34 protein-coding genes and 3 tRNA genes are annotated in these 43,833 nt (G+C 41.7%); 10 read left to right on the plus strand and 27 right to left on the minus strand.

Features of this window, described 5'->3' with window-relative positions:
* The 9 genes from WCV88_05180 to WCV88_05220 all read right to left on the minus strand — a co-directional run.
* On the minus strand, positions 1–201 hold a 201-nt coding region (locus WCV88_05180; GenBank protein MFA6475560.1), incomplete at its 3' end, for a hypothetical protein.
* A gap of 13 nt (positions 202–214) precedes the next feature.
* Positions 215–919: a thioredoxin domain-containing protein gene (locus WCV88_05185; protein ID MFA6475561.1), complete on the minus strand. Its 705-nt coding sequence runs from the start codon at positions 917–919 to the stop codon at positions 215–217.
* Positions 920–921: 2 nt separating this feature from the next.
* Complete coding sequence (locus WCV88_05190) at positions 922–2,205, minus strand: hypothetical protein (protein MFA6475562.1); 1,284 nt, start codon at positions 2,203–2,205, stop codon at positions 922–924.
* Positions 2,206–2,208: 3 nt separating this feature from the next.
* Positions 2,209–2,781 carry a hypothetical protein gene (locus WCV88_05195; protein ID MFA6475563.1) on the minus strand — a complete coding sequence of 191 codons (573 nt, stop codon included), beginning with the start codon at positions 2,779–2,781 and terminating at the stop codon, positions 2,209–2,211.
* 12 nt (positions 2,782–2,793) lie between these two features.
* Complete coding sequence (locus WCV88_05200) at positions 2,794–4,704, minus strand: DUF87 domain-containing protein (GenBank protein ID MFA6475564.1); 1,911 nt, start codon at positions 4,702–4,704, stop codon at positions 2,794–2,796.
* A gap of 2 nt (positions 4,705–4,706) precedes the next feature.
* Positions 4,707–5,378, minus strand: coding sequence for a TraC family protein (locus tag WCV88_05205; protein ID MFA6475565.1), 672 nt, complete (start codon positions 5,376–5,378; stop codon positions 4,707–4,709).
* Entirely contained in the window at positions 5,375–5,821 is a 447-nt protein-coding gene (locus tag WCV88_05210; protein MFA6475566.1) for a PrgI family protein, read from the minus strand. Before WCV88_05210 ends, WCV88_05205 begins: the two co-directional genes overlap by 4 nt.
* A gap of 13 nt (positions 5,822–5,834) precedes the next feature.
* Positions 5,835–7,571 carry a hypothetical protein gene (locus tag WCV88_05215; protein MFA6475567.1) on the minus strand — a complete coding sequence of 579 codons (1,737 nt, stop codon included), beginning with the start codon at positions 7,569–7,571 and terminating at the stop codon, positions 5,835–5,837.
* An 11-nt stretch (positions 7,572–7,582) separates the two neighbouring features.
* Positions 7,583–10,351 (minus strand): hypothetical protein, encoded by a 2,769-nt coding sequence (locus WCV88_05220; GenBank protein ID MFA6475568.1) that lies wholly within the window; start codon positions 10,349–10,351, stop codon positions 7,583–7,585.
* A 25-nt stretch (positions 10,352–10,376) separates the two neighbouring features.
* On the opposite strand from WCV88_05220, the gene WCV88_05225 reads away from it, so the two are divergent.
* On the plus strand, positions 10,377–10,577 hold the full coding sequence (locus tag WCV88_05225; protein MFA6475569.1) for a hypothetical protein: 201 nt from the start codon (positions 10,377–10,379) through the stop codon (positions 10,575–10,577).
* On the opposite strand, the gene WCV88_05230 is transcribed toward WCV88_05225, so the two are convergent.
* The 5 genes from WCV88_05230 to WCV88_05250 all read right to left on the minus strand — a co-directional run bounded on the left by WCV88_05230 (position 10,548) and on the right by WCV88_05250 (position 26,679).
* Complete coding sequence (locus WCV88_05230; protein MFA6475570.1) at positions 10,548–22,295, minus strand: vWA domain-containing protein; 11,748 nt, start codon at positions 22,293–22,295, stop codon at positions 10,548–10,550. The genes WCV88_05225 and WCV88_05230 overlap by 30 nt on opposite strands.
* Before the next feature lie 61 nt (positions 22,296–22,356).
* Entirely contained in the window at positions 22,357–23,166 is an 810-nt protein-coding gene (locus tag WCV88_05235) for a thrombospondin type 3 repeat-containing protein (GenBank protein MFA6475571.1), read from the minus strand.
* A gap of 8 nt (positions 23,167–23,174) precedes the next feature.
* A complete protein-coding gene (gene rsmA, locus WCV88_05240; GenBank protein ID MFA6475572.1) occupies positions 23,175–23,954 on the minus strand; it encodes a 16S rRNA (adenine(1518)-N(6)/adenine(1519)-N(6))-dimethyltransferase RsmA in 780 nt (259 codons plus the stop codon).
* Positions 23,951–24,457, minus strand: coding sequence for a Sua5/YciO/YrdC/YwlC family protein (locus WCV88_05245; GenBank protein MFA6475573.1), 507 nt, complete (start codon positions 24,455–24,457; stop codon positions 23,951–23,953). Before WCV88_05245 ends, rsmA begins: the two co-directional genes overlap by 4 nt.
* Entirely contained in the window at positions 24,454–26,679 is a 2,226-nt protein-coding gene (locus WCV88_05250; protein MFA6475574.1) for a class I tRNA ligase family protein, read from the minus strand. Before WCV88_05250 ends, WCV88_05245 begins: the two co-directional genes overlap by 4 nt.
* Before the next feature lie 160 nt (positions 26,680–26,839).
* On the opposite strand from WCV88_05250, the gene WCV88_05255 reads away from it, so the two are divergent.
* Positions 26,840–28,108: a M23 family metallopeptidase gene (locus tag WCV88_05255; protein MFA6475575.1), complete on the plus strand. Its 1,269-nt coding sequence runs from the start codon at positions 26,840–26,842 to the stop codon at positions 28,106–28,108.
* A gap of 88 nt (positions 28,109–28,196) precedes the next feature.
* Here WCV88_05255 and WCV88_05260 read toward each other — a convergent pair whose 3' ends face one another.
* Positions 28,197–28,577 (minus strand): response regulator, encoded by a 381-nt coding sequence (locus WCV88_05260; GenBank protein ID MFA6475576.1) that lies wholly within the window; start codon positions 28,575–28,577, stop codon positions 28,197–28,199.
* Positions 28,578–28,648: 71 nt separating this feature from the next.
* Here WCV88_05260 and rsmI point away from each other — a divergent pair, with 71 nt between their 5' ends.
* Positions 28,649–29,326 (plus strand): 16S rRNA (cytidine(1402)-2'-O)-methyltransferase, encoded by a 678-nt coding sequence (gene rsmI / locus WCV88_05265; GenBank protein MFA6475577.1) that lies wholly within the window; start codon positions 28,649–28,651, stop codon positions 29,324–29,326.
* Here the strand turns inward: rsmI and WCV88_05270 are convergent.
* From WCV88_05270 to WCV88_05310, 9 genes are all read right to left on the minus strand, one after another.
* The gene (locus tag WCV88_05270) at positions 29,268–30,800 is read right to left on the minus strand and encodes a YifB family Mg chelatase-like AAA ATPase (GenBank protein MFA6475578.1); all 1,533 of its coding nucleotides are present in this window, start codon (positions 30,798–30,800) and stop codon (positions 29,268–29,270) included. The two genes, rsmI and WCV88_05270, sit on opposite strands and share 59 nt — an antisense overlap.
* 30 nt (positions 30,801–30,830) lie before the next feature.
* Entirely contained in the window at positions 30,831–31,166 is a 336-nt protein-coding gene (locus WCV88_05275) for an RNHCP domain-containing protein (protein MFA6475579.1), read from the minus strand.
* Positions 31,123–31,587 carry a signal peptidase II gene (locus WCV88_05280; protein MFA6475580.1) on the minus strand — a complete coding sequence of 155 codons (465 nt, stop codon included), beginning with the start codon at positions 31,585–31,587 and terminating at the stop codon, positions 31,123–31,125. Before WCV88_05280 ends, WCV88_05275 begins: the two co-directional genes overlap by 44 nt.
* Positions 31,577–31,957, minus strand: coding sequence for a hypothetical protein (locus WCV88_05285; GenBank protein MFA6475581.1), 381 nt, complete (start codon positions 31,955–31,957; stop codon positions 31,577–31,579). Before WCV88_05285 ends, WCV88_05280 begins: the two co-directional genes overlap by 11 nt.
* A 7-nt stretch (positions 31,958–31,964) precedes the next feature.
* The gene (locus WCV88_05290; protein MFA6475582.1) at positions 31,965–32,207 is read right to left on the minus strand and encodes a hypothetical protein; all 243 of its coding nucleotides are present in this window, start codon (positions 32,205–32,207) and stop codon (positions 31,965–31,967) included.
* Between the two features lie 511 nt (positions 32,208–32,718).
* Positions 32,719–33,270: a guanylate kinase gene (gene gmk, locus WCV88_05295; protein MFA6475583.1), complete on the minus strand. Its 552-nt coding sequence runs from the start codon at positions 33,268–33,270 to the stop codon at positions 32,719–32,721.
* 2 nt (positions 33,271–33,272) lie between these two features.
* Positions 33,273–35,402, minus strand: a complete 2,130-nt coding sequence (locus WCV88_05300) for a polyribonucleotide nucleotidyltransferase (GenBank protein ID MFA6475584.1) — start codon at positions 35,400–35,402, stop codon at positions 33,273–33,275.
* Between the two features lie 11 nt (positions 35,403–35,413).
* Complete coding sequence (gene rpsO, locus WCV88_05305; protein MFA6475585.1) at positions 35,414–35,686, minus strand: 30S ribosomal protein S15; 273 nt, start codon at positions 35,684–35,686, stop codon at positions 35,414–35,416.
* A gap of 99 nt (positions 35,687–35,785) precedes the next feature.
* Entirely contained in the window at positions 35,786–36,304 is a 519-nt protein-coding gene (locus tag WCV88_05310) for an NYN domain-containing protein (protein MFA6475586.1), read from the minus strand.
* Between the two features lie 16 nt (positions 36,305–36,320).
* On the opposite strand from WCV88_05310, the gene xerA reads away from it, so the two are divergent.
* The gene (gene xerA / locus WCV88_05315; GenBank protein MFA6475587.1) at positions 36,321–37,286 is read left to right on the plus strand and encodes a site-specific tyrosine recombinase/integron integrase; all 966 of its coding nucleotides are present in this window, start codon (positions 36,321–36,323) and stop codon (positions 37,284–37,286) included.
* A 5-nt stretch (positions 37,287–37,291) separates the two neighbouring features.
* Here xerA and WCV88_05320 read toward each other — a convergent pair whose 3' ends face one another.
* Together WCV88_05320 and WCV88_05325 are read right to left on the minus strand one after the other, a co-directional pair.
* Complete coding sequence (locus WCV88_05320; protein ID MFA6475588.1) at positions 37,292–39,025, minus strand: cellulase family glycosylhydrolase; 1,734 nt, start codon at positions 39,023–39,025, stop codon at positions 37,292–37,294.
* 4 nt (positions 39,026–39,029) lie between these two features.
* Positions 39,030–40,448, minus strand: coding sequence for an HD domain-containing protein (locus WCV88_05325; protein MFA6475589.1), 1,419 nt, complete (start codon positions 40,446–40,448; stop codon positions 39,030–39,032).
* A gap of 23 nt (positions 40,449–40,471) precedes the next feature.
* On the opposite strand from WCV88_05325, the gene WCV88_05330 reads away from it, so the two are divergent.
* The 6 genes from WCV88_05330 to WCV88_05355 all read left to right on the plus strand — a co-directional run bounded on the left by WCV88_05330 (position 40,472) and on the right by WCV88_05355 (position 42,611).
* A tRNA-Arg gene (locus WCV88_05330) sits at positions 40,472–40,543 on the plus strand.
* A gap of 18 nt (positions 40,544–40,561) precedes the next feature.
* On the plus strand, positions 40,562–41,146 hold the full coding sequence (locus WCV88_05335; GenBank protein MFA6475590.1) for an MFS transporter: 585 nt from the start codon (positions 40,562–40,564) through the stop codon (positions 41,144–41,146).
* Between the two features lie 9 nt (positions 41,147–41,155).
* Entirely contained in the window at positions 41,156–41,923 is a 768-nt protein-coding gene (locus WCV88_05340) for a hypothetical protein (protein MFA6475591.1), read from the plus strand.
* 30 nt (positions 41,924–41,953) lie between these two features.
* A tRNA-Met gene (locus tag WCV88_05345) sits at positions 41,954–42,027 on the plus strand.
* Between the two features lie 84 nt (positions 42,028–42,111).
* A complete protein-coding gene (locus tag WCV88_05350; protein ID MFA6475592.1) occupies positions 42,112–42,465 on the plus strand; it encodes a four helix bundle protein in 354 nt (117 codons plus the stop codon).
* A gap of 74 nt (positions 42,466–42,539) precedes the next feature.
* A tRNA-His gene (locus WCV88_05355) sits at positions 42,540–42,611 on the plus strand.
* Between the two features lie 207 nt (positions 42,612–42,818).
* On the opposite strand, the gene WCV88_05360 is transcribed toward WCV88_05355, so the two are convergent.
* Positions 42,819–43,833: reverse transcriptase/maturase family protein (locus WCV88_05360; protein ID MFA6475593.1), on the minus strand; the 1,015-nt coding region annotated here is incomplete at its 5' end.

Below are 43,833 nucleotides of genomic sequence, written 5' to 3' on the forward strand. Positions count from 1 at the left end.
AGTAACCGCAATGATACCAACAATACCCAAAGCAAATTGATAGACTAGTTGGATATATTCGCCGATATTCTTCACTGAGGCCACCCCACCAAAGGGTTGTTCAAAATTATAAGATTCTACCGGTCCCGGAACATATTCATCAGGCGGAGGAACTATGCCAGCATCAGCCACAACTGTATGTGGTAAAAAACCAACTGCCATGACTAAAACTAAACTAAAAAGTAGCCAGGGTTTCATCGATGTTTTTCTTCAAGTTTTCTAAACTGATGGGTTCAGTATAAATAACATCATTTACAAATAAAGTGTGGCTATTGGTTGCCCCTAAAGGTGAAGCTAAACCGGTGCTTTGTTGTACCTGTCCACTAACACCGCTGGTATCTAAACAATCTTGTAGTTCAACCTCGTTCACACCTTGCTCTTGCGCCACTTGTTTAGGATCAGACTCGGCTGTGACAGCGGCGGCATATTTCCAAAACATACCATAATTATTCGCACAGTGGCCAACCATGGCGGCGGTTTTATCGGCCTCGCTGATGGCATTATCTTTCCAAACTATGGCGACATCTCCACCATAAGATTCTTGCAACTCTTTAATGTTTTGCAGATAACCATGGATGGTGTCATCTAATAAACTACCGTAGAGAATCACATACACTTTAGCATCTCTACTACCTAACACCGGGTCAGAGCTAGACACAAACACACTGGTTTTTTGGTTACTACTCCGGTCACCTTTGGGTACAAGAGTGATTAATGGATCATCATATTTAGACAGTGTCGTTTGAGTTGAATTTATTGCCGTACTAGTTTGATTAGATAGCAGTGATACTCGACTTGAGTTCCAGGCTAAATACGCAATAGCTAAAAAAACCAGGCTGATAACGGCGGCGGCAGTGATAAAGTAAGGTAAACGTACCATATTTATTTTAATAGAATGCGCCGAAGTTTACCGGAGGTGGCTTCACGATAATAGAGTAAACTACCATCATCACTGACCATAATATTACTGGGCCCACCTAAATTGGTACCAGAGACGGCGTCGGCGGGGGTGGCGATTTTTTCTTTTTGACCGGTCACTAAATTAACGTGATAGATATCATGCGCCACACTATTAAGTTTATCTGGCGCAATGCCACTACCCGTGGGCGGATTAACCGGTACGGCACAATACAGATCATTACCAGTTTTACTAAAGGAACATTTATCTACTGAAGTAGCTAATTCTAACGGTTTATTATTATTACCAATTGTGTCACCGTAGGCATCAACAATATTTAATGTCGCGCTATAGTTGCTATCACTACTATAAGTACTGTAAATCATACTTTTGCCACTGGGTGTCCACTTATAATCAAAGCCGCGGCCTTTTACAATAAACTGTTTAAAATTTTCATTATTAAAACCAATCGGCACTATTTTTTTATGTTCCGCATCAACGTAATCATTTAGCACACCAATGGCCTGACCCGATGGTGACCATTGCACTTTCAATAAATCACCGTTGTTACCCAATGGCTCAATCCCTCGCGCCCCGGTGCCATCCACATTAGCTACTCCCACCCACCGTTCAGTGGAATTTTCTCCCATATATTTAAAACCGATTTGATCATCTTTGGGTGAAAAATCAAATTCGGTCATGTCTTTATTTAAAGTATATTGTTTGTTTTGGGTAAAATCGTACAGTACCTTATAACCATCTTCTAATGTCATCACGGCTTTATCGGCTTCATTTGACCAAGTAACGTCCGTAACACCTTTAAATACTTTGTCGTCTAATAAAACTATCTGACCATTTTTATCAATCTTATAAAACTTACCTGTTACTGGATCGTAATACTGTACCTCTTGCCCATCACCGCTTAAGGTTACATCCTTAGCATCACCATCATAAATGACTTGGGAAAGAGTATTGCCACCTTTGGCGACAGTATCAACCGTTGGTAAAGAACCATTAGTGTTGCCATTACTAACATTATTCCGATTATCATTAAAATTAATGCCGGGCAAATTAGCATTGCCGTTAATATTTTCATTATTGGCATTTTCGACTGGAGTAGTAGTGATTAAACTGCGGAAAAATACCCAGTAAATCAAAAACCCCATGATCAAAGCACCAACTATTAAACCGGTGGCTAGCATAATTTGTTTCTGTAAATCACTTAAACTATCCACCCAATCTTGAAATCTTTGCAGCAAATTTGCCATAGATTATAACCAACGAAATGAATCAATTAACCACTCTTTGTCGGTTTTCTTCAAAGTCACCCGCGCAGTTTTATTACTATAATCAATACTCCCCTGCCCAACCTGATTGGTTTGACGCACTGATAATTCTAATGTCGCCCCGGTAGCGCCGGCACTATAATCAGTATATTTTATACTAGTAACTTGGCTGGTAACACTATTAAATGTATCTGAAGTTCGACCAACTTTTAATAATTGATCGGCCTGCTTTTCCATATCTGGTGTCATTAAATACCGTGAGCGTTCAATATTTTCGAAACCGGTATCGGTCGAATATGAACCATAGCGTTCAGTGAAACTGGTCGCCGCACTGGCAAGAGCCTGACGATCATCCCGGACAATAGTGGTTGGAACTGTTGTTGTGTTGGTATTATCCGAGCTGTTCGTCACTGTAGTTTCAGTGACAGTTTCTGTAGTGGTATTAGTAGTAGTCTGTGTCTGAGTGGGTGTTTTTGGCCACAACATAATGGCCAGGATCACACCAATAATGACGATGATGATTATGGCTAGAATAATAATGAGATTGCGTTTTGACATATATATAATTAATTATGCTTGCGGTTGTTCCATTTGATCAGCAAATTCTTGCTTAGACGACTCAATCTCTAATAATTGTTTAGGGTCAGAGGTAATCACTTGATCTTCAGTATACGATGCTACCACTTTTATAGCTACATGGCGTGGCCCGGCAAAAAAGATCCCCTCCCCCACATTACCTTCTAGTAATAGATATTTCTCACCATCCGTTAACAAGAAAGTTTTTTGCACATTATCAATCGACGCGGGTGATTGTTTTAATAATATCTGCATGGATGAGTTCGTGACGATAGCGCGACCATACGGTGATAGCAAAAAATCGTTAACGTCTTGGGTAATAGTAGTGACACCTAAATAATATTTACGACAGCGTTTGACTAAGGCAAAAATAAACTTGGCTGAATCTTCATTCTGCATTAACCACCAAGCTTCATCAATTACCAAAATTCTTTTCTTTAATTTAGAGCGCACAATATTCCAGATGTAGTTCACAATGGTATAAACACCAATTGGGCGTAACTCATCTTCTAAATCACGCACCGAAAATACTACCAGTTGATTATTAACATCAATGTTAGTTGGGCTTTCAAACAATCCGGCAAATGTCCCTTCCGTGTATTTCTTTAACCGCAATACTAAATCATGGCTGCCTTCAAAGCCTTCTAAAATACTTTGAAAATCTTTTAACACTGGCGGTTCAATTTTGGATAAATCAGCATCGGCCGTAATATCCTTTTTAGCATACGTTTCAATTAAGGCGCGATCCAAAATAGAATCTTCTTCCGGTGTGATGCGACCTAACATGATACGTAATAACCCCTTAATGGTAATAACCGCTGACCGGATAATATCGGCGGGGCGATCGGCTCCACCAACAGCCCGCGGTAAATCGAAGGGGTTAATTTTTGCCTCAGAATTTAAGGAGATGTTCATGAAAGTACCACCCACGGCATCAGACAAAAATTTATACTCATTTTCAGGGTCAATAATAATCACATCAATGCCCATCATTAAACTGCGTAGCACTTCCAGTTTAACCGTGTAACTTTTACCAGCGCCGGAGGTAGCAAACACTACCGCATTGGCATTTTGTAATTGAAAGCGATCAAACAAAATTAAACTATTATTATGTCGGTTAATCCCGTATAAAATACCATTATCACTACTCAAATCAGCCGAAATAAACGGGAAAGATGAGGCACAGGGTGATGAGTTCATGTTGAAATAAATCTGTAATTCATCATTGCCTAATGGCATGGTAGAATTAAAACCCTGTTCGGCTTGGTAAAACACCCGTTTGGCCACCACTAATTTTGAGCCAAACTCAGCGTCGAGTTTTTCCATTAAATCTTCTAGCTCTTTTTCAGTATCGGCATAGACACTAACATACAGGGCAAATTGGAAAAATTTCTCAGTGCCTTGGGTTAAACTATCGCGCAGTTGTTCAATATCTTTTAGCGCCGTTTCTTTCATCGGGTCACGCGGGGCGCCTTTTTCGGCATCAGAAATCAACTCCGCTTCCAGGGTACCAACTTTTTTCTTTAGTTGTTTTAATATCACCGGTGCTTTTACTGGGTAAAAATACATCGAGATATCCAATGGCACATTCATGGTCACAATCGGCGCAAACCAACCCACACCAATATAACGCGGATAAGTCACCACAAACATGGTTGAGACAAAGCGATTCCCTAAATCTATATAACGAGGCTTAACTGCTAATGCCGCTGGAGAAATTAAATCTAAAATTGACCGCACCCCTTGCTCATAAGCTTTGGCTACTTCCAACACCTCACGCGTGGCCATGGTTTCTTCTTGGCGCTGTTGGCGTTCGATAGCTAACTCTTCTCTAGTTTTTGGCTTGAGAGCGGAAGTGGTTGGTTTAGTTTGACTGGCGGCGGCCGCTTGTTTGAGATCAATCATAATTATGAGACACGTAATTTATCTAATGGCGGCATGCGTCGATCCGTTCCACGGGTAGGATTATACAACTGATAATACAACTCAATTAAGTGTTGTGTATCTAATTGGGTAATTTGCAAACCAATGGAAGATAACCCACTGGCGGCGATACTCACCCGCCGATCCAGTTCTTTAAGATATTTAGCAAACTTAGCATCAGCTAACCGCACCACCCGAGTAGGAAACAACACTTCTTGGGCGCGCGAAAACCAATTTTTACGTTTCTTACTAAACGGCGAATACGGTACCACTACGAGAAATTTCTTTTGCATTATCTCAGATAGAGTTACTAACTCATCAACATATTGTCGATACTCAATTGTCTGCATGCGCAGTAACTCATTGGTTTGTTGTTTAGCTAGTTCATCTAATGAGGCTAAATATTTCCGGATATCCAACTTGCGCGATTGAATCACGATCTCAAGTTCAAAATCTAAGGTATTTAAAAAACCGACATAACCTTGAATAATGGCTTGCTGTTCGTCTTCACTCTTCAAGGCAAAGTTCACCGACGAGACTTCCAAAACTGCCCGCAAGGTGCCATCTCTTAACACCACCGCATCTTGTTTAATTTGGGAAATATAAACCCGTTGCTGGGTAGATGGTTGGGTTGGTTTAGTATTTGGTGCGCTCATGATGATTGCTCTTTACGTAAACGTTCAATGTCTTCCGGTGAATATTTACCATGTGTATCAACAATTAACGACAACTCAGCAATATGTTCCGCACTAACATTTGGCTTAGGTGTGAATTTACCCTGACCTTTATCTTTTTTGTCTGCCTGAGACATTTTCACCACGATCTGTTGTTTACCTTGGTGTTGCCAGACCGATAATTTTGGGCGCTGCAGTGTTTGTATTAAACTTAAAGCAAAAGCATGGAACGGTTGACTATTCACTTTGGCAAAAGCAAATACAATGGCAATAGCCGCTGTCACTAAACTAAGTACGACAAATATTATCGAACTAAATAACGAATACCAAATAAATATTATCCCACTAGCAAATAACAAAATAATAAACTGCCGTACTGAAATTGGACCAATTACTTTGGATTCAACTTCGATAAATTGTGGCACAACATATTGCATGTTAGAAACGCAATTGTCTGTTTAAATCAGAAATGGCATCAAATTCAACTTCAGATAAGGTTGGTATTCCCTTGGCGGTACGAGCGGCAATCACCGCCGTTACGGCTTGCCCGGAAGTAATCGATTCGTTACCCAATTCGAGATACAATTTATTGATGGGAGATTGTTTGAAAGCGTCTATCCCCTCGGCTTGTTTGGTAATAGATTCTTCGGCTAATAATTCTATTTTGTCATGAATCCGCCGCGCTGCTAACACTGGGTCTGGCGCTAACCGTCTGAATTCTAACGTATCGAAGGCGCGTAGTTCATCAATTGGGCCCATCATCATAGTGGGTTGTAAGCGCACATCATCAACCATGGGTCTTTTTTGGGCACGTGTGCGCCGCAACTTTGGTAGCACCACCGGGCGCTCTGCCACTGGTTCCACTGAGGCCACAAACTGTGGATTGGGTGAGACAACTGGAGTAGCCACCTTGGTTAATTGGTTGACATTAGGTTTAGTGGCTAACCGTTTGGCTGGTTGATTAACGGCTGACGCTGTTTTACTTGGTAAAGCTTGCTTCACGGCCGCAATAACAGCCTCACACTCAGCCGTGGGAATGGCTAAATCTTGCAAATAGGTTTTTAACTCCATCGTATCCCGTAAACCACGCAACACAGACACCACTACATCCATAAACTTTTTCTCATCCTCTGGTGACTTAAACACCACGGCCACCTTTTCACGTATCTCTTGAGCCATCTGGTGATAATCTACCTCCGTAGATTTTTTTCCTCCGGTTTGACCCAATTTGTTTATTTCAGCCTGATCTTTATCAGTAAAGTAATCCGGTCCGGCGGTGGCGGCAATATCCGGGCCAGCTTTGGCTGCCTCAACATTATAAACTGGCGGCCGGGCGGGTACGCCTTGCTCGGTTTCTAAATCGGGATATAAGGCTTTGATGTCTTTTACCATAACTGGATCGTAAGGATGTTTTTCACCGTAGATAAATACTCCCATTTCGCCATTGTCGTCTTCATAAAATATTTCGTCTTCATTACCATACGGATCATAGGAAGATAAGGATAGGCGTCTAATCAATTTAAAGATTAATTCTAACCGATGACGCTCATCACTTGATAGTTTAGCGCCATTTTCACTTTGGCGCAAAAACTTTGTTTCTTGAAACACAGAAACTTCCCGACCCATAAATTTTACATAGGCTTTGAGCCAGTTGGCGGTTGTGGCTGGTATCTGCTTAATATCCTCAAAAAAAGATGCCGAAGTTATTATTTCTTGATTTTGCGTAAGAGCTGTTATTAGTTTAACTTTAAAAGCATCACGATCGGAATAAATTCCCAGAGTAAAAATGAGATTACGTATATCTTCAGTTAAAATACGTTCCGGTAAGCGATCATTTTCATAAGCGAATTCATAGCGCTGTGGTAACGAAAATAAAGCTAATAAATGTTTTTGAAACAACTCCACAGCCTGTTCAGCTGGTGACAACATACGCAACGCAATCCACTGATTATCAGTCAGTAAGCTAACTAGCTTTTTATATTGTTCAGGAAATTGCAGAGCAAACTCTAAATGCTCTTTTAACCATTTATTACAATACTGTATAGACACTAAAGCTTCACTAGCACGCTCTTCAGACACATTGCCTTGTAAATACGCCAAATGCTTAGCCAATACAGCCGGATCGGCTAGATTACTTAATTCTGATTGACGCGCTGGATTATCAAGATCTTTCATATATTATTCTATTACCATAATCTATTGGCTGGATTACTTTCATCTGCCTTGGTATTCTTATAATCAACTCTATCATACTCATGTGGTACATTTAAGCCATTTTGACGCAAATTTTCATTTAATGCTCCTAACGGTCCACCACCTTTACCTTCAACAGCAGCATGACCTAATTGTTTGATGAGAGCATTACGTATCACGTGATAACGCCGACTGTCATAACGCAGATGGCGTATTTTATCGGCATTTAATACCAAGGTACCATCAGTTTTCCGTGAGTTAGATAATTTAACTCTACCATAGTTTTCTAAAATGAAGCGTTGACTTTCGTAAAACTTTTCTCCATCTCCCCAATCTAACCGAGTTGTACCAGTGGTAGATTTATGAGGATCCATTTTATTACTTTCAATCGTAGCAATGTACTCATACATTTTTCTACTGCGGAAACCAAATTCGCCATTTTTTGTTTCCGTCATTTGCCCCATCATGTGATGACCGTTATTTGAAGCAATTTGTCCACCTCTATGTAACGTCGCCGTAATTATTTGATCGTTCATACTTGTCTTTTTTTCCAATAATTGGGCTAACGCTTTAGTGCCGGCATAACTATAGCCATTTGCAGTATCGACAGTTTCTCCTGGCGCAAAATCCTCTTTATCCAGTTTTTTTAATTCTTCTTTTAGATCAGCACCCAAGGCAGTAAAAGCATCGTTAATATTGGCTGTTTCATACAATTTTTCTACAATAGCCAAAGCCTCAGGACCATAACCCCGTCCTTTATGCAAAGCATCTTCTAACATATCACACAATTCAGTTGTATCTATGGTTGTAATATTCTTTTTGGCCTCTTGAATCATAGCGCGCGCTTTTTGTTCTGCACCACTGCCCATTTGTGGACCAAGTTTTTGCCGAACTTTGCGCGCATTATTAGCTAATACTTTTTTCTCATCTACCACAGCAGCCCTCTTTTTTACCTCATCATTACTGTCAATAATAGCATCAATATCCGCTTGAGTGTGTAAAGTAGCATCTCTTGTTCGTTGATCACGAGTATTACTCCACCCATCTAAGTCTGCTTTTGCTTTTATTCTAGAATCGGCAATTTCTCCATAAACATCGCTGCCTTTCCCATTTTTAGCGAACGCAGCAACGTCTCTAGCTGTTACTGTTCCACCTGCGGCTAAATGTGCGTCTAGTTTTTGCAATCTAACCGATGCATCAAAACGCTCGTCTGGAGTTGCTGTTTTTCTAATGGATTCTGCTTGTAAATCAGCCCGATATTTTTCTAACGCGGCGCGCTGCCCTGGTTCAGAAAGATCTAAATCATCACCTTCTTTAATACCTAATAATCCTCCATAATTTTTTTGTAACTCAGCTAATTTTTTTTGATACTCTTCAACAGTCATTAAATCATTGCCGCCATTTTTCAGAACTTTCTTTTTCTCATCATCCAACTCCGTTTCTGATATTGTTTGATTCTCACTAGTCTTTTGTTCATCTTCAAGTGCTTTTTTAAATAAACCTTGTTTACCGCTTATTAACGTTGCACCTATTCCGCTATATTCTCTAGCTGCTTTCCAATTGTTCAATAGTGGAATATTACCCACAATACCGCCACGCAATTGTTCACGGTTTAGACCCAATTCAGCTACTTGATCACCGGCTCCGAGAGCTCCAGCTAGTAAATAACCATCTCGATAGCGCTTTCCGGCTAACGATTCACCTTCTAAAACACGATCATTTTTGTTTTTAGCCATACCATGTTTCCAGCGCTCCCATACTCGATTGGCGTTTAAATCAAGCCCGGTTCTTTGAAAAAAATTATCGGCCGCATAACCAGCGGCAAAGCCACCAACCACTAACGCACCTCCTCTTACCCAACTATCAAGTGCTTTAGCCTTGCCCGTATACTCCCCCAACTCCGATGAGTTATCCTGCGCCAGCTTCATCCCGGCCATCATCATCATGGTGGAAATAATAAACCCAGCAATCAAAGTTGTATCTAGAGCACCGGCACCGGCGTTTACATCTTTTAGAAGATCTTTCTTAGAAGCTAACACTTTTTGAGCTTCTTCGGGTGATGCCACTGTACCTAAACCTCCATCTCCAACCGACTTGGCCGCAATAAACATTGAGAGCCATAAGAAAAACATAACCATCGGCCCAAGTACCACATACCTAGGAAACATTTCCCACCATTGGCTGGCATACTTTTCAGTTTGTGGTAGAACATTCATCACGAAGGCCAAAGGCGATAACACTGTTAAGAACCAAATCATCACTAAGCGGCCAATTAACACTACCACATATAGAAACACCACTGACACCACTGTAGACATCATAATTCCAGCCATTATTATAGCTGCTAATCGCTGTGGTGAGGTAGAACCTACGTTTGTTGCTGGATCTGTTGTATTTCCAAAATCTAACATTTGATTTAATTGAAAGGCTTCCACAAAACCAACCGTGGCAGCGTCTTTAATTGCCGCCACAAAGGTGAGCATCACAATTTGAGAAGCATCCACCATTACTCCACAGATGGCACGAGAAAAGTTTACCAAAATGGCTGCTAAGATCATTTTGGGTAATAATTTTTTCCAGGAATAGGCTTCAAGATGAAACAGTGTACCAAAAGCAATCACCATTAAGATAACAATAAAGAACATATTGGATAAATCTCGTACCACTGTCCAAGCTTCAGTAATGACAGGTAAATCGGTGAAATTATCAAACTGAGCTACATATATCAATAATTGTATCAACACATTGGCTATGGCACCCATAACACTTATGAATATGAGATATAATATGCCTGACAGTAAATCAATTATCGGAGTTCCCGCCCAGGTCATTCCTCCTATTCCCCATGCCGCCCATTCGGTCCATGTTGCCGCCTGCACTGGAACCAACGGTACCATCAAAAACACCACGGTAACCACCGGCAACCATTTGGAACGGATGATGGAGTGTAAGAATCTTTTAATTAGTGGCATCGACTTTGATGGTTAGGTTAGGTTCGTCATAAGATTTACAACTGCTAATGACATTAGTACTGGAATCTTCATAGCGATTTTCTGTCTCGGTAAGAGTGGTTGACCAACTGGCTGTTGGATCCTCGTCAGTTTCTTTCGCATCCTTACAGGCTTCCTTGGTAGTATACGCTGGATTACTACACTCGCCAACCGTAGTACCAGAACACCAATTCCAACCATCGACCAGAGAAATCTTTGGTGTGAACTCACAATGATCATTATCTTTAAAGCGATTACCGTTATCTGGGCTACAGACATAAGCATGAGTATAAATATGCGTAGTGGGTTCAGCGTTCCAGTTTTCCAAGGTGGGTACAGAACCATCACCCCAATCGATGAAGATCATTTTAAGTGGTTTCTGTTCCGAATCTACCGTAGACGTAAACTGTAGTTTTACCGTTTGACCATTATTCACACTAAGGTAGCCACCAGAAGTAGTTAAACCAAGTTTATCATTCAGAGTGATACCAGTGACAGTTGGGTAAACACCACAATATTCAGCATCTTCACTCAACGCATCTGGCCGAGCTGAACCATCACCGTTACAGGCTGACATAGTCGTAAAGATATTACCAACCGTAGCATCATCCCAATACGGTTGAGTTGAATTACTGGCTGAGCTTTCTACATAAACACTACTAGTGTCATTAGTGAAAGTTAATTTGTAGAATGAATCTATATTAGCAAAGACATGTTTTAACCGATCACGTGCTGAACTGACTGTACCTAGTAACTGTTCATCTAGGTTCTCATATGAGGTACTATTTTGGCCATCTTTACTAATAGTGGCATCACCTACTCCCATACATACACCATTGTCACAACTGGATGCATCACAATTTTCACTACCTATCGTTTGCGGATCACCGATACAAGAAGTAATAGAACAATCACCCAAACAAGCTAACGGGTGCCCACTACTAGATTCAGTCTCCATGGCTACGGCTGGTTGAGCACCAAATGTTTCCCATTGATAGTCAGATTCAGTTGAGAAAAAATCCCATTGCGTTGGGTTCGAATTTTGCGGCGTTATTGAACCAAATGGTATAGCTGTTTCATCATGACCATAAGGATTAGTTCCATCATGGTTAATATCGTAACCAACTTGACCGGATCGAACCGCCCAGGCAGTGTTACTGCCATCTGAGCCGACTGACTCAGTAATTAAAGCACAACTTTCTCTGGTTTGTAGAGTAAGATTCATCCTGTCGCTATAAGTCGTTTCTACACCATACTCATGACCTAAAAATGGAGAGTCTTGCGTAGCCACAGCGGCGAAATATTCCAAAACATAAACCGCTTGAATGTAACCTTCGTCGTTGAAATCAACATACAAACTCAAAATATTTCCACCACCGGTTGAGCTATAAGCACCATTATATACTGGCCAAATAGCGCCACTCACTTCTGAACTCGTAAATGACACTACATCAGTATCTTCAGTAGTAATATTATTATCTGTATCTTCAGTCGTGACATCAGACTTATAGAATTTAGCCCATAAATCTGGACTACTGCTTTTTATATTTGCCCAGACATTATTATAATTACTACCACCCGCCAGGGCTTTAAAACCTTCATCAATACAACCGCTATCAAACCAGTCATTTATAGTACCAGTTGACACCATATTACCAAAACTGCGCTTAGTATCCCCATCCGCAGACGTCTTCGACACGCAGTCACCACTTTCTGTGGCGGCATTATCATCAAAATTACCCCACACCCAGGTATAAACCAAATCTAAACCGTTAGCTCTGTCGGAAGAATCTTGTAAAGCAGCATAATTTTCTAAAGATAAATTTTTATTGTCATATAAGCCCCACATGCGGCAACCCACACCGGCTACAACACCCTCACTATGTATGTAACAATTGTTATTGTCACTGTCACTTATTCTCGTTCCATCAGAATTAAATTGAATAACTCCATTCTTTAAATCAGTTAACCAGACATGTCCAACACTGGTAGTTGTACCAGTACTATCATCAAAAATTGTTGGTTGCTGTCCCCAATACCAACTTTCATCACCAGCGCCACCACCTTCACCGGCTGAACCAGGGTAAAAATCTATGGCTTGAATTTCACTGGCATTAATGTTGCGTAATATCTCATTGGCTGGTAAGCGGACAATTACACCAGAATTTATCTGTCCAGTACCCTCATAAGGGTCTGGCATTTGCCAACTGAGCGGAGTAGTAGTGTAGGGTTTTTCAGACATGGCTGATAAATCAAGCTGGCACTCACTATTACCCTCATTGGAATGATAACCACATGAACCATTATCAATACCACCGATACAAGCTAAGCTGGCACAATATATTGGGTCGGTAGCGGTTGGCTCAGCCTGACAATCGCTATCTGCACTACAACTTCTAGTGGTGCGCAACTCGGCACCGGTGGCACCATCTTGATCATAAAAACAATAACTGGTAGCCGTTAATTCACTTTCTCGTGGATCACTATATTCTGAGTAATGTCCACCAGAAATATCCACACAATCACCAGTTGCCAATACTGCCCCATCATGCATTGGATCACCAATAGTTTCCCAATTATTAGTGTCCCCTCCAGTAACACAATCATATGAATTGGTGTATCCAGTTACAACTGTATTAGTATCGTAATTGAGACAATAACCTTCATCGGGCCAACAAATATTATCGGAATCAGTTTTTACAGTACAACTACCAGAGGCTAATGTAGTAGTTGTTTCACTATATTTCTGGGTTAAATCATCATGTTCAGTGGCATCAGCTGAAGCAACATCACTAAAATAATACGTTGCTTCATTGATACATGATCCACTCAATGCACTGCAAGTACTATCATCACTACAAATAACATCATCACCAAAAGATATTGGATCTGTTGATGAGAAATCAGTTGCATCACAAAAACCAGGTGTCACCAACCCCTTCGAAATTAAACAGTGATACACCCCCGACCGGCCGGAGTAACCGGAGGCTTGGCGTTCGACGATAGAGGTTTCACCGGCGAGGATATCAATTGGCCACCACGTCACACACCGATTCGTATTTAATGGATCGGTTTCAATACAATACCCTTTCCACCCTTTATACACTGTACCGCTGGTTTCAGAATAATTACATTGTAAGCTATCTGTTTCTGGATAAGCCCGACAAGACCGCGCCACTGGATCGATTTCTTTACTAACTTCTAACACCGGTAATAGAGACACATTATCCAGTTGATACGGCGCTCCATCCGAACCGACAAATTCCAGATCGGTGGTAATACCACTATTGATAATTTGTTCACCGGCTCCGGTATCAACTGTTTTTTGCTCGATAGTGATTGGACCAAGCGTATAGGTTTGTAATTCAGTATTAAATTGGAAAACATCAAGGGTATTTAGAACCTTACTCATAATATCACTGATTATTGTGGTATTAGTTGCCCAATCAGTTTCAGTAACACCACTACCATCGCTTTTTTCATATGAATAAGTAGCTCCACCGGTGGCTTCCGTTAAAGCAGTATAGTTACTCATGTTTGATTCGGCCGTTGCTACAAAGACTGGAAAATTGGCACCAATAGCAGTACTATAAGCTAAATCTGAATCAACACCATTGTCTCCTATTTCATCAATAGCATCTGTTACCACAACCAAGAATCGGTCAGCTTCACTACGATAGGTTAAAGTTTCTGAACCATAGAAACTATTTGTGATAGTTTCATAGATTGCATTGAATGGATCAACCGAGGAACTCTCATCATTCATATTAGAGACTGCTTCGGTAAACTTAGTTATGTCACTCGTAAAATCCAGATCAATATGATTGCCTTCCTGAATTGCCGATTCTTTACTGGTATCATCATTATCATCCATGTCTATTAAAGCAAAACGTGCATCAATACCGGCATTGGATAAATCTTCTGCTAGAGCTGGCACAGCTTCTTTAACAGCAGTTATTTCATCTCCCATTGAATATGATGTATCAATAGCAAAAACAATATCAACCATACCTAGACCATTGACGAAACAATCTTTGCGATCCAGTTCATTGCCAGCGCTATCACCGATATTATTATGTTTTAAACAAATTCTGACGGTTGAGGGAGTACCGCCGGAATCTTTGGTTTTGAAACTGGAATCTACATAACGAGCATCGAAACTTAAACTGTAGGTACCACCATTATAGATATTATCTTGTAAATCATAGGTCACACCACCACTAGAGAAGGTATCACTACCTTCGGCAGCAGTGGAACCAATCTGTAAGACATTATTCAAATCGATATCGTTACATGGTGCCGGACAATCTTGATAATTTTGGTATTGGGTAATGAACACATCAGAATCACCGACCGGTTGCCAACCATCTTGAGTAAAAGAGTTGCCACCGCCATCACCATATGGCCAGAAATCACCAAATTTAGGGCTATTTGGGCAGAAGGCTAAATCAGTGTTTTGGGTACCACCATCATCAATATAAACCACATCACCCACAGTTGTTTCACCGGTTGTATCACCATCAACTTTTTGTTTAAGAGTGTTGGTGTAACAATGGCCTGGGTCAGTTTCTGAGGTGGCATTCAAAACACACGGCACAGTGGGGTCGCCTAAATTGCCGGCACAATACAGGTTTTCAAAATCGTTTAACTCAATTAAATCATTACCGGCTTGGGCACCAGAGCTACCTACCTCCGTCATCCAACCATAGGGGTAATAACCATCGGTACTATATGGTACAGAACAAGTGCCAACATCACCTTCTTCATAACAATCACTGTCAGCTGAACAAGTAATTTTTGGTTTATTACTACATGTACCGGATAAAGTGCCAGACGATACGTCAGGTACCATCCCTTCACAACGCACAGCAATACAATCTTGATCTGCCTGACAACGTAAACCATCATTGGGGCCACCGGAACAATACAGCACATCGTCCCAAGTAACACCCACTTTACTGTAACCGGCTAAATTACGCATACCGGATAATTGGTTCACATCACCATTAGCACTGGTAAAGTGTAAATCACTATCAGCCGATAATTCAGCGTAAGCTGGGTCTGGAATGGGTGAGGAACAATTGCCTTCTTCGTCTAACTCGGTGCAACGATCGATGGCAAAACATTGACTGACGGTAGCACCGTTGGTACTAGTTGTAACGGACGCCGTTTCACAAGATAACCACTCACCACAGACACGATCTTTTTTCACTTTCAAAACAGTATTACTATCACAGGCATCAGCTAAGTACCGGCAAGAATCGGCATTGGGTGTTAATAAACATGAGGTACAATCTAACCCATCTTGAGAATAGTTTTGGGTATCCGAAGTAGTATCGCGGAAAGCGACACAACCACCATCGGAGGTGATACTGGCTTCACTGGTATCTTGATCAATACAAGTATTAACACCGTCAACTTGTTCACGTTGGGCGGTACCATCGACGGTTTTATTGATGTAATAATATTTGTCGGCCTCTTTTAAGCTCACCGCATCGAAATAAATAGAATTGGCGGTGTGATTAGCCATAAAGACACGCGCAAACTTAGCATTACTTGGGATTGATACGGTTGTTCCTAGGCCAAAACTACCTTGGAAGCGATACCAATAACTTAAACCATCGGTGTCGGTACCATCTTCAGTGGCAATAGTGGCATGATCAGCCACCGGATAAATTGTTTCACTATCACCAGTGATTAAATTACTGTCACTATCATAGAAATGAATGCCCACACTGAACTCGGCTGGAGTAATAGAGGCATCAGCACCATTTAGTAATGTCTTATCCATTTTCACTTGCGCTTGGATAGTATAGGTTTTATTTAAAGCCACATCTAACGAAAAGGTTTTTTGCTCAATGGCACAAGGGCCGGTTAATTTCAGAGCAGAACTACCATCGGCTGGATTAACCGTATCAGCACTAAAGGCGGTGATAACAGCGTTAGTAGTAGTGCAAGAACTATCAAAATCCGCGGTGCCGTCTCCTTCCAGATCAAAATCAGGTATCATCCAATAATCAGGGAAACCAGTTTTGGTAGCATCGGTTGCATAGTAGGTATTATTATCATCACGCACATCATCTTCAAAACTCCAGTTGTCGTTCATTTCAGTAAGGTTTGGGCTGTAAGAATCGATGTATTCAGAACAACCAGATTGATCACCGGGGCACACTCCCACCCAACCGAAATCTGATACCAGACTGGCTAAAGTATAACCATCGTCTGGATAGTCGGTGTATTGATGTGTACTACCATCAAAGACATCAACGTCATCATCCAAATTAGAGATGCAGCGGGGTTGGGCATCAACTGAATCACTCCAGTCATCCGGGTAACAATCGGCATCTTGGTTGCATAGGGCGCCAACTTTTTCATCCAAGACATCACCGGTTCCATCACTGGCATGATGCACACTGTTACTATTACAGACACCACCTAACGGTTGTGAAGCATAATGTATATCCGTACCAGAAAAATCATGCTGCACTGGACAATCTGGAGTAGTACTGGTGCTATCGGCTTTAAACCACCCGTTGAAGGTATTACCATCAACACTGTATTGTTGTAAGTCACATAATTTTTCACCGGGGTCTTTAAAATACACCGTGCCATCGAAGCCGGAAGTGTACCTGCGGCAAGACAATTGGGGTTGTTCACACAAAATTGAATTGTAATCATCCGGCCGATTCAATAAATAGGCTGAGGTGTAATCGATCACCACACCAGTGCGATCATCCACATTTGGTAAACCAACTTCAGAGCAACCCATCGCACTCGCTATACAAATATTATCCTCATTATACACTAACGTCACCGGCTGATCGTTTTGTACGATAACATCATCTTGATCGTACTCATTATCCAAATTATAGGCTTCAGTAAATGGATTACTGGAATTTTGTGTGGCGATCATGGCTTCACAACCGACGGCACTATCACCACATAAACGTAAGAATGATTTTAAGTAGTAAGTATTATCGGCACGATCTTGATACGCGCGGCAACCTTCAAAATTATCACAAGTTCTTGAAGAATCTTGAATTAAGTACTGGCTACTGGAAGAGGTTAGTTTGATATTATCAATATACGCCTGACTAGTTGAGGTACTACCAGTAAAGATCAGATTAAAATACTCATCACCATCATCCACATTGGTACCAACTGGTAGAATGATCGGGCCAACTTTATATTGTTGCCAACCACCGGCTCCAGCTGGATCTAAAGTTATTGCATCAAAACTATAATCACTGCCACTGGTGCCTGATAAACTGATTGAAGCAGTGACCGAACCACCTTCAGTAGTCTTAGCCCAGAAGGTTAGAACATAAGATAAACCATCATCTAACAAACCATAAGTTTCATCCGTACCATCATCATCGGTATCTTCTTGGGTGAATAAAGCATAACTAATGGTAGAACTTTCTAACTGTAAGGAGTAACCACCCTCGAGCACAGATTCATTACTGGTGGTGGTAGCACCCTCCCAATCAGTGGTGGAGTTATCAGAAAAATCAGCTGCAATAACATCTTCCGCACTACCAGAATCACTGCCTTTATATTCACGGCAACTTACTTCAGATTCATTGCACGAATTACTCTCACTCGTTAAAGCATAATAGACGCGGTTATCCAAACTATTTCTAATTGGCGTGCAATCATCCGACGCTACAATCACATCAGATTCAAAGCGATAAAACACGGTACCGGTTGAGTTGGTATATTGGCGACAATTTGGATCTGTCCCATATTCATTGTCATCAGTGGTAGTATCGTCAGTATTGTTGGTACCATCACCATCAATGTCACCAGCTGGACCACAATCCCAGGTAGATTGCACGGCATCTGAATAATCTGAATCGGCACAGTCGGCGTTGTAATCTTCACTCTCTGGATCTAAATTTATACAGGGTCTGCCATCTGAACTGGCCTGATCTACTTTCAAAGCGTGATCTTCTACTGTGACACCGGAACTATCACTGCCTTCTAGGGTGTAGAACACAGCCGTGTTGGTATCATCGGTTTTCACACATTGTTTTAACTCTGAATAATACTCAATACCTTCACCGCCGGCTTCTATTTCAGCTAAATTAGTATAGGCTTCACAACCCACTGCTGAAGCGGAACAACTATCACCAGAACTTGGCACGATGGAGACTTGTTCAATACAAGCGCTACTAGCTGGACAATCACTATCGGCTAAACAATGTAAGGTCGAATCACCAGAACAATATTTTCCGGATCGTTTCATTACTCCATCTCGTTCCGCACTGGTTAACCATGATTCGTCAGTGACAACTGGAATAGTATTGGCTAGAGCGACCTCTTGATAAAAATCACAACCGGCATAATAATCGTCCGCTTGATCAGCCGCGGGATCACCATTACATTGGCTACAAGATGGATCGTCATAGTTATAATTACCGTCACTGTCGACACAACTAGACGAAGCCGGATTGGTAATAATTCCAGGAATACCTTCTTCATCACTTAAACCATCTTCGACATATAATTCACAACCAACATCAGATGGATCGCACTCTAGTGTATCACCATTGAGATAAGTAACATTATTGGTGGCATAGTTGGCATAATCACCAGAGAATTCAAAAGCTTCAGTTAAAGACACACCGGCGACATCAACCGCACAAGTTTCATTCGAAGCAATGGCAACATGTATAGCAGTATCAGTCGTACTATCAGAAAAGGTATAGGTAGTAGTGAAATCTTGCCAATCGGTGGTGTATTCATCATTAGTCCCGGCGGTGGAAACATCTACACCATCACTGGAACCAATCGTATAAGACACCCCCGTGCAACTACCATCTGACGACATACCCTGATACGCCAAGGTAAAAGTACGGTTGGCCAAACTGTGTCCGGTATCCACTATGGTATCAATTGTGCCGGTGGCGGCTGGTTCAAGTTGAATATAATTACTACCAAGCTCTGAGCTCACCACTCCATCATACGAACTATCTAACACATACGCCGTAGTACCAGATTGCGTCCAACCCACACACGAGCCAGCTGCACCGGAGTGACATTCACTATCACTGGCACAACCACTGCCGGTATCAGTACAAAAGGCTAGATCATCACCCACTGTATCATCAATGGTGTTACGCGTTTCATCATAGTAATCGAACAACGCATTAGGAATGAGATTAGTATCTGGTTTGCTGCGAATATATTGATTACACCCCGCATCAGAGCTGGAGCACTCTTCCACATTGTTATCAAAATATAAGGTAGTGTTACTCTCAGCTGGAACTTCGGCTTCTGTCCCTAATATACATAAATTACCATTGTCACTAGTACAAGTGGCCGCACCAGTTGAAATATCACAGGCATCACTTAATAAACATTTACCATCAGTGGCATCTAAATCAGTATCAGAACCATCGGTACAGGTATTGCCTAAACTATTTACACAGCTACCACCAGTGGTACTAGTACAAGTATCACCACAATTCATGTCACTGCCACTCGCGATACTACACACTGGGGCATTACTGTAAGTACTAGATGAAGACGAACAAGCTTCAGATAAAGTACAAGTGTTGACAGCACTACTGCCATCGATCGTATCTACCGCCAGATCAACTGAGGTTTCTCCACTGGCTACCGTACCAGAGTTTGTTATCGTACAAGTACACGTTGTGGTGGCAGCATCATAAGACGAGTTACTCGCTCCACAGTTATCACTAATGGTACAAATCGATTGACTGCCATCGGTATTAGAAACAGCACACTGGCGATAATCAATTAAACCATCACCGTTACTATCACCCGTGTCGGATCCGGCCGGTACCTCACAAGTTTGAGTTGTACTACAGCTACAAGCTTCATTGGCATCGTAATCAACGGCCACACTTAAACCATAATCAGATTCATTTGTGGTCACATCTTCACTACAACTAACATACGTTTCGGTGGGGCTGGCACAGTTATAATTTCCACCGGCGTCTTTAGTTAAGCAATACCATTGGCAACCCGGATCAGTCGCGCAATCATTGTAATTCAAAGTTGATTTTACATACGAGACATCATTACCATCTTCATCAGTAAAGGTTTCACAACTGCTATATTCTGGATCACAAATATCACCGGCAAAACGATAGATGCGCTTTTCTTCAGTGCAATAACCATAGGCGGTGCAGACACCATCTTGTTCTTCCTGAATACAACCGCGGGTATCAGCACAATAATTCAAGCGATTTACAATTAACGCTTCCTGCGTATTAACATTAGCATCAGTATCGTAATTACGTTGATCAGCCAGCACACTGCCCGGTGCTTCTCGTTCACAAAAATTCTGGGGGGCACTTAGTACCCAGTAAGGATCAACTAAACCACAGTATGGTGAATAATTAGTTGTATCTCCGGCTGAATCAGTTAATAAGAAATCACAACTGCGTTCGGTATCGGCTGAACCGCAATAATTATAACAATCGGTTAATTGTTTTAAATTTGGAGTATCGGTGGAACTAGCTATGTAATCGGCCGCGACTTGCCAACCTACCGGCACAATGCGGAATTTTTTCATGACAGCAATGGCCGTACGGTTAGTACCTTCACTGTTTTGAATTTGCGAAGTAGTGATTGAATCGTTAGCAAAAGAAAAATTTTGACCAATACTGGCTTGATAATCGACAAACTCTTGCACCGTCCAATTTTCTTGGATGGCAGTTTGTAAAGCGGCTCCAATCGTACAATTGGTCACTGTGCGCAAATCTGGTTCGTCTGGACACGCGGCAAATTCGGATAACACATCAAATGAACCGCTACTAGCAAACACCGGTTGCCTTAGTTCGGCATATCTCGCTTCCGCGGCGGCCCGACCACGCGACGTACCGGAAAACTCTCCACCCAACAAACCAGATAATTCATCACCACTTTGTAAATTGGCTATACCATTTTGCACGCGTTCCGTTAATTTAGATATCAACGTACTGGCAAAAATATTCAAAGCATCAACTACTGGGTCACCCACCATTTCTAAGGCATTTTTTTGTGCCCCTTCTTGCGCGTTATCTAATTGCTTCTTCACTAAAGAACCTGGTGTTAAAACTGCTCCGGAGACTTGTTCTGTGACATCAGCAAACCCTTCAGAATGAGTTAAACGTTCTTGTTTAGCGTTTTCAATCGCTGAATCACGAATTTGAACGGTCATATTTTCTGCTTCTAAGGAAATCCCCAATGGATTAGCCGTAGAATCAAATTGTAGTGCAAAATACTTATCAAAATTTGGATCTGAATAAGCCTCCTGCCAGTTACCGGTTAGTTCCGTTAACGTACAGGCTGGTTTATAAACACCAGTACCACCAGCAATATTGGTATCTAAACCAATAGTTAAATTTATTCTAAAATCATCACCCGGATTACATAAACCAGCTGCATCTAAACCAGCAGTGGTGGCAAACCCTTCGATGGCTCCACCAGCGGCCGCATCACCGGCATCAGCAAAATACTCACCGACTGGTTGTGAATAAACCAATGATTGTTGACCAGTACCAGCCGAAGCTGTCCAAACCGCGGCGTCATAAGCTAACTTACCCAAAAAGGCCGTTAAAGCATTTTTTACACCCACCATGGCTGCTTGCCCCAATGTTTTGTACACTTTATCCAATACTTCCTTACTAAAAGATTGGCTTAAATTAGCTAAATCAATCACTGGCATCCCCTGCGCTCGGGCTGGCAGTGGTAAAACTACCATAGAAACGCTAACCGAGATTAAGCAGATGGTAGCAACAAATTTTTGGTAGAATCTCAGCATACTAATTGGTTGTTGTATTAGTTTCGGCCGCCGCTTGGGTTAATGCATCCTGATATACTTGCATTAAAGTTGCATCGTCTAATTTATCCACATCACTAGCCGACATACCGGATTGAACCAATAGCGTGCGCACGGCATCGGGTGATAATTTTTGTAGATCACTAAATGTTTGCGCCGCACTGGCACTATTAGTATTGGAATTTTCAGGCAATAAACCGGCGTATGGATCACCCGCATTTGTATTGCTATTTCCAGCATTTGTATTGATAGTACTTTGTGAAACACTTTTATAGACATCAACTAAATCGGCATCACTGACTTGATCCAGAACAGATTTATCAATGCCCAGCGCCTCTAACTGTTGCCGTAGTTTCTTTGGATCATCCGTGGCTAAACCAGTAATATCAGGAGCAGATGTGTTGGTGTTTGTAGTGGCAGTATTTGTATTGGCAGTAGCTGAATTGAAACAGACCTTGCCGGCAGCACAGGTTGGATCGGTGCCGACGGTTATTTCCTGACTGTCAGAAATACCATCAGAATCAGTATCCGCCAGATAAGCACTAGTGTTATAGGTATACTCTTCGTCAAAATCATTAATACTATCACTATCACTATCCAATAATTTTTTCTCAGCTAAAGCCTGTAAATTCTTCTGTGATTCAGTTATTACCGGGCCTGGAGTAGGATCTAAACTAAACAAAGTAGAACTAACAGTGTTTAGCCGCGAATAAATTGATAGTATCCCGCCCATGATAGCCACAAATGCGATAATAATATAACCCCAAAAAAATCCTTTATTTTCTCGATCCACGGGTGAAATTATACAATGAATTTATCTAGTCTGTCAACTAAAACTAACCATTGCTCTAAGCTTAACTCTTGCGCTCGAGCGGTTTCAGTTAAACTAAGTTCTTGGAAGGCGCTAATGATGGCCTCTTTGGGGATTTTTATGTTTACTAAGTTAGCGCGCAACAACTTCCGTTTCTGAGCAAAACCCGCTTTGATCAGACGAAAGAAACCACTTTCATTAGGCAAGGCGTGTTGACGAATATTTTCAAGACTAATAATAGCACTATCTACCTGTGGCCTTGGTCGGAAAGAATCCGGTTTAACTCTGGTGATAAATCTAGGCTGAGACAAGGCTTGCACAGATAAACCAAGAATACTTAAATCGCCCGGTTTAGCCACGATGCGCTCGGCTACTTCATATTGAATCAACAAGCCCATGTGTTTGGGATAGGGTTGAGTGGTTAAAAACTTTCTCAAAACTATACCGGTAATTTCATACGGTAGATTACTAGCCAGGCTGTAATTACCATCGGTCAAACCTAAAGCCATTAAATCAACCTTGAGAATGTCACTATATCTCACAGTTAAGTTTTTATATTTGGTTTGCAAAGAATCCAGATCTGGTTTGAAGGCTTGGTCGATTTCAATCGCTATCACCCGATCAGCCATTTTAACTAATTCTTTGGTTAAAACACCTCTACCTGGTCCAATTTCTAAAATTGTCTCGTGCGAACCATACTCAGCGACAATATCCACCATGGTTCGTAACACCTTTTTGTCGACTAGAAAATGCTGGCCAAATTTTGTCATATAAGTTTTACTGCCCCTTGACGATGAATCACATAACCACCGCGAAAACATTCAACCACGGTGCTGGGTGGACGCTGCGGTAATGGCCCAACATCAATTATGGAATCATCTGGTAAAAAATCATCTGGTAAAGACGCGATTAATCGCGTCTTTACCAGATGATTTTTCAAATCAAACACCGGTGGCTGACCGGATACATTCAAACTGGTTGCGATCAGTGGTACCGGTAGATCCATCGGCACAGCCATCACCCGCACCGCAAATTTTTTTGAAACCACAATCGATAAGGCTCCTGGCCAATATTTAAGGGCTAATTGTTCCATCTGAGAAGTGAACTTAAAATGCTTTTTAACTTGTTCCAGTGACGCCGCCACTACGGTAAAACGATCATCGGTTCGACCTTTTAACTGCATAATCTTTTTTATAGAAACTGTATCATTATACCGGCAACCAATGGCATAAGACGATTCGGTTGGAAAAATAAAGATCTTACCTGATGTCATTTTACAACAATACTCACCAACTTATTCGGTACATAGATTAGTTTCACAATTTGCTTACCGGCTAAATATTTTTTAATCTTGTCAGTGTTTTGCGCTAATTGTTTTACATCAACCTCACTACTATTAGTTGCAACTATGATGGTATCACGTAACTTTCCATTAACTTGAATAGCCAAATTAACCGTATCGCTAATAATTTTATTGGCATCAAAACTTGGCCAAACCTCATGATCGAGCTCAGTGTCATGACCTAATTCTTTCCATAAATCTTGCGTGGTAAATGGCGCAAACGGATGCAACAACAAAATAAATTTCTCAATGGCTGATTTATCCCAATTATTTTCCCCCAGAAAATCTTTGGCATTTAAAAAAGTCATCATGGTACTAATGGCAGTGTTGAAATGAAAATGCACAATATCTTCAGAGACTTTTTTTACTGTGAAGTGAATTAAATTAGAAGACTCATTATTAGTTGGTAAAGCTTTATTATCTTGAATAACTTTTTTCACTCGATTTAAAAATCTTGACATACCTTCAATACTTTTGGTATTCCACGGTTTACCATCGGCAAATGGACCCATAAACATTTCATATAAACGTAGGGTATCGGCTCCATATTGGTTAACAATATCATCCGGATTTATCACATTTCCCCTGGATTTGCTCATCTTTTGGTTGTCTTCACCCAAAATCATGCCTTGATTACGCAACGCCTGAAATGGTTCACGCCCAACACTGGTTGGAATAAAACCAAAATCTTGTAAGGCTTTATGAAAGAACCGGGCATAAAGTAAATGCAACACAGCATGTTCAGCCCCACCCACATACAGATCAACCGGTAACCAGTGCGCTAAAGTTTCTGGAGCCGCAAATTGTTTATCATTATGTGGATCACAATATCTTAAATAATACCACGATGAACAAACAAAGGTGTCCATCGTATCAACTTCAAAATGCCAGCCGGTGCCATAAAGTTTTTCTGCTAACGCTTTATAACTGGCTGAAGTACCAATTGGTGAAGTACCCTTCGGTAAATAATCCACATCAGTCGGTAACACTAACGGTAGGTGTTCTATTTTCACCGGATGCGGTTTACCCTCCGGGTCATACACTATTGGTATCGGCGCACCCCAATAACGTTGCCGTGAAATTAACCAATCCCGTAATTTATAATTAGTTTTTCTCGTACCACCAGCCTGTTCGGTTAATGCCCACTTGTCAGCCTCGTTAACTGGCAGATCAATAACTGGTAAATGATATATCGCCGCAAATTCTTTATCACGTTCATCATGCGCTGGTACTGCCATAACAGCACCGGTTCCATATGTAGCCAAAACATAATCAGCAATCCAAATGGGAATCTCTTTACCAGTTAATGGATGTACAACGTAACTGCCCGTAAAAACACCAGTTTTTTCTTTATTTAAACTGGTTCGTTCAAGATCATTTTTTGTTCCAGTTATTTTTAAATAGTCCTCAACTAGTTTTTTATTATCTGATGTTGTAAGAGTATTAACTAAAGAATGTTCTGGAGCTAACACCACATACGTGACCCCATATAATGTGTCTGGTCTGGTTGTGTAAACCTTAATTCCTAATTCTTCATTCTTTATTCTAAACTCTATTTCCGCTCCTTCACTTTTACCAATCCAATTTTTCTGCATTAACTTAATTGGTTCTGGCCAATCGATGGTTTCCAAATCATTCAATAACTGCTCGGCATAATTAGTGGTTTTAAAGAACCATTGGGCTAAATCTTTTTGAATAACCGGATCTTGACTGCGTTCACATTTACCATCAACTACCTGTTCGTTGGCCAACACTGTTTGACAGCCATTACACCAGTTAACTCTGGCTTTTTTTCGATAAGCTAAGCCGTGTTCATACATTTGCAAAAACATCCATTGCGTCCATTTATAGTATTCCGGCGATGAAGTGTCGATTTCGCGCTCCCAATCGTAGCTTAAACCTAAAGATTGGATTTGTCGTTTAAAGGTTTTAATATTTTCATGGGTGGAGACATCTGGATGCACACCAGTTTTAATGGCGTAGTTTTCCGCCGGTAAACCAAAGGCGTCCCAACCCATGGGGTGCAATACCTCCATACCATGCATGCGTTGATAGCGCGAGACAATGTCTGTGGCCGTATAGCCTTCGGGGTGACCCACGTGCAAACCCTGCGCCGACGGGTAGGGAAACATGTCTAAACAGTAGTATTTCATGGGCGCATTGTACTGGATAATCGGCTTGACAGCAAGGCGCTAAAATGGTAGTCTGTGCGGCGTGTCACTTAGCTTACGTCGCATACTGGTTCTAAGTCTGATACAGCTATTTAAGCTGAGTAAAGCGTTACTCAATAGCTTAAGCTGGTTACTCATAGTTGTGTTAGAACCATTCTATATTGCCTTGCGTTGGTTACTCCGTCCGCTGATCATCTTCAGCTATACCCAATATTTAAAACTAGTGGCTCGCCTCAAACGCTCCGCCTTCATGCAGAATAAAATTCTGTTCATTTTTGGTAACCGCTATTTTATTCATGTCATGGTGGTTCTATTATCTTTTTTTGTCGCCAGTACCAATATTTTACAGGCTCAGGAAATTAAAAGTGCCGATGTTTTTGCCCAGGATTCAGCCTTGTATCAGATAGTCAACCCGGGCGATGGTATGGAGCGAGATATTACTGAGAGTGGTTTAATTCCACCGGATAGTACCGGTTCGTATATTTCCAATAGTGGTTTAATGGTCGCTACCATTCCAAATTTAGACCCCGAGGCCGCTAGCCCACGGAATGTTGGTGATCAACTCAGTTTATTAGATAATGGTTCGGCTTTAGTCGGCACTAATACGGCCGAAACCAGTGTTGGCGTACGGGCTGGCATTATTGAGTATAAAGTGAAAGATGGTGACACGATTGGTGAAATTTCTGATCGCTTTGGCATTTCTGTATCTACTTTGCTGTGGGCCAATAGCCTGACTAGTTCTAGTTATATTCGACCGGGTAATACCTTAAAAATTCCTCCAGCTTCGGGTGTTATTTACACAGTAAAAGATGGTGATACTTTGGATAAAATCATTGCCACGTATAAAGGTAATTTGGATGAAACCATTAAAGTTAATGACATCGGTACCGATCATCTCGTCGCGGTTGGTACACAACTGATTGTGGTTGATGGAACACCACCTCCCCCACCACCACCTCCGGCGTCTAGTTATATTGCTAGCCGTTATTCGGATAATTCTGGACCAAGTTATCAATCATCTGACTTGCCAAACTATGTCACAGCTGGTCAATTTAATTGGCCGGTCGGTTGCCATGGTGCCATGACAACCTACTGGGGACATCCTAATCGTGCGCGCGATTTCCCTTGTCCAATCGGTACACCAATTTATGCTTCAACTGAAGGTACGGTGCGCATTAACTCGACTGGCCAATGGGGTGGCGGTTATGGTAATTCGCTTGATATTTACGGACCAAATGGGATAAAAACTCGTTATGCCCATATGAGTGCATTTGCCGTCAGTGGTGGCCAATATGTCTCACGTGGCCAAGTAATTGGCTATGTTGGCATGACCGGCCGCACCACTGGGCCACACCTTCATTTTGAAATCAACATCAACGGCGTCAATTACGACCCAATTAGTTTCTTTTAACAAAAACAACAGTAGAGACATGCCATGGCATGTCTCTACTGTTGTTTTTGTCCCTACTGATTGTTAATTGTGTTTACGGGTTATAAATTTATTTCAAAACCTCTTTGATTTTGGCCACAATTTCGCCGGTGGTAAAATTGGCTTTGACCAAATAATCAACGGCCCCGAGTTGTAATCCACGCTCAACCTTACTTTCTTGACCAAAATTCGACAGAATAATTACCGGAATGGCTTTTAACGCCGCATCGGCACCATTTTTCAGCTTTTCTAAAACCTCAAAACCATCCATACCTGGCAGCATGATGTCTAACAGAATAATATCTGGCCGAAATTCTGAGGCTTTTTTGACACCAGTTTCACCGTCTCCGGCTAAAGCGATGCTAAAACCTTCTTTATCTAACTTAGTAGAGATTAATTCACTGAGGAATTTGTCGTCTTCAACAATGAGTACTTTGGTTTGTTCTGGCATAGAATGGTTTGCTTAAAATATGTATCAGTTATATTGTGTGTGCAGTATAAGAATATTTACCAAATTTGTAAATGGGTACCCTATATATCGTCGCCACTCCGATCGGAAATCTTGAAGATATCACCTTACGTGCGCTGCGTGTTTTAGCTGAGGTAACATTGATTTTATGTGAAGATACCCGCACCAGCAGCACTCTTTTACAGCATTATAAAATCACTACACCAACTAAATCATACCATCAACACTCAAGTATTACTGTTGCCAGAAACATTCTGGCCCACTTAGCCGCTGGGCATGATCTGGCTTTAATCAGTGATGCTGGCACACCGGGTATTTCTGATCCTGGTACCAGATTGGTGGCTCAAGTGGTGGCGGCCGGACACACGGTGGTACCAATCCCTGGAGCAAGTGCTTTAATTTGCACCCTTCAAGCCGCGGGGGTAGATACCAGTTCGTTTAATTTTCTCGGTTTTATACCTCATAAAAAAGGCCGACAAACCCTAATCACAGAGATCATTAATAGTAAACAAACTGTAGTATTTTATGAATCAATTCACCGTTTAAATAAAACCATTCAAGCTTTATCTCAAAGTAAAAAATACATCGTGGTAGGGCGTGAATTAACCAAAACCTTTGAAGAGTTTATTAGAGGTGATGCTGCCACAGTAGCCCAACAGATTGCTCATCATCCTACGTTGAAGGGTGAGTGTGTTGTAGTGGTGGCCGACGGTACTGCAGCGCCTCGCTAACATGTGACACACCAATATCTGGGCTATCCGCGATATCAGCAATGGTGCGCGCTAACCGAATAATGTGATGAAAACTGCGTGGTGATAAATGCATTACCTGCATGGCTTGGCGCAGCATGATCACTGATTCTTCATTGATGGGGCAATACTTCTCCAGAGCAGCATGTGGAATATACGCATTCGCAATTATGTTTGTTTGTCGAAAACGATGTTGTTGTCTTTGGGTGGCTAACAAAACTGCGGCTTGTAAAGTATCGGCTGTATCCATAGGCTGATGACCAACTAAGGTATCAAAGGCTAAACGTGGTACATAACAAAATATATCCATCCGATCCAAAAATGGGCCAGATAATTTTTTGTGATATTTTTGAATTTGCACCGGTGTACAACGACAATCTTGCTCTGGGTCACCGTAAAATCCACATGGACATGGATTTAAACTACCAATAAATAGAGGTGCCGCCGGATAGGTAATCACTTGCTCAACCCGCGCCACTGTGACTTGCTGCTCTTCTAATGGTTGACGCAAGGCCTCCAAAACTGCCCGCGGAAACTCTGGTAATTCATCAAAAAACAACACCCCATGATGGGACAAAGATATTTCACCAGGCCGTGGCACTCGCCCGCCACCAATAATCGAAGCGGCTGACGCTGTGTGATGTGGTTGTCGAAATGGTCTATCAGCAATGTAGGGTTGTTGAGCAGATAACAAACCGGCCACACTGTACAATCGTGTTACCTCTAACATCTCATTTACTGTCAGCGGTGGCAGTAAATGCCGTAAAGCTTTGGCAAGAATAGTCTTGCCAGACCCAGGCGGACCGTACAACAAAGTATTGTGTCGACCAGCCGCCGCCACCGCTAAAGCTCTTTTTATTACGGCATGCCCTTTTATAGCCGACAATTCTGCCACAGATTGTTTTGAAACCGCCTTTGGTATTTGGTATGGTTGAATTGGTAATAATGTTTTGCCCGCACAATGCTCGGTCACAGCCAATAAAGTGGGCGCTGAGTAAATAGTGATATTTGGTACCAAAGCAGCCTCGGCAGCATTGGCTTGTGGCACTACCACGGCTTTATAGCCGAGTTGTTTCGCTAGCAACGTCATAGATAACGCTCCGGCCACAGGCAAGACCGTGCCATCTAGACCAAGTTCGCCTAAACATAAGGGAATGTCCCCCACTGGTTTAATAGCGTGGCTGGCAATGGCAATACCTAAGGCCATGGGTAAATCAAACCCGGCGCCTTCTTTGCGCCGATCACCGGGTGCTAAATGCACTGTAATGCGTATATCCGGAAAGGTTAAATGAGATTGCTTCATGGCTGAACGCACGCGCTCACGGGCTTCTTGAATAGCCGCATCGGGCAAGCCAACAATCGTATAACTGGGAAAACCAGCCGAAACGTCAACTTGAACATCAACTAAGATGGAATCGTAGCCTACCGTGCAGGCTGATGGTATGGATGCAAACATAAAACGCTCCCTCACCGAGGCAGCGCTTTTCTATTGAGCAGTGTAGCCGATTGCTAGCTGTTTGGCAAGAGCCGCTAATTTTTCCATATTGTCCCCTACTTGCACACGATTATTACGGTGTTGGCCGCATAATTCACACTGTTGGGTGATTACCCACCGTTTATTACTGAAAAAAACATGCACCGGTGGCATTAAACCACCACAAGTAGCCGCGCGATCACCGGGTTGTTCATCGACATGTTTGGAAGTAAAACATTCCGGACAGTGATTAGTGTAACCAGACCCTTTTACTTTAGCGCCACAACGCGCACAGACAAAATCTTCAATTTTGCGTTGAAATTGTTTGGTGTTTTGACCTGTCTTCATGCCATAAAATAATCATCCATATTAAAATACCCGTGACAATATACATATCAGCTATATTGAATACGCTGCCAAACCAGGTCGTGATAAAATCAATCACCCCTCCATACAACATTCTATCTAATAAATTGCTCAAGGCACCGGCCAACACTATCCCTACCAGCATAGTTTCAACATAGCGCTGTTCCAACCATAATTGCACTAACTTACGTGATAGAATTAAAAAAACCAGCGTAACCGCTGTATAGTACAATACTGGGAATAAGGGTAAACTCAATGCCATTTGATCGTTGAGATGATAGTGCAACCACAGCTTACCTGGAATAATATCCCATTGTCTCTCAGCATTGTTTAACATGTAGCCTTTTGTGAGACGATCACAAAAAAATAACACTACACCTAACCAGGGTAACTTACTTTTCATGACTCGGCGGCAAAACAGTTTCGGCTGCTGGATTGGCTCGTAAACGTTCGAGCGAAATATCTTCTCCAGTTTTTATATCTTTACCATAAGTACCATCGGACATACGCTGTAAGGCGGCTTCACAGCGATGTAATTCACGTTCCAATTCGCTAGTCACGGCTACATTAACCTCATAATTCTCTACTTCATCTGGGCTATCCGACCCTTCATCAAGATAATTATCATCACCAAAATTTTCGAATTTAGCAGCATATTCACCCGGCACATGATCACCTTTATCCGGATTTGATACAGTTAATAACTCTTTTTTTACCTCACTAATACGTTCTTCTATACGTTTACGAAATTCGTCTAATTGAGCTTTGTCCATATAAATGTTAATTATTTTGGTCTTTTGTAGGTTGACTTTGCCCAGCCTCAGCTTCAGCTCCCGCTTTGCGCTCCCCATCTTGCCACGCCCGAATATCGGCCAGCGCTTCAATAATATCATTAGCTCTGGCTTCTACGCCAGCATCGGTATCTTGAGGAGTTGTTTCGGGATTTAATTTTTGTTCTTGACCAGCCATATATTTGGAAATAATGAAGGGGTGTCCCCCCACAAGCAACCCAAAGGGTTGCATAAATATGGTACGGACACCCCTGGATACCTACGATTGCCGACCTTGTCTCGGCTCCCTTAAGAAGACGAAGCAAAGGATTTCCGCAAGAGGTATTGAGTGTTGCCGTACCTACGTGGGCCATGTAGGTTAGCCCCTATTGCTAGGGTTCTCTAATACGTCGCTGCCTCCGGCATCCTCCGAAGAGAATATAATTGGAGCTGGCGAAACGTACCTTTTATTTTTGTTTTGGTAGCCCGATCATACCAGAGAAACGATTATCACACATACTACTTATAAAGTAATTGGTGAAACAATCATTTCCCTGCTATTTTCTTCTACGCAGTACGGCTGGATTTTTATGTTAATGTACACCTTCTATTACAACTGTGAATAAATTGTACCACAGAAAATAACTCGGGTCAACTAAACGCTATAAAAGTTGCTAATACTAGCTAATTTGACTGTGGAAAACAACCAAAAGTTATCCACAAAACGACCTATTCACACTGTGTATAACTCTGTGAGTAAACAATTATTTGTGGATAATGTTGTAAACCTCTTCAGCTGCCTCAGTCAGTTTACCCTCCTCATTGACGACTAAATAGTCCCAATCTAGGAGGTTTTCCAACTCACGCTGGGCTGTAGCTAAACGTTGTTTTATGACAGTAGGAGTGTCAGTTTCACGATTGATTAGTCTTTTCTCGAGATATTCATATGATGGCGGCATGATGAAGATAGTTTTTGCCTCTGGCATCAATTTTTTATAAGATCGAGCCCCTTGCGGATCTACTTTCACAATCACCATTTCATTGGCCGATAGAACCTTATCTACTTCTTGTTTAGTACAACCATATAAATTTCCATAAACTTCTGCCCATTCGACCATCTTGTCTTCATCGACCAGTTTTTGGAACGATTCACGTGTTAGGAAATAATATGGGTTACCTTCAGATTCTGTCACACGCATAGTCCGTGTGCTAGTTGTTGTCACTTGGCCAAACTTTAAACCACGCTCTTTCACAGCATTAATCACTGAATCTTTCCCTGCACCAGATGGCCCTGTGACGATATACAACTTGCCCATATTTACAATAAGGCTTTACGGGATAAACTAATGCGTCCTTTTTCTCTGTTTATTTCAACCACTTTAACGCGCACTTTATCGCCTTCTTTGAGAATATCGCTCACTTTTTCCACGCGAGTATTATCAATTTGAGAAATATGCACCATACCATCTTGATTTGGTGTTAATTGTACAATCGCCCCAATTTCCTTACCAGAATTGCGATCAGCCACTATTTTTACGACTGTTCCCAAGTAAATTTCACCAACTTCAATCCGTTTGGTAATAGCTGTAACGAGCAACTTAGCTTGCTCCATGGCAGCTTGATCGACAGCGGTTATAAAGACGGTACCATCCTCTTCAATATCGATTTGCACACCAGTTTTTTCAATAATTCCATTAATAACTTTACCACCCGGACCAATTAATTCACCAATTTGATCTTTTTGAATCTTAATGGTTTCGATTCTTGGTGCGTATGGTGATAATTCTTTACGTGGCTCTGCAATGATTTGTTTCATTTGTTCAAGTAATTGTAAACGAGCGGCTTTGGCTCGCACCAACACTTCTTCCACCATCTTCATGCTTAAACCATCAAACTTGATATCTAACTGAATAGCGGTAATACCTTGTTCGGTTCCGGCAACTTTGAAATCCATGGAGCGATCGTAATCTTCAACATCTTGGATATCGGTGATGATTTTGTAATTGTCTTTACCTTCACCCTGAAAGGCTACACCGATAGCAATACCAGCAACCGCAGCGGTAATTGGAACACCAGCATCCATTAAAGCTAAAGATGAACCACAGATAGAACCTTGAGACGATGAACCATTGGAAGATAACACTTCAGAAATAACCCGCATAGTGTAAGGAAAGCTCTCTTTACTGGGTAAAACCGCCAATAATGCCTTCTCGGCTAAAGCTCCATGACCAATTTCACGGCGACCTGGCCCACGCATTGGCCCGGCTTCTCCAACTGAAAATGGCGGGAAATTGTAATGGTGAAAATAGCGATGTTTTTCATTACGGCGCATGGTATCTAATAATTGCTCATTACCCGGTGAACTTAATGTGGTAATAGACAACACCTGGGTGTCACCCCGTTGAAACACACCTGAACCATGAACACGTGGTAGTAAACCCACTCCAACTGAAATGGGTCGAATCTCATCTAAACCACGATCATCTACCCGTTTACCTTCAGCAAAGATACGCCGAATCATTTCGGTAGCAAACAGATGGTCAAACGCTTTTGTGGCATAACCAATTTTTTCTGTCTCTTCTGGACTAAACTTAGCTTTCAATTCAGCTAGAGCTTTATCCATGCGCTGATGTCTTTCACGTTTATTGCCCTGACCAAACAAAGTTGCCACGATATTAGTGAAATGCTCTTGGGCTATCTTCTCGGCCTCAGTTTTTTGAGTTGTTTGTTCAGGAGTGAATACAACTTCTGGTAAAGTAATTTTGGGTTTGCCTAACTCGGTTTGAATCTGTTGTAAGAGTTTAATTACCGGTTGAATTTGTTCTAAACCAAAGGCAATGGCGGATTGTGTAATAGCTTCGTCTGCTTGTCGACCATCAGCTTCTAACATCACTACAGACATATCTCGACCAGCCACAAAGACATTCAAATCTGAGTTATTTAACGCTTCTTGATTGGGATTTAATATAAATTGACCGTCTTTGGCGGCTACCACGCAACCGGCTAATGGGCCATGCCATTGAATATTTGACACCATTAAAGAGGCGGCGGCACCGATTAAACCAGCCACATCAGGATCAGAGGCGGGATCATACGCTAATACGGTCACCATGACCTGAATGTCATTACGGAAAGCATCGTTAAATAATGGTCGAATGGAACGATCGATGATACGACCGGACAGCACTGACTCTTCAGATGGACGACCCTCACGTTTAATAAAACGCGATCCGGAAATCTTACCGGCCGCGGACAGGCTCTCCCGATACTCCACCATGAGTGGGAAATAACTAACATCGCGTTTATTATCCGACATGACGGCAGTGACTAAAACTACGGTATCGCCATAACGCACTGTACAAGCCCCGTTGGCCTGAGCGGCAAACCGGTTGAATTCAATAGTTAATGGTCGATCACCCCAGGTTATATTATATGTCTTGATATCCATAGGGTAAAATATTAAATGTTATCTTTGAGTTTCAAGGCGGTAGTTAGTTTTTCGTACCCCGACTTGTTTTCTTTCTTTAAATAACGCATCAAACGACGGCGTTGACCAATTTTCTTCAACAAACCACGGCGCGAGGAAAAATCTTTCTTATGCGCTTTAAGATGTTCACTTAAATCGATGATTTCGTGTGATAACAAGGCAATCTGCACTTGCGGAGACCCGGTATCACCTTTTTTAGTGGCATATTTTGTGATTATGCCGTCTTTTTGCTCTTTAGTAAGCATATAAATACAACTTAGCTTAGCGGCAGCCAAGATAGGGTTTAAACCCACTCCGAGTCTACCGACACCAATTAAATATTGGCTGAGATTACCAAACCGACTCTACTTCGTCAAGCGACGGGGTTTTTTAAGCAAAACACTATCAGCATGCTCAGATAAATCGACAAAGCGTTCAGCCTCCGCGCGCAGCAAACTGGACGATGATTGGCCAAAAGCGATAACTTCGGCGCGACAACCCAATGATTTCACATGTTTCAATAAATCCGCAAAATCTCCATCGCCTGATACTAACACGACAACATCTAACTTACTGGCCATACGCATTATATCCATAGCGATGCCAACATCCCAATCACCTTTTTTGTTACCACCAAAAAATACCTGTAATTCTTTAGCTTTTATTTCTAAACCCCGTTTTTGCAGTGATTCAAAAAAAGGCTGTTCTAGTTTGTTGTCGGCCTTAATGACATAAGCAAAGGCTCTAATTAAAGTGCGCTCAACCACGGCTAATTCTAAGACTTTTCCAAAATCAACCTTGGCACCATACAGCGCCTTAGCTGAGTAATACATGTTTTGCACGTCTACGAAAACGCCGACGCGCTGGGCAGATAATGAAATCATGGCTATAGTATATCATATGTCAGACAACCAGGTGAATAAATTGATCACAGATTTTCTAGAATACCTAGAAATCGAAAAAAACCGCTCACAAGCTACCATTAAGAATTATGATTTTTATTTACGCCGGTTTGTCGCCCTCACTAAAGTAACTTCTCCGGCTAACATTACCAATGATCTAGTGCGATCATATCGCTTACAACTAAACCGACTACCTAATAAAGAACCTGATCAAGTATTAAAGAAAAAAACCCAAAACTATCACATGATCGCTTTGCGCGCTTTTTTAAAGTATCTGGCTAAACGTGATATTAAAACTTTAGTGGCCGAAAAGATTGAGCTAGCCAAACAAGAAGATCGCCAAGTGGAATGGCTGGAAGGATCTGAATTGGATGAATTATTGGAAGCACCCATGAGACCAATGACTGTTGTAGAGACACGCCATGGCGTGTCTCTACAACAGTCATTGGTTAAATTACGAGATAAAGCCATTTTGGAGTTGTTGTTTTCGACAGGGCTGCGGGTATCGGAATTGGCGAAACTGAAAATCGCTGATGTGAATTTGAAACGTGATGAATTTTCAGTACGCGGTAAGGGTAGTAAAATTCGTGTGGTGTTTTTGTCTAACCAAGCTAAATATTGGCTCCAACAATACTTAACCAAACGGCGTGATGTGTCACCGTATATGTTCGTGGCGCATGATCGGGCAAAATCCGGCCGCGAAGAACATGACGCCGCACCATTAACCTCACGCTCGATTGAAAGATTGGTAGAAAAATATGCCAAACTAGCCGGCATTATGAAAAAAATTACGCCCCATACGTTGCGCCATAGTTTCGCTACGGATTTATTAAGAAACGGCGCCGATATTCGATCAGTGCAAAGTATGTTGGGTCACGCTTCAATTACCACCACGCAAATATATACACATATTACTGACCAGAGATTAAAAGAAATCTACCAGAAATTCCACAAACCTGCGTAGAGTATCTATTTCGTCTGCAAAAACGTGACACTGTGACGAGCTTGTAAACTGAAATTCCCATCACCGGATAAATAATTTTTGTCTGTCTGCTTCCAAACATGAGCCGTAACTTTACCCACCCCAGCTAATAATATCCGCACGGTTTTTTCCTGCGCCGCACTCCAATAAGCATATATATCTTTTTTGCCTTGATGCCACTGGTATTGATAGACCTGAGAATATTTAGATGAAACCAAATCATCAAATTGCACCGTGCCGGTTTCTTGTAAGCCATCAGTATCATCTAACACAAATGAATCAAACCGTAAGGGTTGATCTAACTTGCCATCATGATTACCATTCCACCAACTAGTTGGTTGTTCTAACTGCACGTTATAGTACAACCACTCTTTTGGTAAATAACCCAAATTATACTGAAACGTTTCACCTTTACTATCTACCACCCGCATCCGCAGTAGAGTTGAATTATTATCACCCTTGGCTTTGAATTGGAGAACGCGTGTATCGGTGGGTAAAGTTTTATGTAGAGAAATTGGTGCATAACAATTGGTGTCAGCCGTAAACGTATACCGCACAGACATATATCCATTAAGATGGTCATTAAGACTACCGGTGGTACACACTGTGCCAGAAAATTCCCACCCTAACCCGGTTGAGAAATTATCGACCATTTGCGCTTGAGGCAATGTCTGACTTTTCAACCATTTACCGGTTAGTTGTTGACTAACAAATTGATAAGCACTAACCGCTTGTTTTGGAGACCAGTCATCCTCATATAATCCAAACTGAGCATCATTGATTGATTCATCCGATGAAGTATCGGCCAGTGTATACCAAAACACTTTCTGCACATCTGGTATGGCTAAGGCCATGGTGTAGAGACGGGTCAGATACTCAGCCTGTGTCTGTTTATTAACTCCATCATTACCGGTAGTCCAACCAACTTCGGTTAACCATAATGGTGTTTTACTTAAACCATAACGATTCATGACCGCTTTGATGTTATAGAGATCAGTGGGTAATGTATTTAAACCACTGGCTTGTTGCTCCGGACTGTAATTAAAATTACTCCCCGACATGCGATACGGGTGAACCGCGACAGCCGCTACAGCAGTTGGATCATTTAACCCATCTAATACAGTGTTGAGAAAAGTATAATCTGACCCAGATAAACCACCGAGCACAATTTTGGCATCTGGATTACCTTCATGAATGGCCGTTATAGCAGCATCAACCAAATCGATATAGTCGGCTTCATTGCCCTTCCAAAAACCAGCGTAGTTAGGTTCATTCCATATTTCCCAATACGTTACACTGCCAGCATAATGAGCGGTCACAGTTTTTACGTAATCACTCCACGCCGTCAAATTTGGTGGATACATTTCATAATCGATTGCACCCGGATTAGCCGATGCCCAGGAGCTACTATAAGTTAACAAGCCTAACATTTTAATATCATGAGTTTGATAGGCAGTTACTACGCGATCATAAGATGTGAAGTTATAATCGTCATCACTTGGTTCGATCACATCCCAGTTAAACTGCTCTCGCCCCCACGTAGCACCAGTATCAGCGGCGGCCGTTAGAACATCATTCCAGTCACTTTCATTATGTCTCTGCCGTAAATGTATGTTCACACCAAAGGCTTGATCGGAAACAATACCGGTTTTGGCAAAAAGCACCGTTGGTATCATGATACCAGCGACCATGATTCCCAATAGATATTTTGTGTGTGACATAATTTTATCCTTTATAGGCATTAAGATCCGCTAAGGCTTCACGATATGTCTTCATAATAGCACGCGCTTCCTGTTCTGACACCTTATTAAGCTCAATCGCTAGGATACTGGCTCGGTCAGTTAAATACTCTTTAGTATTTCTCTTTGGATCATCCATTACTTCATCTAACAAACGATGGAGTAATACTCCCACACGCGCGCCGGGTTTCCACCCAAACTGAACCATAGCATCGTTTCCATCATAAGCTAGCATGCTCGTTGAAGTGGGGTCTTTTTGCACATACTCAATCCGTTTTTCCAGTTCTACTAACTTCAATGGTTTGTCTTTATACACACCCGAACCCATGCGATCGGCGATGCGCACGGCCATTAAATCAGTGAGGTGTTCAAGCCCTACCCGGCGGACTAAGCGCCGCACACCAGCATCGGTGATTTCGCCCATGTTGTAATAAAACATATGATGCTTCACTAGATGCACCACTTTATTTATATCGTCATTAGCAAACGCCAACCGCTTCATAATTTGACGGGTCAGTTTGGCACCGACATGTTCATGTTGATAAAACGTCGCCTCTTTGCCAGTACCTTGTTTCACTTGGGGTTTACCAACATCGTGTAATAAAGCCGCCAACCGCACGCGCCAATCATCTGACGGGCAAAATTGTAAAGCGAAAATATTATGAGCAAACACCGTATAGATATGATGTAAATTTTGTTGCACACCGACACCGGTTTCCAATTCAGGTATTATTAAAGGTAACAAACCGGTGGTGTGTAATAACCAGACGGCTTTGAGGGCATCTTCGGTGAGTAACATTTTAACCAACTCATCTCTGATTCTTTCAGCTGACACATGTTGGATTAAATTTTTTTCTGTGTTGATGGCTTGATAGGTATCAGGCTCAATTTTAAAACGTAACTGCGCCGAAAACCGAATGGCACGCAACATGCGTAAAGCATCTTCTTGAAACCGCGTGTTAGCTTGACCAACCGCTCGTATTACACCATTGGTCAAATCAGTTTGTCCGTTAAACAAATCAATAATCTCAGTACCATTGTAGGCGAGCGCATTAATGGTAAAATCACGGCGCGCTAAATCTTCCTGCAGTGTCACTCCAAACTTAACCTGATCGGGATGACGATGATCTGAATATCCCCCATCACTTCTATAGGTAGTTACTTCTACTTCAGTTTGTCCACTACGCACAGTAACAGTACCGAAGGTGTTTAAATACAACGATTTTGGGAAAACTTGCTGAATTTGTTCCGGCAAAGCATTAGTGGTGATATCCCAATCTTTGGGTTCTAATTGCAATAATTGATCACGCAAACAACCACCCACCACATAGCCTTCGTAACCAGCTTGCTGTAAGGTGTTTAAGACCAGTTGTATATCATCGGGCAACTTGATAGGATATGACATAGCCATTGCACCATACCACTCTAGCTCTTGTAGTTCAATGGATAGAACACCAGCCTTCTAAGCTGGTTATACAGGTTCGATTCCTGTCGAGAGCACAAAAATCAATCAACTATATGAACAAAATAAAAGGCATAAGTTCAAACATCAAAGCCCATATTATAGCCGATGGTTTTTATTATGCCGGTTATAGTGTGGTTAACACATTTTTATCTTTATTGATTACATCAAAAGTTGCTCCCGGCCGGTTGGATATTGTTGGCTATGCTATTTCTTATTACATGTTAATTCGCGCCCTAGCGAAGATTCCCCTCAGCCGATTAACTGCACCATTATCAGCGACTGCTAAAAGAAACCTGGTTGGTTATGGCTATATTTTTTACGGCATGTTTATTTTTTTGCTCGGTTATTCCACCAATATTTGGCAAATCTTCGCCATCCAAACGGTGGTTGGTCTACTAGATGCTTTAACCTACCCCATTAAATGGTCAATCTTTGCTCATATTGTCGACAAGGGTCGAGAAGAATACGAGTGGGGTTTAGAAGACATTGCCTCAACGTCACTGCCGGCTATTTTTATTGCTGTGGCTGGGATTGTTTCATCACAATTTGGTTTGGAAAATGTCTTCTTACTGTTTGCAGTTTTGTTGATTGTCAGTGGGCTGACTTTCTTCTCTATAAAACAAACTAATCAACTTTAACTATTCATCATGGCTATTACTATTATCAATGACTGCCGCGACGCCAATGCCATTGGCCGACAAATAACCAGACTCTCCGCTCTAACAAACCAGGCTGTATCTTTTGTTGGAGTTCATAATGATTTAGAAGCTGCCGGAAATTTAATAGATGTAGTTGATGCCTTTGGTGATAACCCTGGCATGATTTTAGTAAACGTTGCACCAAGAAATGGCCCCGGAAAAAAATGGGAAAATGGTACCCCATTTGGATATTTCCGTTACAATAAAATTTTAATTTTAGCCAGTATTGATGGTTATACTTTATCGCTGGCTAAGAAATATGAGCTAACAAAAACCATCACCGTGCTTGAAGCATCAGATACTTGGGATAAATTAATCGCTGATGGTTTGCTCCCAATTGAATTAAAAGATGCCATGATCCGAACACAGTTTAGAAGTTATGATTTTTTACCCCGTGTCGCCGCTTATTTAGATCGCCATCATGATTTACCCGGCACAGAACTGCAGATGTCCGATGTACCGGATGCTCCAGCGGTAGTGTGGTGGGTGGATTGTTTCGGAAATTGTAAAACCACCGTCTGGCATGATGAAGCCGCCACCCTAAATGATTTGCCTTATCACCCCCGTTTAAAAGACGTTCCAGACAAAACTGCCGCCGTTGTGCTGGGTAGTTCTGGTATAAGTAAAAAAAGATTTTTAGAGATCGTTGTGCAAGGTGGTAGTGCCGCCCAAACATTTAATCTAGCGTCCGGCAGTCCATTGCAAAAAGCAGTCTGATTTGTTAGAATATTCCCGCTCTTTAGATATGGCAGGGTAGCTCAGTTGGTTAGAGCGTGGGACTCATAAGCCCGAGGTCGAGGGTTCGAATCCCTCTCCTGCTACGGGAGTTGTTGGAACTGTTCGAGGTGTTCGAGCTGTTGGAAGTGTTAATGAAGTGATCGTACATTTACAATTAATGATTTACTATGAGATACAAATTCGAAGATTTGGAAGTCTGGCAATTAAGCTTAAAACTAATTGGATCGGTTTATAAAATAGCAAAAGATTTTCCAGACAATGAACGTTTTGGCTTAACATCACAAATAAAACGAGCTGCAACATCTATTAATCTCAATATAGCAGAAGGTAGTGGTAGAAGTACTAAAAAGGATTTTGCATCTTTTGTAAGAAATTCTATCGGTTCTACACGTGAAGTTATTGCCTGTTTAAGGATTGCCGAACAAGAAAAATTTCTTCATACTGATAGTACAACTTATGAAGATACAATTCAGGCATTATATTTTAAACTAATTGCCCTGGATAAATCTTTACGAAGTTAGAAGTGCTCAATATGTTCGAACTGTTGAAATAATTCCAACAACTCTAACAGTTCAAACAACTCGAGCATTTCATGGTGGTCGTGGCGCAGTGGTAGCGCAGCGGTTTGTGGTACCGTTGGTCGCGGGTTCGAATCCCGTCGATCACCCCCTTTCTGCCGAAGATATGGTTTGCAATTAAGCTGATTGGTTGCGAATCATATCTGACGGCTCTCTGAGAAAAATACAAATTAGCTGGGTAATTCCCAGCTTTTTTGTTTTTAGCCCTTCGCCGCCAGTAATACTTACATAAGTATGCACGATTAGGCAGGTCACTCAACTACTTTCCAACCATAGCTTGGTAAAAATTGAAGAGTTTATATCTCGTCTTTCTCACGTAGTAACCAGTAAGCATTATCCAGCTCTTGCGCTACTTTGAACGTATTTCCATGTTGCAGCATCCCCTTGTACGATTGCATCGTCGGTTCCGTTGGGTGTGCGCGTAAGCGTCGATACATACGCTGTTTTGTTTTTGTGCGTAGTACCTTGTGATGTGGGAAATACACCCACCCTAAAAAATCAACACCCGCAGCCAACGTTTGAATTTTTACCTTCGTAGGATGCAGCTGCAGGGAAAGCTGTTCACATAAAAACTGCTCCATCAGTGGAATTTGAGCTTGCAGCCATGGGCGACTGTCCGACAGCACCACAAAGTCATCAGCGTACCGAATATACTGTTTTATTTTCAAATAATGCTTGGCGAATTGATCAAATTCGTTCATATAGACATTCACCAACAGCTGAGAGGTAAGGTTGCCAAGTGGCAGGCCAATGGGCATCCCTCCAATCTCAAAACTGTGAATCACATTCTCTAACAACCATAGTATCTGTTTATCGTCTATTCGCTTGATCAAAATATCTAACAGTCTAGCCTGATCAATACTAGCAAAAAACTTACGAATATCCCCTTTTAGCACCCAACAAGTACGGGTATTGTTGCGACTGACCTGATTGGCCATTTTCCGAAAACGCTCGCCAGCTTTTTGCGTGCCTTTGCCAAGACGGCAGGAATACGAATCTGCAACAAAAATACGATCAAAAAATGGATACAGTTGACGATAGATGGCATGATGCAGTAACCTATCCCGAACTGAAGCTTTGTGAATATCTCTTGGTTTTGGGTCAGATATTTTGAAACCATAATAGCCACCATGTTTATAGGCTTGAGTTGCGAGATCACTCTGCAGATCATGGATGTTGGTCATCAAATTTCTGGCAAACAACTGTACGTCTGGCTTATGCCTTTTCCCCCGAGCAAACTCTTGCCAAGCCAGCAGTAAATTCTCCACAGAGATAACATCACTATACTTTTTATCAAACTGGATGCTCATA

This window comes from Patescibacteria group bacterium (assembly GCA_041665365.1).
Lineage (GTDB): Bacteria > Patescibacteriota > Patescibacteriia > UBA9570 > UBA9570 > UBA9570.

Coding starts and splice junctions, on each gene's coding strand:
- WCV88_05185 (MFA6475561.1), bottom strand. CDS start 919: ATGGTACGTTTACCTTACTTTATCACTGCCGCCGCCGTTATCAGCCTG.
- WCV88_05190 (MFA6475562.1), bottom strand. CDS start 2,205: ATGGCAAATTTGCTGCAAAGATTTCAAGATTGGGTGGATAGTTTAAGT.
- WCV88_05195 (MFA6475563.1), bottom strand. CDS start 2,781: ATGTCAAAACGCAATCTCATTATTATTCTAGCCATAATCATCATCGTC.
- WCV88_05200 (MFA6475564.1), bottom strand. CDS start 4,704: ATGATTGATCTCAAACAAGCGGCCGCCGCCAGTCAAACTAAACCAACC.
- WCV88_05205 (MFA6475565.1), bottom strand. CDS start 5,378: ATGAGCGCACCAAATACTAAACCAACCCAACCATCTACCCAGCAACGG.
- WCV88_05215 (MFA6475567.1), bottom strand. CDS start 7,571: ATGAAAGATCTTGATAATCCAGCGCGTCAATCAGAATTAAGTAATCTA.
- WCV88_05220 (MFA6475568.1), bottom strand. CDS start 10,351: ATGGGTGCCATAGCCAATGTGTTGATACAATTATTGATATATGTAGCT.
- WCV88_05225 (MFA6475569.1), top strand. CDS start 10,377: ATGCCTGACAGTAAATCAATTATCGGAGTTCCCGCCCAGGTCATTCCT.
- WCV88_05230 (MFA6475570.1), bottom strand. CDS start 22,295: ATGGTAGTTTTACCACTGCCAGCCCGAGCGCAGGGGATGCCAGTGATT.
- rsmA (MFA6475572.1), bottom strand. CDS start 23,954: ATGACAAAATTTGGCCAGCATTTTCTAGTCGACAAAAAGGTGTTACGA.
- WCV88_05245 (MFA6475573.1), bottom strand. CDS start 24,457: ATGACATCAGGTAAGATCTTTATTTTTCCAACCGAATCGTCTTATGCC.
- WCV88_05250 (MFA6475574.1), bottom strand. CDS start 26,679: ATGAAATACTACTGTTTAGACATGTTTCCCTACCCGTCGGCGCAGGGT.
- WCV88_05260 (MFA6475576.1), bottom strand. CDS start 28,577: ATGCCAGAACAAACCAAAGTACTCATTGTTGAAGACGACAAATTCCTC.
- rsmI (MFA6475577.1), top strand. CDS start 28,649: ATGGGTACCCTATATATCGTCGCCACTCCGATCGGAAATCTTGAAGAT.
- WCV88_05270 (MFA6475578.1), bottom strand. CDS start 30,800: ATGTTTGCATCCATACCATCAGCCTGCACGGTAGGCTACGATTCCATC.
- WCV88_05275 (MFA6475579.1), bottom strand. CDS start 31,166: ATGAAGACAGGTCAAAACACCAAACAATTTCAACGCAAAATTGAAGAT.
- WCV88_05280 (MFA6475580.1), bottom strand. CDS start 31,587: ATGAAAAGTAAGTTACCCTGGTTAGGTGTAGTGTTATTTTTTTGTGAT.
- WCV88_05285 (MFA6475581.1), bottom strand. CDS start 31,957: ATGGACAAAGCTCAATTAGACGAATTTCGTAAACGTATAGAAGAACGT.
- WCV88_05290 (MFA6475582.1), bottom strand. CDS start 32,207: ATGCAACCCTTTGGGTTGCTTGTGGGGGGACACCCCTTCATTATTTCC.
- gmk (MFA6475583.1), bottom strand. CDS start 33,270: ATGGGCAAGTTGTATATCGTCACAGGGCCATCTGGTGCAGGGAAAGAT.
- WCV88_05300 (MFA6475584.1), bottom strand. CDS start 35,402: ATGGATATCAAGACATATAATATAACCTGGGGTGATCGACCATTAACT.
- rpsO (MFA6475585.1), bottom strand. CDS start 35,686: ATGCTTACTAAAGAGCAAAAAGACGGCATAATCACAAAATATGCCACT.
- WCV88_05310 (MFA6475586.1), bottom strand. CDS start 36,304: ATGATTTCATTATCTGCCCAGCGCGTCGGCGTTTTCGTAGACGTGCAA.
- xerA (MFA6475587.1), top strand. CDS start 36,321: ATGTCAGACAACCAGGTGAATAAATTGATCACAGATTTTCTAGAATAC.
- WCV88_05320 (MFA6475588.1), bottom strand. CDS start 39,025: ATGTCACACACAAAATATCTATTGGGAATCATGGTCGCTGGTATCATG.
- WCV88_05325 (MFA6475589.1), bottom strand. CDS start 40,448: ATGTCATATCCTATCAAGTTGCCCGATGATATACAACTGGTCTTAAAC.
- WCV88_05335 (MFA6475590.1), top strand. CDS start 40,562: ATGAACAAAATAAAAGGCATAAGTTCAAACATCAAAGCCCATATTATA.
- WCV88_05340 (MFA6475591.1), top strand. CDS start 41,156: ATGGCTATTACTATTATCAATGACTGCCGCGACGCCAATGCCATTGGC.
- WCV88_05350 (MFA6475592.1), top strand. CDS start 42,112: ATGAGATACAAATTCGAAGATTTGGAAGTCTGGCAATTAAGCTTAAAA.